This window comes from Mycolicibacterium vulneris (assembly GCF_002104765.1).
Lineage (GTDB): Bacteria > Actinomycetota > Actinomycetes > Mycobacteriales > Mycobacteriaceae > Mycobacterium > Mycobacterium vulneris.
On the sequence record NZ_NCXM01000016.1, the window covers coordinates 55,662 to 113,332 of the forward strand.

General features: G+C 67.7%; 41 protein-coding genes, 3 tRNA genes and 4 pseudogenes (2 of these 48 cut by a window edge). 32 read left to right on the forward strand and 16 right to left on the reverse strand.

Annotated elements, in window-relative coordinates:
• Together B8W69_RS16650 and B8W69_RS16655 are read right to left on the reverse strand one after the other, a co-directional pair.
• Positions 1-387, reverse strand: the 5' portion of a protein-coding gene (locus tag B8W69_RS16650; protein ID WP_085290921.1) for an MmcQ/YjbR family DNA-binding protein. 24 nt of this gene lie to the left of the window's left edge; the window shows 387 of its 411 coding nt (coding positions 1-387); its start codon is at positions 385-387; the stop codon falls past the left edge of the window.
• A gap of 62 nt (positions 388-449) precedes the next feature.
• Positions 450-1,394 carry a class I SAM-dependent methyltransferase gene (locus B8W69_RS16655; RefSeq protein ID WP_085290922.1) on the reverse strand — a complete coding sequence of 315 codons (945 nt, stop codon included), beginning with the start codon at positions 1,392-1,394 and terminating at the stop codon, positions 450-452.
• Between the two features lie 125 nt (positions 1,395-1,519).
• On the opposite strand from B8W69_RS16655, the gene B8W69_RS16660 reads away from it, so the two are divergent.
• The 5 genes and pseudogenes from B8W69_RS16660 to B8W69_RS30330 all read left to right on the forward strand — a co-directional run bounded on the left by B8W69_RS16660 (position 1,520) and on the right by B8W69_RS30330 (position 4,489).
• Positions 1,520-1,876, forward strand: a complete 357-nt coding sequence (locus B8W69_RS16660) for a nuclear transport factor 2 family protein (protein ID WP_085290923.1) — start codon at positions 1,520-1,522, stop codon at positions 1,874-1,876.
• A 39-nt stretch (positions 1,877-1,915) separates the two neighbouring features.
• Complete coding sequence (locus tag B8W69_RS16665; RefSeq protein WP_085290973.1) at positions 1,916-2,914, forward strand: phosphotransferase family protein; 999 nt, start codon at positions 1,916-1,918, stop codon at positions 2,912-2,914.
• Between the two features lie 19 nt (positions 2,915-2,933).
• On the forward strand, positions 2,934-3,413 hold the full coding sequence (locus B8W69_RS16670) for a hypothetical protein (protein WP_085290924.1): 480 nt from the start codon (positions 2,934-2,936) through the stop codon (positions 3,411-3,413).
• A 277-nt stretch (positions 3,414-3,690) separates the two neighbouring features.
• A pseudogene (locus B8W69_RS32005) lies at positions 3,691-3,886 on the forward strand (phosphotransferase family protein); the annotation flags it as partial.
• A 363-nt stretch (positions 3,887-4,249) separates the two neighbouring features.
• Positions 4,250-4,489 (forward strand): hypothetical protein, encoded by a 240-nt coding sequence (locus tag B8W69_RS30330; RefSeq protein ID WP_133058008.1) that lies wholly within the window; start codon positions 4,250-4,252, stop codon positions 4,487-4,489.
• Between the two features lie 106 nt (positions 4,490-4,595).
• On the opposite strand, the gene B8W69_RS16675 is transcribed toward B8W69_RS30330, so the two are convergent.
• Together B8W69_RS16675 and B8W69_RS16680 are read right to left on the reverse strand one after the other, a co-directional pair.
• A tRNA-Arg gene (locus B8W69_RS16675) sits at positions 4,596-4,668 on the reverse strand.
• Between the two features lie 43 nt (positions 4,669-4,711).
• Positions 4,712-4,800 (reverse strand) — tRNA-Ser (locus B8W69_RS16680).
• 83 nt (positions 4,801-4,883) lie between these two features.
• Here B8W69_RS16680 and hisC point away from each other — a divergent pair.
• Positions 4,884-5,951 carry a histidinol-phosphate transaminase gene (hisC, locus tag B8W69_RS16685; RefSeq protein WP_085290925.1) on the forward strand — a complete coding sequence of 356 codons (1,068 nt, stop codon included), beginning with the start codon at positions 4,884-4,886 and terminating at the stop codon, positions 5,949-5,951.
• 9 nt (positions 5,952-5,960) lie between these two features.
• On the forward strand, positions 5,961-6,425 hold the full coding sequence (locus B8W69_RS16690) for a DUF4334 domain-containing protein (protein WP_085290926.1): 465 nt from the start codon (positions 5,961-5,963) through the stop codon (positions 6,423-6,425).
• A 133-nt stretch (positions 6,426-6,558) separates the two neighbouring features.
• Here the strand turns inward: B8W69_RS16690 and B8W69_RS16695 are convergent, their stop codons facing one another.
• Positions 6,559-7,143 carry a TIGR03086 family metal-binding protein gene (locus B8W69_RS16695; RefSeq protein ID WP_181447420.1) on the reverse strand — a complete coding sequence of 195 codons (585 nt, stop codon included), beginning with the start codon at positions 7,141-7,143 and terminating at the stop codon, positions 6,559-6,561.
• A 23-nt stretch (positions 7,144-7,166) separates the two neighbouring features.
• Here B8W69_RS16695 and B8W69_RS16700 point away from each other — a divergent pair, with 23 nt between their 5' ends.
• The 4 genes and pseudogenes from B8W69_RS16700 to B8W69_RS16715 all read left to right on the forward strand — a co-directional run.
• A complete protein-coding gene (locus B8W69_RS16700) occupies positions 7,167-7,991 on the forward strand; it encodes a crotonase/enoyl-CoA hydratase family protein (RefSeq protein WP_085290928.1) in 825 nt (274 codons plus the stop codon).
• 25 nt (positions 7,992-8,016) lie between these two features.
• The gene (lipE, locus tag B8W69_RS16705; protein ID WP_085290929.1) at positions 8,017-9,255 is read left to right on the forward strand and encodes a lipase LipE; all 1,239 of its coding nucleotides are present in this window, start codon (positions 8,017-8,019) and stop codon (positions 9,253-9,255) included.
• A gap of 31 nt (positions 9,256-9,286) precedes the next feature.
• Positions 9,287-9,475: a hypothetical protein gene (locus B8W69_RS16710; RefSeq protein WP_007771958.1), complete on the forward strand. Its 189-nt coding sequence runs from the start codon at positions 9,287-9,289 to the stop codon at positions 9,473-9,475.
• 137 nt (positions 9,476-9,612) lie between these two features.
• Positions 9,613-9,917: pseudogene (locus B8W69_RS16715) on the forward strand (Rv2629 family ribosome hibernation factor); the annotation flags it as partial.
• Positions 9,918-9,920: 3 nt separating this feature from the next.
• Here B8W69_RS16715 and B8W69_RS16720 read toward each other — a convergent pair.
• Positions 9,921-10,007, reverse strand: a tRNA-Ser gene (locus B8W69_RS16720).
• 37 nt (positions 10,008-10,044) lie between these two features.
• Here B8W69_RS16720 and B8W69_RS16725 point away from each other — a divergent pair.
• Entirely contained in the window at positions 10,045-11,019 is a 975-nt protein-coding gene (locus B8W69_RS16725) for an NAD(P)H-quinone oxidoreductase (protein WP_181447421.1), read from the forward strand.
• A gap of 9 nt (positions 11,020-11,028) precedes the next feature.
• Here the strand turns inward: B8W69_RS16725 and B8W69_RS16730 are convergent, their stop codons facing one another.
• The gene (locus tag B8W69_RS16730) at positions 11,029-12,225 is read right to left on the reverse strand and encodes a cysteine desulfurase-like protein (protein WP_065027478.1); all 1,197 of its coding nucleotides are present in this window, start codon (positions 12,223-12,225) and stop codon (positions 11,029-11,031) included.
• A gap of 118 nt (positions 12,226-12,343) precedes the next feature.
• On the opposite strand from B8W69_RS16730, the gene B8W69_RS16735 reads away from it, so the two are divergent.
• The 7 genes and pseudogenes from B8W69_RS16735 to B8W69_RS16765 form a co-directional block, all read left to right on the forward strand.
• Complete coding sequence (locus B8W69_RS16735) at positions 12,344-14,320, forward strand: DUF6541 family protein (RefSeq protein ID WP_085290931.1); 1,977 nt, start codon at positions 12,344-12,346, stop codon at positions 14,318-14,320.
• An 81-nt stretch (positions 14,321-14,401) separates the two neighbouring features.
• On the forward strand, positions 14,402-14,851 hold the full coding sequence (locus B8W69_RS16740; RefSeq protein ID WP_245843278.1) for a bacterial proteasome activator family protein: 450 nt from the start codon (positions 14,402-14,404) through the stop codon (positions 14,849-14,851).
• Positions 14,852-14,866: 15 nt separating this feature from the next.
• Positions 14,867-15,715 carry a galactan export ABC transporter ATP-binding subunit Wzt/RfbE gene (gene wzt / locus B8W69_RS16745; protein WP_085290933.1) on the forward strand — a complete coding sequence of 283 codons (849 nt, stop codon included), beginning with the start codon at positions 14,867-14,869 and terminating at the stop codon, positions 15,713-15,715.
• Positions 15,708-16,640 (forward strand): galactofuranosyltransferase GlfT1, encoded by a 933-nt coding sequence (gene glfT1 / locus B8W69_RS16750; protein ID WP_085290934.1) that lies wholly within the window; start codon positions 15,708-15,710, stop codon positions 16,638-16,640. The genes wzt and glfT1 overlap by 8 nt, the downstream gene beginning before the upstream one ends.
• Positions 16,637-17,467, forward strand: a complete 831-nt coding sequence (gene wzm, locus B8W69_RS16755; RefSeq protein ID WP_085290935.1) for a galactan export ABC transporter permease subunit Wzm/RfbD — start codon at positions 16,637-16,639, stop codon at positions 17,465-17,467. The genes glfT1 and wzm overlap by 4 nt, the downstream gene beginning before the upstream one ends.
• A gap of 161 nt (positions 17,468-17,628) precedes the next feature.
• Complete coding sequence (locus B8W69_RS16760; RefSeq protein WP_245843276.1) at positions 17,629-19,941, forward strand: APC family permease; 2,313 nt, start codon at positions 17,629-17,631, stop codon at positions 19,939-19,941.
• A 17-nt stretch (positions 19,942-19,958) separates the two neighbouring features.
• Positions 19,959-21,869 (forward strand): annotated as a pseudogene (locus B8W69_RS16765) (APC family permease); the annotation flags it as partial.
• Between the two features lie 245 nt (positions 21,870-22,114).
• Here B8W69_RS16765 and B8W69_RS16770 read toward each other — a convergent pair.
• Both B8W69_RS16770 and B8W69_RS16775 read right to left on the reverse strand, forming a co-directional pair.
• Entirely contained in the window at positions 22,115-23,521 is a 1,407-nt protein-coding gene (locus tag B8W69_RS16770; RefSeq protein ID WP_085290937.1) for a PPE family protein, read from the reverse strand.
• Between the two features lie 149 nt (positions 23,522-23,670).
• Positions 23,671-24,867, reverse strand: a complete 1,197-nt coding sequence (locus B8W69_RS16775; RefSeq protein WP_181447422.1) for a PPE family protein — start codon at positions 24,865-24,867, stop codon at positions 23,671-23,673.
• A gap of 598 nt (positions 24,868-25,465) precedes the next feature.
• Here B8W69_RS16775 and B8W69_RS16780 point away from each other — a divergent pair.
• Genes B8W69_RS16780 through B8W69_RS16805 form a run of 6 tightly spaced genes read left to right on the forward strand, consistent with a single transcriptional unit; the run spans position 25,466 to position 33,831 of the window.
• On the forward strand, positions 25,466-25,945 hold the full coding sequence (locus B8W69_RS16780; protein WP_085290938.1) for a GreA/GreB family elongation factor: 480 nt from the start codon (positions 25,466-25,468) through the stop codon (positions 25,943-25,945).
• A gap of 43 nt (positions 25,946-25,988) precedes the next feature.
• Positions 25,989-26,423, forward strand: a complete 435-nt coding sequence (locus B8W69_RS16785) for a GtrA family protein (RefSeq protein WP_085290939.1) — start codon at positions 25,989-25,991, stop codon at positions 26,421-26,423.
• A gap of 32 nt (positions 26,424-26,455) precedes the next feature.
• Positions 26,456-27,847, forward strand: a complete 1,392-nt coding sequence (gene dprE1 / locus B8W69_RS16790) for a decaprenylphosphoryl-beta-D-ribose oxidase (protein ID WP_085290940.1) — start codon at positions 26,456-26,458, stop codon at positions 27,845-27,847.
• Positions 27,848-28,612 carry a decaprenylphospho-beta-D-erythro-pentofuranosid-2-ulose 2-reductase gene (gene dprE2 / locus B8W69_RS16795; protein ID WP_064950921.1) on the forward strand — a complete coding sequence of 255 codons (765 nt, stop codon included), beginning with the start codon at positions 27,848-27,850 and terminating at the stop codon, positions 28,610-28,612.
• 2 nt (positions 28,613-28,614) lie between these two features.
• Complete coding sequence (locus B8W69_RS16800; protein ID WP_085290941.1) at positions 28,615-30,549, forward strand: galactan 5-O-arabinofuranosyltransferase; 1,935 nt, start codon at positions 28,615-28,617, stop codon at positions 30,547-30,549.
• A gap of 6 nt (positions 30,550-30,555) precedes the next feature.
• A complete protein-coding gene (locus B8W69_RS16805; protein ID WP_110881966.1) occupies positions 30,556-33,831 on the forward strand; it encodes an arabinosyltransferase domain-containing protein in 3,276 nt (1,091 codons plus the stop codon).
• Positions 33,832-33,908: 77 nt separating this feature from the next.
• On the opposite strand, the gene B8W69_RS16810 is transcribed toward B8W69_RS16805, so the two are convergent.
• A complete protein-coding gene (locus tag B8W69_RS16810) occupies positions 33,909-34,163 on the reverse strand; it encodes a hypothetical protein (RefSeq protein ID WP_065027466.1) in 255 nt (84 codons plus the stop codon).
• 249 nt (positions 34,164-34,412) lie between these two features.
• On the opposite strand from B8W69_RS16810, the gene B8W69_RS16815 reads away from it, so the two are divergent.
• Positions 34,413-35,036, forward strand: a complete 624-nt coding sequence (locus B8W69_RS16815) for a maleylpyruvate isomerase family mycothiol-dependent enzyme (RefSeq protein WP_085290943.1) — start codon at positions 34,413-34,415, stop codon at positions 35,034-35,036.
• Positions 35,037-35,039: 3 nt separating this feature from the next.
• On the opposite strand, the gene B8W69_RS16820 is transcribed toward B8W69_RS16815, so the two are convergent.
• Entirely contained in the window at positions 35,040-36,194 is a 1,155-nt protein-coding gene (locus B8W69_RS16820; RefSeq protein WP_085290944.1) for a BTAD domain-containing putative transcriptional regulator, read from the reverse strand.
• A 204-nt stretch (positions 36,195-36,398) separates the two neighbouring features.
• Here B8W69_RS16820 and B8W69_RS16825 point away from each other — a divergent pair, with 204 nt between their 5' ends.
• From B8W69_RS16825 to B8W69_RS16850, 6 genes and pseudogenes are all read left to right on the forward strand, one after another.
• The gene (locus B8W69_RS16825) at positions 36,399-39,725 is read left to right on the forward strand and encodes an arabinosyltransferase domain-containing protein (RefSeq protein WP_085290945.1); all 3,327 of its coding nucleotides are present in this window, start codon (positions 36,399-36,401) and stop codon (positions 39,723-39,725) included.
• The gene (locus B8W69_RS16830) at positions 39,722-42,949 is read left to right on the forward strand and encodes an arabinosyltransferase domain-containing protein (RefSeq protein ID WP_085290946.1); all 3,228 of its coding nucleotides are present in this window, start codon (positions 39,722-39,724) and stop codon (positions 42,947-42,949) included. Before B8W69_RS16825 ends, B8W69_RS16830 begins: the two co-directional genes overlap by 4 nt.
• A 168-nt stretch (positions 42,950-43,117) precedes the next feature.
• Positions 43,118-43,633 (forward strand): hypothetical protein, encoded by a 516-nt coding sequence (locus tag B8W69_RS16835; protein WP_085290947.1) that lies wholly within the window; start codon positions 43,118-43,120, stop codon positions 43,631-43,633.
• 119 nt (positions 43,634-43,752) lie between these two features.
• Positions 43,753-44,199 (forward strand): FHA domain-containing protein, encoded by a 447-nt coding sequence (locus B8W69_RS16840; RefSeq protein ID WP_085290948.1) that lies wholly within the window; start codon positions 43,753-43,755, stop codon positions 44,197-44,199.
• Positions 44,200-44,237: 38 nt separating this feature from the next.
• A pseudogene (locus B8W69_RS32255) lies at positions 44,238-44,855 on the forward strand (Crp/Fnr family transcriptional regulator); the annotation flags it as partial.
• Between the two features lie 95 nt (positions 44,856-44,950).
• Complete coding sequence (locus tag B8W69_RS16850; protein WP_085290949.1) at positions 44,951-46,726, forward strand: acyl-CoA dehydrogenase family protein; 1,776 nt, start codon at positions 44,951-44,953, stop codon at positions 46,724-46,726.
• A gap of 160 nt (positions 46,727-46,886) precedes the next feature.
• Here the strand turns inward: B8W69_RS16850 and B8W69_RS16855 are convergent, their stop codons facing one another.
• From B8W69_RS16855 to B8W69_RS16880, 5 genes are all read right to left on the reverse strand, one after another.
• Complete coding sequence (locus B8W69_RS16855; protein ID WP_110881971.1) at positions 46,887-48,461, reverse strand: acyl-CoA carboxylase subunit beta; 1,575 nt, start codon at positions 48,459-48,461, stop codon at positions 46,887-46,889.
• An 11-nt stretch (positions 48,462-48,472) separates the two neighbouring features.
• Positions 48,473-53,848: a polyketide synthase Pks13 gene (pks13, locus tag B8W69_RS16860; protein WP_439330622.1), complete on the reverse strand. Its 5,376-nt coding sequence runs from the start codon at positions 53,846-53,848 to the stop codon at positions 48,473-48,475.
• A 13-nt stretch (positions 53,849-53,861) separates the two neighbouring features.
• Complete coding sequence (gene fadD32, locus B8W69_RS16865; protein WP_085290951.1) at positions 53,862-55,760, reverse strand: long-chain-fatty-acid--AMP ligase FadD32; 1,899 nt, start codon at positions 55,758-55,760, stop codon at positions 53,862-53,864.
• A gap of 293 nt (positions 55,761-56,053) precedes the next feature.
• Entirely contained in the window at positions 56,054-57,064 is a 1,011-nt protein-coding gene (gene culp6, locus B8W69_RS16870; RefSeq protein ID WP_085290952.1) for a carboxylesterase Culp6, read from the reverse strand.
• Positions 57,065-57,450: 386 nt separating this feature from the next.
• Positions 57,451-57,671: the 3' portion of an esterase family protein gene (locus B8W69_RS16880; RefSeq protein WP_085290977.1), read on the reverse strand. 682 nt of this gene lie beyond the right edge of the window; the window shows 221 of its 903 coding nt (coding positions 683-903); the start codon falls outside the window, past its right edge; it ends in the stop codon at positions 57,451-57,453.

Genomic DNA, 57,671 nt, shown 5'->3' on the forward strand with positions numbered 1-57,671 from the left:
GGCGGCCCGCTTCTTCGACGCCCGGGACAACCAGGCGTCCTGAATCAGCTCAGCTAATTCCGTTCTGCTGATTTCCGCCAGCCGACTGGCCCGCACCAGGACCGAAGGATGACCGTCGAAATGGTCCGTGGTGAAGAACGGCGACGTGGGATCGGAGACCAACGCCAACTTGTCGCTCTCCGATTCCACCCAGAGCATGATCACGTCCGGATAGCGTTCGCCGGTGTCCGGATCGGCAGCGTCCGGCCGGGGTGTCCGGAAGAAGACGAACGACTTGCCGCCGACCTGGTAGATGGCGTTGCCCTTGGGACCCTCCAGGCGCTGAACGTGCGGCATCGCGGCGGCGATCTCACGCACGTCGTCGAGCCGCGCGCATCGTGCAGGCATAACGGCGAGCGTACCGACCGCTCGCGACGGTGGCGAGAGACGTTGCGGCTAAGGGGGTTTGATCAGCCCGCCGCCCGCTGCGCAGACACGTAGAGGGTGGGCGGCATCGAGTCCTCCGCGCCCTGCGGAACGCGGCGGCCGTAGCGGACCATCAAGTCCGCGAACGACGCCGTCGTGACGTCCCAGCCGTGGTCACGCAGCCAGCCGTCGACGGGCGTGCGCTCCTCCGCGTACCAGAGGTCGTCGAAGTCGGTGATCTCGGCGTTGACCAGTTCGGCGGCCGCGGCCCGCATCCGTCGCATGTCGTCGCGCTGGCGCTGCACACGAGCGGGATCGGTGAAGCCCGCGTCGGGCACGTTGGATGCCAGCCGACTGCCCGCAGCGCTCAGCGAGTCGATCCGCTCGAACAGCAGGTCCTGGGCCTGCGCCGGCAGGTAGCGAACCAGTCCCTCGGCCGACCAGACCGCCGGCTTGGAGGCGTCAAATCCCGCCTGCTGCAATGCTTTCGGCCAATCCTGGCGCAGATCGATCGGAACGTTGACCAGCTGCGCCTTGGGCTCCGCCCCGTGCTCACGCAGCGTCTTGGATTTGAACTCCAGCACCTTGGGCTGGTCGAGCTCGTAGACGACCGTACCGTCGGGCCACGGGAGGCGCCAGCTGCGTGCGTCCAGGCCGGCCGCCAGGATCACCACCTGCCGAACGCCGGCGTCCGCGGCGCCGAGGAAGAACTCGTCGAAGAACGCCGTCCGGGTCGCCATGAAGTCGACCATCAGCTGAAGGCGATCGCGCAGATCCGGCTCGATGTCGCCCGCCTTGGCCAGCAGCGCCGGATCGGCGTAGATGCTCCACATGCCCTCGCCCGCGGCGTCGACGAACACGCGCGCGAACGGATCGTTGATCAGTGGGTTCTCGCTCTCGGTTTCGGCCGCGCGAGCTGCGGCGACACCCAGCGCCGTGGCGCCCACGCTCTGAGTGATCTCCCAGGAATCATTGTCGGTCCGCGGCATCGCCAGTTCCCTTCCCCAGAAAGTAAGTTATGCACACTATTCTTCCAGCCGCCGCCGCCCGGGGCCGCCCGTCGCCCCTGCCCTAGTCTTTTTCTCAGACGGTCCACAGGTTGCAAGGGAGTGCCATGACGACCACCCCGCGCACGCCGCAGGAGGTGTTCGCCCACCACGGCACCGCGCTGGCCGCGGGCGACCTCGACGAGATCGTCGTCGACTACGGCGAGGATTCGGTGGTGCTCAGCCCCGCCGGCACCGCCCGCGGCAGGGATGCCATCCGGACCGTCTTCGCGACATTGCTCGCCGATCTGCCGGATGCGCGGTGGGACTTGCGGACTCAGCTGTTCGACGGGAACGTGCTGTTCCTGGAGTGGACCGCCGATTCGCCCGTCAACCGGGTTGACGACGGTGTTGACACCTTCGTGTTCCGCGACGGCATGATCCGAGCGCAGACCGTCCGATACACGCCGCACCCGAAGGGCTGAGAAGTGGATTACGTCAACCTGGAAGCCGTAGCGGAGTGGATGTCCGGGCAGGGGCTCGGCGAGGGGCCGCTGCAGGACGTTTCCAACGTCACCGGCGGAACCCAGAACGTGATGCTGCGATTCACCCGGGCCGGCCGCCCGTACGTGCTGCGGCGCGGACCACGGCACCTGCGCCCACGCAGCAACAGCGTGATCTTGCGGGAGACGAAAGTCCTTGCTGCACTGGCGGGTTCCGACGTTCCTCATCCCCACCTGATCGCCGCCTGCGAGGACCCGGGTGTGCTGGGCGATGCCGTCTTCTACCTGATGGACCCGGTCGACGGCTTCAACGCGGGCGAAGGCCTGTTACCGCTGCACGCCGGCGATGCCAAGATCCGGCACGGCATGGGCCTGTCGATGGCCGACGCGCTGGCCAAGCTGGGCGCAGTCGACCACGTCGCGGTGGGTCTCGCGGATTTCGGCAAGCCCGAGGGCTTCCTGGAACGTCAGGTGCCGCGCTGGCTCTCGGAGCTGGAGTCCTACAACGAGTACGACGGCTACCCCGGGCCCGACATCCCCGGCATCGAGGAGGTCTCGGCCTGGCTGGACCGGCACCGGCCGGCCAACTGGACGCCGGGCATCATGCACGGGGACTACCACGCCGCCAACGTGATGTTCTCCCGCACCGGGCCCGACGTGGTCGCGATCGTCGACTGGGAGATGTGCACCATCGGCGACCCACTGCTGGATCTGGGCTGGCTGCTGGCCACCTGGCGCCAGTCCGACGGTTCCAGCGTCTTCAGCCACGCGCTGGGCGGCCAGGACGGATTGGCCAGCACCGAGGAGCTCCTCGAGCGCTACGCCGCCAACACCACCCGCGACCTGTCCCACATCACCTGGTACACCGTGCTGGCCTGCTTCAAGCTCGGGATCGTGATCGAGGGGACGCTGGCCCGGGCCTGCGCCGGCAAGGCGGAGAAGGAGGTCGGCGACCAGTTGCACGCGGCCACGGTGCATCTGTTCGAGCGGGCGCTGGGCCTCATCTCCGACGAGGGATGACCGACTACCATCTCCTCTCGTGCCGCCCTATCCCGAGGAACCGGATTACTACTCCGAGCCCACCGCGTCCGCGCGGTACGGCGGGTCTTACGAACCCGAGCCGCAACCGCCGGAGCCTCCCACGCCGTGGTACCGCCGTCCGGCGGCGCTGGTCGCGACCGGCGCCATCGGGGTCATCCTGCTGGCCGCCCTGGTATACGCGGTGGTCAAGCTCACCAGCGGCTCGCACGCGCCCAGCCCCGCCACGACGACGCCCGTCCCGTCCACCACCGCGCCGGTGACCACCACGGAGCGGGCGCCGCGGCATCACGGGGGCGGCGGCGGTGGCGCGCCGACCGAGACGGTGACCGAGACGGCCCCGCCGCCGAGCACCGACACTCCCACGACGACGGAGCCGCCCACCACGGCAGCACCGAGCACGGAAACCAGCACCGTCACGCAGACCGTGACCGAACCGCCCCGCCGGGGGCCGTTTCAGCCGTTCCAGCCGCGCCCCTAGCGCGGACGACATGCACGCGAGCGGCGGCCTGTGCCGCCCGGCATCGGCAGCGGATGCGGCTGCGTGCGTTGCCATTTACCGGCCGTACGTCGAGCACACGGTCATCAGCTGGGAAACCGACCCAACGGGCAGCTGGCATGACGTCGCGTGGCTACAGCTTGACCTGTCCGCTGCCGCACCGGATGAAGCGCGTGTGGCCGTGCCCGCAGTGGTCAGCGAAACCCCTTAGCGTCACCGCGGCCGCGCGGGCGTACGGATTGTCCCGCCAACACATCTACACCAACTCGGCGGCGTCGACGCCGTCGCCCCCGACGAGCTCTTCGAGCGCTACGCCGCCCGCTTCAAGCTCGGGATCGTGATCCAGAGGACCGCCCCGGGCCTACGCCGGTAAGGCGAAGGAGGCCGACGACCGCCTGCACGCGGCAACGGTGCGCCTGTTCGAGCGGGCGCCGGGCCTCATCTCCAACTACTGATTGATCCGGACGTGAGAAATATGCTCGATTAATTTACTTTGCTATGTCGCTTTAATTGCGGTGACACAGGTGATCAAAATGAATTCAGCACAGACAATCTGCTGGGTAAGTCCTAGCGATGATCATGACACACTGAAGTACGGATGTACTCGAATCAGTAGATCAGTTTATACGCGATGATCTGCGCAGATAAGCATTTCTGTAAATACTGATATCCGTAATGCGCGAACATCATAACCTCATGAGACCACTATGTCTACGGCTAGGTTTATCAGCTTTATTGGTCCTTTTTATTAGCCGATATTCAGGGTTAGCCCTTAGCGTTCTTGGTGTCAGTCCCGAGAAGAAATGAAGGAGCAGCAAATGTCGATTTCCCTGGTTTCAGCCCGCACCGCTATCGCAGGTGCAGTAGGTGCCGGCGCGCTGAGTGGAGCGATGCTGTTCGGCGCCATCCCGATGGCGCAGGCTGCCTCGACGCCCGCCCCCGCCGATGCGGCCACCTCGGCTCCTGCGGTCGCGCCGGGCACCGCCCAGGTCGCGCCCGCGTTCTTCGGGATTCACCACCACCACGACCACCACCACGGCGGCATCCACATCGCGTAGGCCCTGAGCCGGGTGACATCCCGGCAAGCCCCGCGCCGAATATAGGTTTATGCCGATCTGACAACCGTCAGGTCGGCATAAACCTGTTACGGAAGCTTGAGGTGAGCGCGCCCGAAGGGATTCGAACCCCTAACCTTCTGATCCGTAGTCAGATGCTCTATCCGTTGAGCTACGGGCGCTTGTTCTTCAGTTGTCGTTCCGTGTTGCCGCTAAAGGATCTAGCGGAGGCGAGAGGATTTGAACCTCCGGTCCCCTTTGAGGGGGACAACTCATTAGCAGTGAGCCCCATTCGGCCGCTCTGGCACGCCTCCCTTGGACTTTCTGAGGGTACCGACCCCTTTCCGGTCACGCGGAACCGGCCATACTGTACACAGTCGAGACATAGACTGTCGAAGTGACCGCTCGCCTTCGCAACGAACTGGCCGGACTGCCAGTGTATGTCCCCGGTAAGAACGTCCCGGGCTCCATCAAACTGGCCAGCAACGAGACCGTGTACGGCCCGCTGCCCAGCGTGCATGCGGCCATCGAGCGTGCGGTTGCCGTCGTCAACCGCTACCCGGACAACGCCAGCGTGGACCTCAAGGCCGCGCTGGCCATGCACCTGGGTTCCGACGTCGCCCCCGAGCAGATCGCGGTCGGTAGCGGCTCGGTCACCTTGTGCCAGCAGCTGGTTCAGATCACCGCCGCGGCCGGCGACGAGGTGATGATCGGCTGGCGCAGCTTCGAGTGCTATCTGCCCATCATCCAGGTGTCCGGCGCGACCACGGTCAAAGTGCCGCTGACCGATTACACGCACGACCTCGACGCGATGCTCGCCGCGATCACCGACCGCACCCGGCTGATCTTCGTGTGCAACCCGAACAATCCGACATCCACCGTCGTCGACCCGGACGCGCTGACGCGATTCGTCGAGGCCGTGCCGCCGCACGTCCTGATCGCCATCGACGAGGCCTACGTCGAATACATTCGCGACGGCATGCTGCCCAACAGCCTGGAGCTGGCCCTGACGCACAGCAACGTCGTTGTGCTGCGGACGTTTTCGAAGGCCTACGGGTTGGCGGGGCTGCGCTGCGGTTACGCGGTGGGCCACCCGGACCTGATCACCGCGCTGGACAAAGTCGTCATGCCGTTCGCGGTGACGAACGTCGCGCAGGCGGCCGCCATCGCATCGCTCGAGGCGTCCGACGAGCTGATGGCCCGCACCGACGCGCTGGTGATCGAGCGCACCCGCGTGAGCGACGCCCTGCGCGAGGCCGGATTCGAGCTGCCCGCGTCGCAGGCCAACTTCGTCTGGCTGCCACTGGGCGAGCGCACCATGGACTTCACCGAGCAGGCCGCCGACGCGCGCCTGGTGGTGCGGCCGTTCGCGGCCGAAGGCATCCGTGTCACGATTGGTGCGCCGGAGGAGAATGACGCCCTGCTGCGTTTCGCCTGCGACTGGATTGCCCGCACCGAATCGTAAGGAGTCGCCGTGGACCTCGCGCGGAAGAAGTTCATTGAGTTCAAAGAGCGCAGCGGCGACATCGCGGATTCCGAGCTCGACGAATTCTGGGCCGAACTTGCGCCCGCGACGATCGACGGGATGCTCGGCGAGTGGAAGGGCGGCGAGTTTCAGACCGGCCACAAGATGAACGGCCAACTGGAAAAGGCCGGCTGGTACGGCAAGACCTTCAAGTCCGTCCGCGACGTGCAGCCGCTCGTTTGCCTGGACGCCGACGGCAACAAGTTCTCCAACGTGGAGATGGGCAAGGGCGAGGCCAGCCTGTGGCTGGAGGACTTCCGCGGCGAGGTCACCGCCACAATGGTTTACGACGGCCAGCCGGTACACGATCACTTCAAGAAGATCGACGACGCCGCCGTGATGGGCATCATGAACGGCAAGGGTGTCCGGGATAACGGCAAGTACTACTACTTCTATCTCGAACGCGAGCAGTAGCCGCGTCGTCTCGCCGTCGAGCGTGCACTGACGGCTTGGAGTGTGCGTCTAGGGCGGCGACACGCCGTGCGGGCTCGCCGTGGCTTCACATTCAAAGCCCAGGTTTCACACTCGGCCGGATAGGCGGCCCGAGCTAACCCGCCGGGTTGCGGCCGGTGAACGCGACCAGCTGCTCGAGAGCGCCGGCGTCGGCCGGAACCTCGACCGGGTCGTCGAACCCGGCCTGACCGCGTAACTCCGGCCCGATGATCTGGCGCGCCAGCCCTAGCACGTATTCAGACAGCGGCTCGGGCGCGTGGATGTCGTGCCCCACCGCGGTGGCGTAATCCCAAGCGTGGACCAGGAATTCGATCGACAGGACGCCGCACGCGCTGTTCGCGGGCATCTCGCCCTTGCCGAACGGCACCGACCCGTCCAGGCCGTGGCGGTGCCAGGCGTCCAGCGCGGGCCGGGCCGCGGCGATCACCTGGCGCTCGACCGAATCGCCTTCCTCGCGCTCCGGAATCTTCGCGCCCACCATGCCCCCGAGCGCCGAGATCGAGTTCAGCAGATGCCCGGTGAGCGCCGACACGTCGAATTCCGTGCACGGCGTCGGTCGCGACAGGTCGTCGGCGGCGATGGTGTGCAGGACCCGCTGCAGCACTCCCAAGGTGTCCTCGGCGCTGTTCAGCTCGTCGGTGGGCGGGGAATGCGGTCCGGGTCGCAAGTCAGGAGCCATATTCGCCACGCTACGGTCTCGATATGGCGCAAGCATACGAATCCGTCACCGTCGAGACGAAAGACCACGTCGCCCAGGTGACGCTGATGGGACCGGGCAAGGGCAATGCGATGGGACCGGCCTTCTGGTCGGAGATGCCGGAGCTGTTCGCGGCGCTGGACGACGACCCCGAGGTGCGGGCCATCGTGCTGACCGGCTCGGGCAAGAACTTCAGCTACGGCCTGGACGTGCCGGCAATGGGCGGCTCGTTCACCCCGCTGCTGTCCGGCGACGCGCTGGCCGGCCCGCGCGCGGTGTTCCACCGCGAGGTCAAGCGCATGCAGGGCGCGATCACCGCGGTCGCCGACTGCCGCACCCCCACCATCGCCGCGGTGCACGGCTGGTGCATCGGCGGCGGCGTCGACCTGATCTCGGCGGTGGACATCCGCTACGCCAGCGCCGACGCCAAGTTCTCGGTGCGTGAGGTCAAGCTCGCCATCGTCGCCGACGTCGGCAGCCTCGCCCGCCTGCCGATGATCCTCAACGACGGGCACCTGCGCGAGCTGGCGCTGACGGGCAAGGACATCGACGCGGCCCGCGCCGAGAAGATCGGTCTGGTCAACGACGTGTATGCCGACGCCGACGCCACCCTGGCCGCGGCGCACGCCACCGCCGCGGAGATCGCCGCCAATCCCCCGCTGACCGTGCACGGCGTCAAGGACGTTCTCGACCAGCATCGCACCGCGGCCGTCTCGGCGAGCCTGCGGTATGTGGCGGCCTGGAACGCGGCCTTCCTGCCGTCCAAGGACCTGACCGAGGGCATCTCGGCGACGTTCGAGAAGCGCCCGCCGCAGTTCACCGGGGAGTAGTCGCGCGCCACGTACCCTCGCTGAGGTGACGACACCAGACGGCAAGATCCGGCTCCCGGCAGACCTAGACTCGGTGACGGCGATCGGCGCCGAGGACCACTCCGAAATCGACAGCGCCGCCGTCGACCGGATCTGGCAGGCCGCCCGGCATTGGTACCGGGCCGGCTTTCATCCCGCCATCCAGCTCTGCATCCGCCGGCATGGCCGCGTCGTGCTGAACCGCGCGATCGGGCACGGCTGGGGCAACGCCCCGAGCGATCCGCCCGACGCGGAGAAGATCGCGGTTACGCCGGACACACCGTTCTGCGTGTACTCGGCGGCCAAGGGAATGGCGGCGACCGTGGTGCACATGCTCGTCGAGCGCGGCGTCTTCTCGCTCGACGACCGGGTGTGCGAATACATCCCCACCTTCACCAGTCACGGCAAGCACCGGATCACCATCCGGCACGTGATGACACACAGCGCGGGACTGCCCTTCCCTACCGGCCCCAGGCCGGACGTCACCCGCGCCGACGACCACGACTACGCGCAGCAGAAGCTGGGCGAGTTGCGGCCCCTCTACCGTCCCGGGCTGGTCCACATGTACCACGCGCTGACGTGGGGTCCGCTGATCCGCGAGATCGTGTACGCGGCCACCGGCAAGGAGATTCGCGAGATCCTGGCCACCGAGATCCTCGACCCGCTCGACTTCCGCTGGACCAACTTCGGCGTCGCGAAAAACGACGTCCCGTTGGTCGCGCCCAGCCACGCCACCGGGCGAACGCTGCCGCCGGTGGTCGCCCAGATCTTCCGCAAGGCGATCGGCGGAACCGTGCACGAGATGATCCCGTACACCAACTCTCCGGCGTTTTTGACCACCATCATTCCGTCGTCCAACACGGTGTCGACCGCGCAGGAGATGTCGCGGTTCGCCGAGATATGGCGCCGCGGAGGCGAACTCGACGGCGTGCGGGTGATCAGCCCGGAGACCATGTACGGCGCGGTGACCCAATGCCGAAGGCTGCGACCGGATTTCGCGGTCGGCCTGCAGCCGGCCCGCTGGGGCACCGGCTTCATCCTGGGCACCGACCGGTGGGGTCCGTTCGGGCGCAACGCGCCGCACGCATTCGGCAACCTGGGCCTGGTGAACATCGCCATCTGGGCCGACCCCGCGCGCGGGCTGTCGGCCGGCGTGGTGAGCAGCGGCAAACCCGGCCGGGATCCAGAAGCCCGCCGGTACACCGCCCTGCTGGACACGATCACCGCCGAGATGCCGACCGGTTGATCACGACGGCAGTGTGGGAACACTGCCAGTCATGGCTACCTATCGAGTGCTCGACCCGAAGGGCGAGGTCGTCGCGACCAAAGACATCGAAAGTGCCGACGACGCACACGCATGGTTCGTCGACAACAAGGCCGACAACAGCGAGCTCGGCTGGCGCATGGAAGTCCAGCACGACGGCGAGTGGCACTTTTTCGACGACAGCGAGGGCGACCGAAGCTAGGTGTTTGCCCCCGGCTGGTGGGCAACCAACAAAGCATGGACTCGCACCGCTTCCGCAAACTGCTGGACGCACCGGGGCTGTTCGCTTCGGTGTATTCCGATGACTGACACGACACCCATGGCGCCGAGGCTCAGGTCGAGGGACTCGGCGCGGTCTGCTCGGCGCTTCGTCAAGGCGCGGTGGAGACACTGATCCTCGGCGACATCGGCGATGCGACCGTCGTCGCGGACGAGGGTTTGACGACATCGCCCCGGACGAGAACGTTTTGTCCGAGCAGGGCGCCGCGCCCGCCAAGACGCTGCGGGCCGACGAGGCGCTGCCTGTGTCGGCGATCTCGGTCGGAGCCGCGCTGGTGCGCACCGACGAGCGGATCTCCCCGGCCGACGGCGTGGGCGCGGTGCTGCGCTACGCCCCGACGCTGCACCAGAGTGCCGACCGATAAGAGCGGTGGCGGAGGGATTTGAACCCCCGGACGGTTTTAGCCGTCTCTCGCTTTCAAGGCGAGTGCATTAGGCCGCTCTGCCACGCCACCGCTGATTAGGGTAGCGGGACTCGGTAGCGTGGCCACCATGCGCGCCATCGTCGCCGAATCCGCCGAGCAACTCTCCTGGCAGGAAGTGCCGGACGTTTCCGCCGGGCCGGGCGAGGTCCTGATCAAGGTCGCCGCCGCCGGCGTGAACCGCGCCGACCTGCTGCAGGCCGCCGGTAAATATCCGCCGCCGCCGGGCGCCAGCGAGATCATCGGCATGGAAGTGTCCGGCATCATCGCCGATACCGGCCCCGATGTCACGAATTGGTCTGTCGGACAAGAGGTTTGCGCGCTGCTCGCCGGGGGCGGATACGCCGAGTACGTCGCCGTCCCCGCCGGCCAGCTGCTGCCGATTCCCCCCGGTGTCGACCTGGTCGATGCGGCCGGGCTGCCCGAAGTGGCCTGCACCGTGTGGTCGAACCTGGTGCTGACCGCCCACCTGTGCGAAGGGCAGCTGCTGCTGATGCACGGCGGGGCCAGCGGCATCGGCACCCACGCCATCCAAATCGCCAGGGCGCTGGGTGCGCGGGTGGCGGTGACCGCCGGGTCGGCGGAAAAGCTGCAGACCTGCCGCGAACTGGGCGCCGAGATCACCATCAACTACCGCGACGACGACTTCGTCGCACGGGTGCAGGAGTTCGGCGGCGCCGACGTGATCTTCGACATCATGGGCGCCTCCTATCTGGACCGCAATCTCGACGCCCTGGCCACCGACGGCCAGCTCGTCATCATCGGCATGCAGGGCGGCATCAAGGGCGAGCTCAACATCGGCAAGCTGCTCGCCAAGCGGGCCCACGTCATCGGCACCACGCTGCGGGGCCGCCCGGTGAGCGGACCGAACAGCAAGACCGAGATCGTTCAGGCCGTGACGGCCAAGGTGTGGCCGATGATCGCCGACGGCCGGGTTCGGCCCATCATCGGCGAGCGGATCCCCATCGAGCAGGCGAGCACCGCCCTCCAGAAGCTGGCAGCGGGAGAGGTGCACGGCAAGGTCGTGCTGACGCTGCCGGCCTAGGCCCGGCCTCTAACCCAGGGACGCCAGCGCGCGCACCAGCTGGTCGACTTCGGCCGTCGTCGAGTAGTGCGCCAGCCCGACGGTGACCGCGCCGCCGACGTCGTTGACGCCCAACACATCGAGCGCGCGGGAACTTTCGTTGGTGACGGCCAGAATCCCGTTGTCCGCCAACCGCTGCACGACCCGCTCGGCGGGCACGCCGTTCAACGCGAAACTGACCACCGGGATCCGCACCTCCGGGCGGCCGATCACCATCACCAATGGCAGCGAGCGCAGCGACACCATCAGGTAGTCATAGATCCGGTTCAGATACGACGTGGCCGATTGCATCGAGACCGCCAGGCGTTCGCGCCGGGTGCCGCGGGCGGATTCGTCGAGCGACGCCAGGTACTCGATGCTGGCCACCACCCCGGCCAGCAGGCCGAACTGGTGCGCGCCGATCTCGAGGCGCGCCGGCCCCACGGCCTTGGGGTCCGGCGAGATCGAACTGAACGAGTTGAGCAGCGCCGGGTCGCGGAACACGATCGCCCCGATCGGGGGACCGCCCCAGGCCGCGGCGTTCACCGCCACCACGTCGGCGTCGGTTTCCTTCACGTCGAGCAGCCGGTAGGGCGCCGCGGCGGAGTGGTCGACGACCACCAGCCCGCCCACGTCGTGCACCAGCTTGGTCATCGCCCGCAGGTCGGTGACCGTGCCCAGCGTCCCGGAGGCCGAGGCGACGGCGACCAGCCTGGTCGACTTCCCGATCAGGCCCTCCCACTGCCACGTCGGGAGCTCTCCGGTCTCGATGTCGATCTCGGCCCACTTGACCTTGGCGCCGTACCGGTGCGCCGCGCGCAGCCACGGGGCGATGTTGGCCTCGTCGTCCAGCCGGCTGACGATGACCTCGTAGCCCAGGCCGGCCCGCGACGACGACGCCTCGGCCAGCGCCGACAGCAAGATCGCCCGGTCGGCGCCCAGCACGACACCGGCGGGTTCGACGTTGAACAGATCGGCCACCGCCGCCCGCGCCGCCTCCAGAACGGCGGCGCTGCGCTGCGCGGACGGGTGCGCGCCCACGGTGGTGGGACCGGACCTGCGGAAGGCCGTCGACACCGTGGTCGCGACGGAATCGGGGACCAGCATCCCGCTCGGGGCGTCGAAGTGCACCCACCCGTCACCCAGCGACGGATGAAGTCCGCGCACCCGGGCGACGTCATATGCCATGTGGGCCACCTTAGAGCTTCCGCTTTTTTGCGAAACTGTGACGGTAGCGGGTGCCACAGACGTTCCGGCCAGTTGGTGGCTTCCCGAGCCAGGGCACCCGGCCAGCCATACTAGTCGAGTGGGGCTCTGGTTCGGAACGCTCATTGCATTGTTTTTGCTGATAGCGCCCGGGGCGATCATCGCACGCATCAGTCAGTTGTCTTGGCCGGTGGCTGTCGCGGTCGGCCCGGCGCTGACCTACGGCGTGGTCGCACTGGCCATTATTCCGTTTGGTGCCATCGGAATTCCGTGGAACGGCTGGACGGCGCTGGCGGCGCTGGCTGTGGTATGCGTGCTGATGATCGGGCTACAACTGCTGCTCGCCCGCTACCGCGACCGCGAGGCGGAAGCCCTCGAAGTGAGCCGCCGGCCGGCCCTCACGGTAGCGGGGGGCGTGCTGCTGGGCGCGCTGCTCATCATGTGGGCGGCCTATCGCGGCATCCCCCATTGGGAGTCCATCCCCAGCACCTGGGACGCGGTCTGGCACGCCAACGAGGTGCGGTTCATCCTGGACACCGGCCAGGCGTCGTCCACCCACATGGGCGAGCTGCGCAACGTCGAGACGCACCAGGCGTTGTACTACCCGTCGGTGTTTCACGCCCTGGTCGCGGTGTTCTGCCAGCTGACCGGGGCGGCGCCCACCACCGGCTACACGCTGAGCTCGGTCGCCGCGTCGGTGTGGCTGTTTCCCGCCAGCGCGGCGATGCTGACCTGGCATCTGGCCCGGCCGCGCACCACCGAATGGCGCAGTGCGGGGGTGGCGGCCACCGCGGCGGCGTTGTCGGCGTCGTTCACCTCGCTGCCCTACGTCGAGTTCGGCGTCGCGGCGATGCCCAACCTGGCGGCCTACGGGGTCGCGGTGCCGACGTTCATCCTGATCGTGTCCACGTTGCGGCACCGCGACCGGGTGCCGCTGGCCGTGCTGGCGCTGGTGGGCTTGCTGTCGGTGCACCTGACCGGGGGGTTCGTCGCGATCTTGTTCCTGCTGGGCTGGTGGCTGCTGGACGCGGTCTGGCATCCGGTGCGGGGCCGGCTCGCCGACGCGCTGACCCTGGCCTGCGTGGCGGTGCCGACCGTGCTGATCCTGGCGCCGCAGTTCCTGGGGGTGCTCAGGCAGGCCGACATCATCGCCGGGCACTCATTCCCCAGCTTCAAGGGCGCCAAGCAGGGCCTGATCGACGCCGTGCTGCAGCACACCCGCCACCTCAACGACTTTCCGACGCAGTACAAGCTGCTCGCGCTGGCGGCCGTCGGCATGGCGATCCTGCTGTACAAAAAGGTCTGGTGGCCGACGGCTGTCTGGCTGCTGCTGATCGTGGCCATCGTCTATTCGGGGGCGCCGGCGCGATTCCGCGGGCCGATCGGCAACACGATCGAGGAGTTCAGCCAGTTCTTCTACAACGACCCCCGCAGGCTCTCCGGTGTGGTGGCGATGCTGCTGGCGCCCATGGCGGGCATCGGGTTGTTCGCGCTGGTCGTGCTGGTGATGGCCGCCGTCAAACGGCTGACCGGGCGATACCGGCAGTTACCCGGACCCGTGTGGATCGCGGCCACCGCGGTGGTGCTGGCGATGGCCTGCGTCTACACCGCCCGGCACTACTTCCTGCCGCACAAGGTTCTGCTCGGCGACAAATACGACTCGGTGATGATCGACCAGCGCGACCTGATGGCAATGGCCTACCTGGCCAAGCTGCCCGGCGCGCACGACACCTTGATCGGCGACTCCAACGTCGACGGCACCGCGTGGATGTACGCGGTCGCCGACCTGCATCCGCTGTGGACGCACTACGACTTCCCGCAGCAGACCGGGCCGGGCTACTACCGATACATCTTCTGGACCTCGGCCCGCAAAGGCGATTCCGATCCGCGGGTGCTCGAGGCGATTAAAGCGCTCAATATTCGGTACATCTACACCAGCACGCCGACTGTCCGAGGGTTCGCCGTACCCGAAGGACTAGTGTCACTGGATAAGTCGAAGTCGTGGGCGTTGATCTACGACAATGGCGGTGCCCGAATTTATGAATGGCGCGGAAACGGCACGACGCCACACTCATAGCCCACAGAGGATGGTGATGCATTGACTACCCGCAACGATGACGACGACGTCGAGATCATCGGCGGCGTCGACCCGCGGATTATGGCGCTCTCCGACGACGAAGCCGACGAGCGTTCCCTGACCGACCTGGTTGAGCAGCCGGCGAAGGTGATGCGCATCGGGACCATGATCAAGCAGTTGCTCGAGGAGGTGCGGGCCGCACCGCTGGACGAGGCCAGCCGCAACCGGCTGCGCGAGATCCACGCGACCAGCATCCGGGAACTGGAAGAGGGCCTGGCGCCTGAACTGCGTGAGGAGCTAGACCGCCTCACCCTGCCCTTCAACGAAGACGCCGCGCCGTCCGACGCCGAATTGCGCATCGCCCAAGCGCAGTTGGTCGGCTGGCTGGAGGGGCTGTTCCACGGCATCCAGACCGCGCTGTTCGCGCAGCAGATGGCCGCCCGCGCGCAGCTGGAAAAGATGCGCCAGGGCGCCCTTCCCCCGGGCATCGGCAAGCCGGGCGGAGCGCCCGGGCACGGTCAGTACCTGTAAGCAGACGCAGCACCAATGGCGCCGGATTCTGGTCCTCACATCGAGACATACAACGCGTGGGTGGAGTTTCCCATCTTCGACGCCAAGTCGCGCTCGTTGAAGAAGGCCTTCCTGGGCAAGGCCGGCGGCACGATCGGCCGCAACAGCTCCAACGTGGTGGTGGTCGAAGCGTTGCGCGACATCACCATGTCCCTCGAGCTTGGCGACCGTGTCGGCCTGGTCGGCCACAACGGGGCGGGCAAATCGACTCTGCTGCGCCTACTTTCGGGCATCTACGAACCCACCCGCGGCTGGGCGACGGTCACCGGCCGGGTGGCGCCGGTCTTCGATCTCGGCGTCGGCATGGACCCCGAGATCTCCGGCTACGAGAACATCATCATTCGCGGCCTGTTCCTGGGCCAGACGCGAAAGCAGATGCTGTCCAAGGTCGATGAGATCGCCGAGTTCACCGAGCTGGGCGACTACCTGTCGATGCCGCTGCGCACCTATTCCACCGGCATGCGGGTGCGGCTGGCGATGGGCGTGGTCACCAGCATCGACCCCGAGATCCTGCTGCTGGACGAGGGCATCGGCGCGGTGGACGCCGACTTCCTGAAGAAGGCGCAGTCGCGGTTGCAGAGTCTGGTGGAGCGCTCCGGAATCCTGGTGTTCGCCAGCCATTCCAACGAATTCCTGGCCCGGTTGTGCAAGACGGCGATGTGGATCGACCACGGCGTCATCCGCATGTCCGGCGGCATCGAAGACGTGGTGCGCGCCTACGAAGGGGAAGACGCGGCCCGGCACGTCCGCGAGGTGCTGGAAGAGGACCGGCAGGCGAACCGGGTCGAGACACCCCTGGCCCAAAGAGCATCCGGGGATGAGTGAGACCGTCTTCGCCGTCGTCGTCACCCACCGGCGCCCCGACGAGCTGGCCAAGTCGCTGGATGTGCTGAGCACGCAGACCCGGCTGCCCGATCACCTGATCGTGGTGGACAATGATTTTTCCGGCGAAGGGCCGGGCTCCGGCCGGATCCGCGATCTTGTTGCCGGCCAACCGATCCCGACCACCTACCTGGGATCGCACCGAAACCTCGGCGGCGCGGGAGGTTTCGCGCTGGGCATGCTGCACGCGTTGGCTCAGGGCGCCGATTGGGTGTGGCTGGCCGACGACGACGGGCGCCCGCAGGACTCGAACGTGCTGGCCACCCTGCTGGCCTGCGCCGAGAAGCACGGCCTGGCCGAGGTATCGCCGATGGTCTGCAATATGGACGATCCGGAAAGGCTGGCGTTCCCGCTGCGACGCGGCCTGGTATGGCGCAGGCGCGCAACCGAATTACGCACCGAGGCAGGCCAAGACCTCCTGCCCGGGATCGCGTCGCTGTTCAACGGCGCCCTGTTCCGGGCCGCCACCCTGGACGCGGTCGGCGTCCCGGATCTGCGGCTGTTCATCCGCGGCGACGAGGTGGAGATGCACCGCCGGCTGGTTCGCTCCGGCCTGCCGTTCGGGACGTGCCTGGACACGATCTACTTGCACCCCTGCGGATCCGATGAATTCCGCCCGATTCTGGGTGGCCGCATGCACACCCAGTATCCCGACAACCACACCAAGCGGTTCTACACCTACCGCAACCGCGGCTACCTGCTGTCGCAGCCTGGCTTGCGCAAGCTGCTGGTGCAAGAGTGGGTGCGGTTCGGCTGGTTCTTCCTGGTGACTCGTCGCGACCCACGCGGCCTGCTGGAATGGATCCGGTTGCGGCGCTTGGGACGTCGCGAGCAGTTCGGCAAGCACGATGCGGGAGGTTCCCGATGACGTTCCTCGACGCGGCGGCACAGTCGCGGACCTTCAGTCGCGCCCGGGGCGACCTCGCCGACGGCTTCCGCCGGCACGAACTCTGGCTGCACCTGGGCTGGCAGGACATCAAGCAGCGCTACCGCCGCTCCGTGCTGGGGCCGTTCTGGATCACCATCGCGACCGGAACCACGGCCGTCGCGATGGGCGGCTTGTACTCCAAGCTGTTTCATCTCGAGCTGTCGGTGCATCTGCCGTACGTGACGCTGGGGCTGATCATCTGGAACCTGATCAACGCCGCCATTTTGGAGGGCGCCGACGTCTTCGTCGCCAACGAGGGACTGATCAAGCAACTGCCGACGCCGCTGAGCGTGCACGTCTACCGGCTGGTGTGGCGGCAGATGATCCTGTTCGCGCACAACATCGTCATCTACGTCGTCATCGCGATGATCTTCCCCAAACCCTGGTCGTGGGCCGATCTTTCGGTGATCCCGGCGTTGGCGCTGATCGTACTCAACTGCATCTGGGTGTCACTGTGTTTCGGCATCCTGGCGACCCGCTATCGCGACATCGGCCCGCTGCTGTTCTCGATCGTGCAGTTGCTGTTCTTCATGACGCCGATCATCTGGAACGACGACACCTTGCGGCAGCAGGGCGCCGGACGGTGGTCGAAGATCGTCGAACTCAACCCGCTGCTGCATTATCTGGATATCGTTCGCGCCCCGCTGCTCGGGTCACATCAGGAACTGCGGCACTGGGCCGTCGTGCTGGTGCTGACGGCCGTCGGCTGGATCCTGGCCGCCTTCGCGATGCGCCAATACCGCGCCCGGGTGCCCTACTGGGTATAGCGACTTTTCGGGTGTGGCCCGGCGACAGCTGTTCGCCAGGGAGCCTCCGGGGCATGGTCGGGCCACCGGTTCGTGACGGCATTTCCTTTGAGCTTCTAATCAGCACATTCCCATCAATCCCTCAGCGTTCGATGGGCCGGAAACCGGGTACGGACGTGAGTGTGACCAAATCCATTCGCTCGCGCGGTGTATCGCTGTCATTTTCTCAGGTGTGCAAGCGAATCTTTTTGGGCAAGCCGCTGATCACCGAGGCGCTCGAGTCCGAGAGACTGTCAAATCCGGTTGCCCTCGGTGCGCTGTCACCCGACGCGATCTCCTCGACCGCCTACGGCCCCGAGCAAATCCTGGTCGAGCTGGTGCCGCATGCCGGGCTGGCTGCCTTCGTCTTGTTATTGCCGACCACTGGCGTCATCATCATTGTTCTGGCGCTGGTGGCCGCCTCCTATCGACAGGTCGTCATGGCCTACACACAGGCTGGCGGCTCCTACATCGTCACACGCGAGAATTTCGGACCGCGGGTGGCGCAGATCGCGGCGGCGGCATTGCTCATCGATTACGTCGTGACGGTGGCGGTGCAGACGTCCGCGGGCACGGTCGCGGTGGCCTCCGCTCTGCCCGCACTCGGGCCCTACAGCTTGGAGATCACCATCGGCATGGTGATCGTCATCAGCTACCTGAATCTGCGCGGCGTGCGGGAAGCCGGTCGACCGTTCGCCGTGGCCACCTACTCGTTCGTTGCGCTGATCATCCTGACGATCGTCACCGGAGTCATCCGCGAACTCTTCTGGGGTTTACCCGAATACGATCCGCAGCACATGCCGGGGACGGTGCCGGTCCATCAAGGCAACGGTCTGGTGCTGGGCGCCACGGTGCTGGTGATTCTGCGGGCGTTCGCCAATGGCGGTTCGTCGCTGACCGGCGTGGAAGCGGTCTCGAACACGGTCAACATCTTTCGCGATCCGCAGGGCCCGAACGCACGGCGGGTGATTACCACGATGGCCTGCATCCTCGGCTTCTTGCTGGCCGGAGTCGGCTACCTGGCCTACGCCACGCACGCCACCCCGTATGTCGACGAATACCCCTCGGTGCTCTCGCAGGTTACCCGGGCTGTCTTCGGTCACGGCCTGATCGGCAGCAGCATGCATATCCTGGTCCAGGCATCGACCGCCGCCATCCTGTTCACCGGCGCCAACGGCAGCTTCAACGGATTCCCCGCACTGGCCAGCTTCGTAGCGGAAGACCGGTTTCTGCCGCGCCAACTCATCAAGCGCGGGCACCGGTTGGTGTTCTCCAACGGCATCATCGCCCTGACGGCGTTGTCGGTGGCGTTGCTGGTGTTCACCGGCGGCACGGTCCAATCCTTGGTGCCGCTTTACGCGATCGGCGTGTTCACCGGCTTCGCCACCGCCGGCTACGGGATGACCAAACACCATCTCATCCAGCGTGAACGCGGCTGGCGACACAAGCTGGCGATCAACCTGTCCGCAGGGATCATGTCGACCATCGTGGTGGGGATCTTCGCGGTAGCCAAGTTCACCGAGGGCGCCTGGCTGATAGTTGTCGTATTCCCCGTGCTGGTGTTCGTACTGATACGGCTCAATCGCGAATACCGCTCCGAGGCCGCCGTTCTCAGCGACTTCCACGCCGATCACAAGACCCTGCGAAATGGGGCGCGACACCACGTGTTCGCCTGTGTCGACACGGTCGACATCGCAACACTCGAAGCGCTGCGCTACGGGAAGGTCCTCAAACCCGACCAGTTGATCGCCGTGCATTTCGTGATCGACGCGGAACATGCCCGGCGCCTGCAAAAGCTTTGGGAAAGCTTCGATCTCAAAACGCCGCTGCGCGTGCTGGATTGCCCGGACCGCCACGTGACCGCGGCCGCACAGGAGCTGGTTGCGACCGAGCAAGAGGAACATCCGGATACGAGCGTGACGATATTGCTGCCACGCCGGGCATACGGCCCCTTCGAACGACTGCTTCACGACCGCACCGCCGACAAGATCGCCAAGGCGGTCAGTCGGATCCCGAACGCGGCCGCCACGATCGTGCCATACGACGTGCAGTCCGAGATCAGCGAAGCGTTCCCCAACAGCGTGGGACCGCGAATAGCCGGCGAATTCGCGCGGATCGAGCAGCGGATCTGGCGGGGCGAGAGCCGGAAAGTGGCTTCCTATGAACACCCGGAGCGGCCGACCACGGTGGTCGCGATCGACAGCCTCGTTCCCGGGCGCAGCGCGACGATCGAAGGCAGGGTCAGTGAAGTCGAGGAGTTCACCCAACGGAGCCGGACCTCGCGTTCGATAGTGGTCGGCGACGAAAGCGGGCAGGTCCGCATCACCTTCGCACCCGATTGCGGTGGCGCAGACATCATGCCCGGCCAACTGCTGCACATCACCGGAGAGGCACACCGCAACGCAGACCACGAAGCAGTGTGCATTGCCGACCCCGCATACCGAGTAGTCGGGTGAACAAGGAGGTGAGCTTTATGACCACGTCGGCTCGCCGCCTGAGCATCCCGGCGTCGATCGGAGACCGGTGGAAGCGCGCATTTTTAGGTGAGCCGCTGATCAGCGAGCGCCTGGAGTCGGAGACTTTGTCGAATCCTGTTGCGCTGGGCGCTATTGCGCCAGACGCGATCTCGTCGATAGCCTATGGCCCCGAACAGATCGTGGTAGAACTGCTACCGCAGGCCGGCCTGGCCGCATTCGTGTTGGTGCTGCCGATCGCCGGGGTCATTCTGCTGATTCTCGCGTTGGTCACGGCTTCATATCGCGAGGTTCTGATGGCCTACACCCGAGCCGGCGGATCGTACGTGGTCGCGCGGGAGAACTTGGGGCCCCGGATGGCCCAGATCGCCGCCGCCGCATTGTTGATCGACTACGTGGTCACCGTGGCGGTCCAGCCTGCGGCCGGCACGGTCGCGGTAGTCACGGCAATACCTCAGCTTCGCCCCTACCACTTGGAAATCTCGGTGGCTGCAGTGCTGCTGACCTGTTATGTCAACCTGCGCGGACTACGACAGTCGGGCCGAGTGTTCGCCGTGATGACCTATGGCTTCATCACCATGCTGGCGGTGACGATCGCGACCGGCGTAATCCGCGAAATCTTCTGGGGTCTACCCCGTTACGTCCCGCACCACACCAGCGGGCTGGTGCCGGTACATCAGGGCAGTGGACTGGTGATGGGGGCGACGATTCTGGTATTGCTGCGCGCCTTCGCCCATGGCACCACCTCGATGGCCGGGATCGAGGCGATTTCCAATACAGTCGATGTCTTCCGTAAGCCACAGGGCCCCAATGCGCGCCGCGCATTGACCGCGATAGCGTGCATCATCGGGTTCTTGCTGATGGGTGTGGCCTACCTTGCACACCACACCCACGTCATTCCCTATACCAGCGAGTATCCGTCAATGCTGGCCGAGATCGCCCGGACCGTTTTCGGCAACGGGGCGATCGGGCACGCCTTGTACTTCCTGGTCCAGGCGGCCACCGCAGCGATCCTGTTCACCGGCGCCAACACCGCCTTCAACGGGTTTCCGGCACTCGCCAGTTTTGTTGCCGCCGACCGTTTCCTGCCTCGGCCGCTCACCAAACGAGGGCACCGACTGGTGTTCTCCAACGGCATCGTCACGCTCACCGCGCTGGCCGTTGCACTGCTGCTGGTGACCCGCGCGTCGCTGCACGCACTGATACCGCTATACGCGATGGGCGTGTTCACCGCATTCGCGATGGCCGGCTACGGGATGACCAAACACCATCTGACCCAACGTCCGCCGGGTTGGCGATACAAACTGGCGATCAATCTGTCCGCCGGTATCACGTCGACGATCGTGGTGGGAATCTTCGCCGTGGCCAAGTTCACCGAGGGAGCCTGGCTCATCGTCGTCGTCTTCCCCGTGCTGGTGTTCGTGTTCATCCGGCTCAACAATCAGTACCGGGCTGAGACGGCGATCCTCGAAAAGTTTCGCACCGACCGCCCCGACGAGAAGAAGTACGCGAAACACAATGTGTTCCTCTGCGTCAACACGGTGGACATTGCGATGCTCGAAGCACTGCGCTACGGGAAGGACCTGGGGGCCGACGAGCTGATCGCGGTGCACTTCATGATCGACGCGGAGCACGCCCAGCACCTGCGGAAGCTATGGCGGCGTTACGATCTCGACACCCCCCTACGCGTGATCGATTGCCCCGACCGCCAGCTGACCCGGGCCGCACAAGAGCTCGTCCTCAGCGAGCGAGACACGCGTCCGGATACAGAAGTGACCGTACTGCTGCCGCGCCGCGCATATGGCCTGCTCGGAAGGGTGCTTCATGACCGCACCGCCGACGCAATCGCCAAGGCCGTCAGCCGGTCCCCGAACGCCGCCGCCACAATCGTGCCCTTTGACGTACGCAATGGTCATCGCCCCCCGCGACTCGATCACCACCACACGGCGGGTTGTTCAGCGAGCGCTGGTGCGGCTGAGCCGACTGGACCGGCGTCAGCTACCTAGCGGATTCGGTGCAACACGGCGAACCACTGCTCTCATCGACACCGAAAGGCAAGTTACCGCAACGGCTTTATCCGGTGTTGACTCGGCCACAATGCCCCTGTACGGCTACACGCTGGCAGGCGATATTCCGAGGACACGCCCGCGTTCGCTTAGCCCCACCGCGGGCGGGGCGGCGTGGGGTTCGGTTGGTGGCGGGAAGACACGTGCACCGCGTGGACTCCCGGTTTCGTCGACAGCTGCGCGAGAAGGCCGTCGAGGTGCGCCTTGTCGGTGTGCCAGTGCTGCACCGACTCCGGTTCTGCTGATATCTCCGCGAGGACACGCGTCAGTTTCTCGGACGTCTTGCTTTCCCTCTCGTTGCCCGCGCTGTCCTTGATATCGGCCGATCTGGAACCCTCTTCTCTTGCAGGGGTTTTCGCCGAAGCGCGGGCAACGGCTCCGCCGGCAACGCCACCAGTCAGACCCGCCAGCGCCATCTGGCCAAAGATATTGCCGCCGCTTTCCACCGCGGCCAAAGGCACCGCAGCCTGGCCGGTGCCCTGCAAGACGGTGGCGGCCAGTCTGACCGCCGGGGTGGCCGCAGCCCAGCTCGGTGGCACCGACAACGCTCCGACCACGCCCGCGCGGCCCACGTCTGCGGAGACCGCCGACGCCGCCGCGACCGGACCCGCCGCAGTCGGGTTGTAAAGCACTCCCGGCACCAGCGGAACCGGGAGCTCGCCCGTGTTGAAGCCCCGCGCCGCCAGCCCGTAGCCCAAGGTGCTACTCACCAATGCGTTTCTACCCGGCAGGCTCGCTGGGCTTATGAACTCGGTCAGCCTGAGGGCCGTCCCGAGCGGGGTTGTGTTCAGGCTTGCAAGTGAACTCGCCGGGGTGGGTGGATCGGTCGCGGCGGGCGCCGCGAGCGGTTGTAGCGACGAGGGCGCCGCAAGCGGCTGTGACGTCAGCTGCGACAACATCGACTGCGCGCTTGTACCGGCCGATGTGCCGGCGGTTTGGGTGGCCGTGGCAGATTGGGCGGCCGGTCCGCCGGGGTTGGTGGTCTGCGGCGCCGGGGTGAACGGCGTCACCTGTGCGGCGCCCGCGGACTCGCCGGCATAGCCGTACATCGTGGCGGCGTCTTGGGCCCACATGTCCGCGTACTGCGCCTCGGCGGCGGCGATCGCAGGCGTGTTCTGCCCGACAACGTTAGTCGCGACCAGCTGTGCCAGCTCGGCGCGGTTGGCCGCGATCACCGGCGGTGCAACCGTGCCCGCAAACGCCGTCTCGTAGGCTGCGGCGGCCGCCCGGGCCTGGGCCGCGGTCTGCTCGGCTTGCGCGGCAGTGGTGTTCATCCACGCCGCGTACGGCGCCGCCGCGGCCGCCATCGCCATCGACGACGGGCCCAGCCAGCCGGCAGTCAACCCCGAGATCACCGAAGAGTAGGACGCCCCCGTCGCACGCAGCTGGGCGGCCAGCCCGTCCCAGGCCGCCGCGGCGGCCAGCATCGGTCCCGACCCGGGACCGGAATACATACGGCCGGAATTGATCTCCGGCGGCAACACCCCGAAATCCATTGCCATGATCCTCAGCCTGCCGCTACCGCGTCCGTGGACCCGGTCGCCGCATACGACTTCTCGGTGGTGCCCGGACTGGCTGCGAATGACATCTGCATCTCCTTGGCTGGTAGGTGTGGACGGATGGGCGGTGCACGCCGAAACGGCGGTCAGTCTTCGGGAATCACGATGATGGTCGCGGTGGTGGCGGCCCCGCCGGTAACAGCGCCCGCGCCGGCAGAGCGGGTGGCGGTACCGCCGGTGCCGACCACGGTCCGTCCCGCCAAACCCGACAGGGCCATATTGCTGAACAGGCTTCCCTGGCCCTCCCCCGCGGCCGTCGCGGGCAGGGCATCAAGACCGGTCTGCGGCAATACGACGGCGACCGGCCTCATCGCCGGTGCGGCGCTGGCCCAGGCCTGGGGCACCGACATGCTTCCGACCAAGCCGGCTTGCCCCATGCCCGCCGATACCGCTCCGCCCGTCGGCCCCACCGCGATTCCTGGGCCCACGGCGGCGATCGGGAATCCCGCCCGCCCGAGGGCGCCCGCGTACGCCACCTGCATGTTGAAGTTGTTGAAGGGAGCGAGAAAGCACTGGACTCCGAGGTCGTACATGGATCCGAGGGGCGAATATATGTGCATCGGATTAAAGGGCCCGAAGCCGAAGGCCAGGAGATCGTCCAGCGATGAGCTCGATGGCGGATCGGCCACTGCCGCAGCGGCCGCAGGCGTTGCCAGGCTTTGCAGCGTCTGGGGTGCCCCAGCGGTCAGCTGCGGCAGCGTCTGCGCGTTCGTCCCGGCGGCCTGCGTGACCGCCGCGGCTTGTTCGGTGGTCCCGGACGCATTCGTGGTCCGCGGCGACGGGCTGAACGGAGCCAGCTGCGCCGCGCTCGCCGATGTGCCGGCATACCCGTACATCGCGGCCGCGTCCTGGGCCCACATCTCGGCGTACTGGGCCTCAGTCGCCGCGATGGCCGCGGTATTCTGCCCGACAATATTCGTCGCGATCAGCGACATCAGCAGGCTGCGATTCGCCGCGACCATTGGCGGGGGAACCGTTGCCGCAAAAGCGGTTTCGTACGCGGCAACTGCCGCCCTGGCCTGATTCGCGGTCTGCTCGGCCTGGGCGGCGGTGGTGCTCAACCATCCGATATACGGCGCGGCCGCGGCCGCCATCGTGGCCGACGAAGGACCTCGCCACGCAGCAGTCAGCCCCGAAACCACCGAGGAGTAGGAGGCCGCCGTGGAGTGCAACTCGGCGGCCAAAGCGTCCCACGCCGCCGCCGCAGCCAGCATCGGCCCAGGCCCCGGCCCGGCATACATGCGACCGGAATTGATCTCCGGTGGCATCAGTCCGAAATCCACCGGTCTAGCCCTCCCCCGGCCACGGTGTGACCCGCGCCATAAACATCACGGACATGCGGGCAATACCCACATTGAGTTCGCGTAAACAATTGTTTTGCCCCTCGTGATCCAAATTTCGTCGCTCCGTGAGTTCGGTCGACACGTCCGGGTGTGGGGCTCTCGCCGATGCCATGCGCCGATACGTCGAACTGATCGAGCGAGCTGATCGAAGACGCCGGGCTGATCGCTCGGCTGGACGCCGCGATTGCTGGGCACGCGCGAGGATGGATGCGGCTCTCCAGTCCGAACTCATTGAGCGCATCGATATGTGAGTCCCGCGGGTCGATCCCGCCGGGCTGCGCGTGCCGGGGCAGCGCACCCAGGGATCGCCGTATCGAGGTCGACGCCACCAGTCCCGGGCTGGCAGCGGTGGGGGCCGCAACTGCAGGCCACCGACGGGGCGGCGTTGGATCGCAAACTGAATGCTGTAGCCGCGACGGCGTGCCGCGATGACCCGCCAACGGTCGCATCGGTTTCGTCGGCCGGAACGCTGGCGGGTGCGTCATCGTGGTGTCACACTGGAACGCCATCTGAGCAACCGGGCGAAAGGTTCACCGACGTGAGCAAAAAGGTCCCATCAGCAGCGGACGCCGCGCGGCACAACCTCGAAGCGGAGCTGGACCGGTTACGGCAACGGCGTGAGCGGCTCGAGGCCGAGGTCAAGAACGACCGCGGCATGGTGGGCGACCACGGTGACGCGGCCGAGGCGATCCAGCGCGCCGAGGAACTGGTGGTTCTCACCGACCGGATCAACGAGTTGGACCGGCGCCTGCGGACCGGGCCGTCGGACGTCGACGCGACGGAGACGCTGCCCGGCGGCACCGAGGTGACGCTGCGGTTCGCCGACGGCGAAGTCGTCACGATGCACGTGATCTCCATCGTCGAGGAGACCCCCGTCGGCCGGGAGTCCGAGACGTTAACCGCGCGCAGCCCCCTGGCCCAGGCCCTGGCCGGGCACAAACCCGGCGACACGGTGACCTACACGACGCCGCAGGGCGAGAACCAGGTCGAGCTGATCTCGGTCAAGCTGCCCCGCTAGCGCTTGCCGGGGAGGGCTCACCGACCCCGTTAGACTCCCCTCGATGGTTGCCCCGCTGCCCGATTCCGCGTCTGAAGACGTGCGCCCGCACTTGAGCCTGACTACGCAGGTCACCCGATTCGTCGTCACCGGCGGGTTGGCGGGAATCGTGGACTTCGGGCTCTACCTGCTGCTGTGGAAGGTCGTGGGCGTCCAGGTTGACCTGTCCAAGGCCACCAGCTTCATCGTCGGCACCATCACGGCCTACCTGATCAACCGCCGCTGGACCTTCCAGGCTTCTCCCAGCACCGCCCGGTTCGTCGCGGTCATGGTCCTCTACGCCATCACGTTCGCCGTGCAGGTCGGGCTCAACCACGTGTGCCTGGCGCTTCTGCACTACCGCGGCTGGTCGCCGCTCGTCGCGTTCGTGATCGCGCAGGGCACCGCGACGGTGATCAACTTCGTGGTGCAGCGGGCCGTAATCTTCCGCATCCGCTGAGCCGCCCTCGGCAAGCGGTACCCTCTTTGACGATGTCGAGCACCGATCCCCTGGCCAAGCCCACCCAGCTGATGGGCTTCGGGCGCACCGCACCGTCGGTGGCCCAGGTGCTCTCTACCCGCGATCCCGAGGTGATCGCCAAGGCGGTGACCCGGGTGGCCGACTCGGGCGATCCCAAAAGCCGGGGCGTCATCGCCCGCGGGCTGGGCCGATCCTACGGCGACAATGCCCAGAACGGCGGCGGCCTGGTGATCGACATGACCGGGCTCAACCGCATCCACTCGATCAGCGCCGACACCCGGCTGGTCGACGTCGACGCCGGCGTCAGCCTGGACCAGTTGATGAAGGCGGCGCTGCCGTTCGGGTTGTGGGTTCCGGTGCTGCCGGGAACGCGCCAGGTCACCGTCGGCGGCGCGATCGCCTGCGACATCCACGGCAAGAACCACCACAGCGCGGGCAGCTTCGGTAACCACGTTCGGTCGATGGACCTGCTCATGGCCGACGGCACCGTTCGCACCATAACCCCCGACGGGGACGGTGCCGAGCTGTTCTGGGCGACCGTCGGCGGCAACGGCCTGACCGGGATCGTGCTGCGCGCCACCATCGCCATGACACCGACGGAGACGGCGTACTTCATCGCCGACGGTGTTGCCACCCACGACCTCGATGAAACGGTCGCCGTTCACCTCGACGGCAGCGAGGCCAACTACACGTACTCCAGCGCGTGGTTCGACCTGATCAGTCCGCCGCCGAAGCTGGGCCGGGCCTCGGTCAGCCGCGGCAGCCTGGCGAAGCTCGATCAGCTGCCGAAGAAGCTGGCCAAGAACCCGTTGAAATTCGATGCGCCGCAGCTGTTGACGGTGCCGGACGTGTTCCCGGTCAGCGCGATGAACAAGCTGTCGTTCATGGCGATCGGCGAGGTGTACTACCGGCTGGGCGGGACCTACAGCGGCAAGATCCAGAACCTGTCGCAGTTCTATCACATGCTCGATCTGGTCAGTGGCTGGAATAACGCATACGGCCCAAGGGGTTTCGCGCAACACCAGTTCCTGGTTCCGCCGGACGCGATGAACGAGTTCAAGGCCATCATCCGCTGGATCCAGACCACCGGCCATTACTCGGCGCTGAACGTGTTCAAGCTCTTCGGGCCGGGCAACCGCGCGCCGCTGAGTTTCCCGATGGCGGGCTGGAACGTCGCCATGGACTTCCCCAACAAGCCGGGGATCAACGAGTTCCTCAACGAACTCGACAGGCGGGTGCTGGAATTCGGCGGAAGGGTCTACACCGCCAAGGATTCCCGCGTGAACGCCGAAACCTTCCACGCCATGTATCCGCGCATCGACGAATGGATCGCCGTGCGACGCAAGGTAGATCCGACAGGGGTGTTTGCCTCCGACATGGCCCGACGTTTGGAGCTGCTCTAAATGGTGCTCGATGCCGTAGGTAATCCGCAGACCATCCTGCTGCTCGGCGGTACCTCCGAGATCGGCCTGGCCATCTGCGAACGCTACCTGCAGAACGCGCACGCGCGGATTGTGTTGGCCGCCATGCCCAGCGACCCCGGCCGCGACGCCGCGGTGGCGCAGATGCAGGCCGCCGGCGCGCGTTCGGTCGAGCTGATCGATTTCGAAGCCACCGACCCCGACACCCACCCCAAGATGATCGAGGCGGCTTTCGCCAACGGTGACGTCGACGTGGCCATTGTCGCGTTCGGCATCCTGGGGGACGCCGAGGAGCTATGGCAGAACCAGCACAAGGCGGTGCAGGCCGTCGAAATCAACTACACCGCAGCGGTTTCGGTGGGAGTGCTGCTGGGCGAGAAGATGCGCGCCCAGGGTTTCGGCCAGATCATCGCGATGAGCTCGGCGGCCGGCGAGCGGGTGCGGCGGTCCAACTTCGTCTACGGCTCCACCAAGGCGGGACTGGACGGCTTTTACCTGGGGCTCGGAGAAGCGTTGCGCGAGTATGGAGTTCGCGTCCTGGTGATCCGGCCCGGCCAGGTGCGCACCCGGATGAGCGCGCACGTCAAGGAAGCGCCGCTGACCGTCGACAAGGAATACGTCGCCAACCTCGCGGTGACCGCGGCCGCCAAAGGTAAGGAATTGGTTTGGGCACCAGCAGCATTCCGTTATGTGATGATGGTGTTGCGACACGTCCCGCGTCCCATCTTCCGCAAGCTTCCCATCTGACCATGCGTAACGCGCTGGCCACCCTCGGCCAGATGGCTTTGGCGGTGCTGGTCGCGGTCGTCGTCGCGGTGGTCTCGCTGGTCGCCATCTCCCGGGTGCAGTGGCCGGCGTTCCCGTCCTCCAATCAACTGCACGCCCTGACCACCGTCGGGCAGGTCGGCTGCCTGGCCGGCCTGGTCGCCGTCGGCTGGGTGTGGCGCCGCTGCGCGCGCCCCCGCGGCCGGCAGCTGACCCAACTGGCCGGGCTGGTCTTCGTGTCCGCGTTCACCGTCGTGACGCTGGGCATGCCGCTGGGGGCGACCAAGCTGTACCTGTTCGGCATCTCCGTCGACCAGCAGTTCCGCACCGAATACCTGACCCGCCTGGCGGACAGCCCCGCCCTGCGCGACATGACCTATCTCGGGCTGCCGCCGTACTACCCGCCGGGCTGGTTCTGGATCGGCGGGCGCGCCGCGGCGCTCGGCGGGTCGCCAGCCTGGGAGGTCTTCAAGCCGTGGGCCATCACCTCGATCACCATCGCCGTCGCGGTCGCGCTGGTGCTGTGGTGGCGGATGGTCCGGTTCGAATACGCCCTGATCGTCACCACCGCGACGGCCGCGGTGACGCTGGCCTACGGCTCTCCGGAGCCCTACTCGGCGATGATCACCGTGTTATTGCCGCCGATGCTGGTGCTGACCTGGTCGGGTCTGCGCGCCGGTGACCGGCCGGACGCGTCCGGCCGTGCGGGCTGGGCCGCGGTGATCGCCGCCGGGCTGTTCCTGGGCTGGACGGCCACCTGGTACACGCTGCTGTGCGGGTTCAGCGCGTTCACCGTCGGGTTGATGGCCCTCTGGCTGGCCGGTGTGCGCTGGCAGGGGAACCGCAGGCGCGGCGGGCTCAAAGCCGCCCTCGATCCACTGCGCCGGTTGGTCGTCATCGCCGGCATCGCCGTGGCGATCGCCTGCACGACGTGGTTGCCGTTCGTGGTGCGAGCGCTGCACAGCCCGATCAGCAACTCCGGCAGCGCCATGCACTATCTGCCGGCCGACGGCGCCGAGTTGACCTTCCCCATGCTGCAGTTCACGCTGCTGGGCGTCGTCTGCCTGATCGGCACCCTGTGGCTGGTGCTGCGGGCCCGATCGTCGGTGCGGGCGGGCGCCCTGGCCATCGGCGTGCTGGCGATCTATCTGTGGTCGCTGCTGTCCATGCTGACCACGCTGGCGCGCACCACGCTGTTGTCGTTCCGGCTGCAGCCGACGCTGAGTGTGATGCTGGTCGCCGCCGGGGCGTTCGGCTTCCTCGAACTCGCGCAGGCGCTCGCCGCCGCGGGCCGCGACCGGAGCTGGGGCCGCGGCTTGCAGAGCTCGATCGCCCCGGTGGCCGGCGCCATCGGCCTAGCCGCCGCCATCGCCTTCAGCCAGGACATCCCCGACGTGCTGCGACCGGACCTCACCATCGCCTACACCGACACCGACGGTCACGGGCAGCGCGGCGACCGCCGGCCGCCCAGCGCCGAAAAGTTCTACGCCACCATCGATCACGCCATCACGCAGGTGACCGGCAAGCCGCGCGACCAGACCGTCGTGATGACCGCCGACTACAGCTTCCTGTCCTTCTACCCCTACTGGGGATTCCAGGGCCTCACCTCGCACTACGCCAACCCCCTCGCACAATTCGACCTGCGGGCCGCGCAGATCAACAAGTGGTCCACCCTCAAGACCGCCGACGAGTTGATCCACGCCCTGGACACCTGTCCCTGGCCCCCGCCGACCGTCTTCCTGATGCGCCGCGGCGCGAACGGCAACTACACGCTGCGGCTGGCCGAGGACGTCTACCCCAACCAACCCAACGTGCGGCGGTATACCGTCGATCTGCGCGGAGCACTGTTCGACAACCCGCGTTTCGTCGTCCAAAGCGTCGGCCCATTTGTGCTGGCCATCCGCAAACCCGGGACGTAACTGCTGATGAGCACCGACACTGCGCCTCAAACGGGGCCCCGTACCCCTGAAGAACTAGCATCTAGCTCCGTGAACGACACGGAAGCGAATCACCGGATCGCCCGGTTGGTTGCTTCCGTCGCCGGGCTGCTCGGAGTGCTGCTGGCGATCGCCACCCCGCTGCTTCCGGTCAACCAGACCACCGCCCAACTCGACTGGCCGCAGAACGGCACTTTCGGCAGCGTCGACGCGCCGCTGATCGGCTACGTCGCCACCGATTTGACCGTCACCGTCCCCTGCGAGGCCGCCGCCGGTCTGGCCGGGCCGGGCAACGCGGGCAAGACGGTGTTGCTGTCGACGGTGCCCAAGCAGGCGCCGAAGGCCGTCGACCGGGGACTCCTGATCGTGCGCGCCAACAACGACCTGGTGCTGGTGGTGCGCAACGTCCCGGTGGTGACCGCGCCGTTGAGCCAGGTGCTCAGCCCGGCCTGCCAGCGGCTGACCTTCACCGCGCACGCCGACCGGGTCACCGCCGAGTTCGTCGGCCTGACCCAGGGACACAACGCCGAGCATCCCGGCTCGCCGCTGCGCGGCGAGAAAAGCGGCTACGACTTCCGACCCCAGATCGTCGGCGTCTTCACCGATCTGAGCGGACCGGCACCGACCGGCCTGAAGTTCTCGGCGACCATCGACACCCGCTACAGCAGCAGCCCCACCCCGCTGAAGATGGCCGCGATGATCCTCGGGCTGGTGCTGACGGCCGCCGCGCTGATCGCGCTGCACATCCTCGACACCGCCGACGGGACCCGGCACCGCCGCTTCCTGCCCGCCCGCTGGTGGTCGATCGGCGGTCTGGACGCCCTGGTCATCGGCGTGCTGGTGTGGTGGCATTTCGTCGGCGCCAACACCTCCGACGACGGCTACATCCTCACCATGGCCCGCGTATCCGAGCACGCCGGCTACATGGCCAACTACTACCGCTGGTTGGGCACGCCCGAGGCGCCGTTCGGCTGGTACTACGACCTGCTGGCGCTGTGGGCGCACGTGAGCACGACAAGCGTCTGGATGCGGTTGCCCACCCTGGTGATGGCGCTGACGTGCTGGTGGGTGATCAGCCGTGAGGTCATGCCGCGGCTGGGCCACGCCGTCAAACAGAACCGGGCCGCGGCCTGGACGGCGGCGGGCATGTTCCTGGCCGTATGGCTGCCGCTGGACAACGGCCTGCGTCCCGAGCCGATCATCGCGCTGGGCATCCTGCTGACCTGGTGCTCGGTGGAACGCGCGGTGGCCACCAGCCGGCTGCTGCCGGTGGCGATCGCCTGCATCATCGGCGCGCTGACCCTGTTCTCCGGGCCGACGGGCATCGCCTCGATCGGCGCACTGCTGGTCGCGATCGGGCCGCTGCGGACCATCCTGCACCGCCGCTCGAAACGGTTCGGCGCGCTGCCACTGGTCGCGCCCCTGCTGGCCGCGGTCACCGTCACCGTCATCCTGATCTTCCGCGACCAGACGCTGACCGGCGAGATCCAGGCCACCATGCTCAAACGCGCCGTGGGGCCAAGCCTCAGCTGGTTCGACGAACACATCCGTTACGAGCGGCTGTTCATGGCCAGCCCCGACGGATCGGTCGCCCGCCGCTTCGCCGTGCTGGCGCTGATCCTCGCGCTCGGGATCACGGTCGCAATGTCGTTGCGCAAGGGGCGGATTCCGGGCACGGCCGCCGGGCCGAGCCGGCGCATCGTCGGGATCACCATCATCTCCTTCGTCGCGATGATGTTCACGCCCACCAAGTGGACCCACCACTTCGGGGTGTTCGCCGGGCTGGCCGGGCCGCTGGGCGCGCTGGCCGCGGTCGCGGTGACCTCCGTGGCGATGCGATCGCGGCGCAACCGCACGGTGTACGCCGCGGTGGTGCTGTTCCTGGTGGCGTTGTCGTTCGCCAGCGTCAACGGCTGGTGGTACGTCTCGAATTTCGGTGTGCCGTGGTCGAATGAGTTCCCGGCCTGGCATTACGCCTTCGCCACCGCGCTGCTCGGGTTGACCGTGGTGGTGCTGCTGCTGGCGGCCTGGTTCCACTTCGTCGCCCCGGACAACGGGCCACCCAAGACCCGCCTTGGCGCAAGGGTTGCCGGAATTGTCCAGTCCCCCTTGGCAATTGCGACCTGGGCGCTGGTGGTGTTCGAGGTGGCATCGCTGACCCTGGCGATGACCGACCAGTATCCGGCGTGGTCGGTCGGTCGCTCCAACCTGCAGGCTCTGACCGGAAAGTCGTGCGGACTGGCCGAGGACGTGCTGGTGGAGCAGGACCCTAACGCGGGGATGCTGACGCCGGTGAACGCGTCGGTGGCCGACGCGCTGGGCGCGGGTCTGTCGGAAGCCTTCACGGCCAACGGAATTCCCGCCGACGTGCGTGCCGACCCGGTGATGGAACGCCCGGGCGACCGCAGCTTCGTCAACGACGAGGAGAAGACGGGCAGCAACCAGGCCGGCACCGAGGGCGGCACCACTCCGGCGCCGGGAATCAACGGTTCGTCGGCCCAGCTGCCCTTCAACCTCGACCCCGCGCGCACCCCGGTGCTGGGCAGCTGGCGCTCGGGCATCCAGGTGCCCGCGCACCTGCGGTCCAGCTGGTACCGACTGCCCGCCCGCGACAAGGCCGGGCCGCTGCTGGTGGTGAGCGCCGCCGGGCGCTTCGACCTCCGCGAGGTCCAGGTGCAATGGGCCACCGACGACCAGGCGGCCGGCGGACACCCCGGCGGCTCGTTCCAATTCGCGGACGTGGGCGCGTCGCCGGCCTGGCGCAACCTGCGCCTGCCGATGTCGGCAATTCCGAGCTCCGCCACCCAGATTCGGTTGGTCGCCGACGACGAAGACCTGGCCCCGCAGCACTGGATCGCGCTGACCCCGCCGAGAACTCCGCAACTACGCACGCTGCAGGACGTGGTGGGCTCCGCCGACCCGGTGTTCCTGGACTGGCTCGTCGGCCTGGCCTTCCCCTGCCAGCGACCGTTCGGCCATCAGAACGGCGTCGACGAGACCCCGAGATGGCGCATCCTGCCCGACCGCTTCGGCGCCGAGGCCAACTCGCCGGTGATGGACAACAACGGCGGCGGCCCGCTGGGCGTCATCGAGCTGCTGACCAGGGCGACCACAATGGCCACCTACCTCAAGGACGACTGGTCTCGTGATTGGGGCTCGCTGCAACGGCTGTCGCCCTACTACCCCGATGCACAACCCGCCCACCTGTTGCTGGGGACGGCCACGCGCAGCGGCCTGTGGGGGCCGGCGCCGCTGAGACACTAAGGCGCACAACGAGTTCTGCCCCGCTTCCGGCCGAAGCAGGGAAGCGGGGCAGACTACTGCGCTAGATCGACGTCAGATCATGGCAGGGCGGCGTTGAACGGGTGCGTCAGGGTCCAGCCCGGGTTCAGGAAGTTGGCGGCGTAGTGGCGCACCGGGTGCAGGTGGCCGCTGTGCGGGACGTAGGGGCTTGCGGAGGCGACGGCCGGCATCAGCGACCCGGCGATCGACAAACCGATGGCGCCCAACCCGACACCCGCGGCGACGCGGAGCTTGGAGACCTTCTTGGCCTTGACGTCGGTCTGGGTGTCTGCGCCGGCGATGTTGTCCTTCATGGTGGTGATTCCTATCTGCCGTACTTTGCGTATTTGCGTACTTTTTCCTGGGACCGATCTTGCTGACCGGCAACACCAGGTTGCGACAGACGGCTTGCCAGATGGTTCAGAGATTCTTGCGGAATTCTTGCGTCCGCCGGTTGACGTGCGGCGCAACCCTTGAGGCTCGATATCGATGGGTCTAGATTTACGGTTCGTGGCCGCTGCAGCCGGGCTGCGGCAGGACCTGTTGAGCGATGGTGACCCGCGATGACGTCCGACCTGATGGCCATGGCCCGCGCCGAGCGCGCCGACCTCGCGGAATTCCTCGCCACTCTGACGCCGCAGGACTGGGAGGCGCCGACGCTGTGTACCCGCTGGAACGTCAAAGACGTTGTCGCGCATGTGATCAGCTATGACGAACTGGGCGCACTGGGGCTGCTGAGACGGTTCGCCAAGGGCTGGATCGTCCGGGCCAACCAGGTGGGCGTCGACGAATTCGCGGCCCTCACGCCGCAACAGCTGCTGGAATTCCTGCGCAGTCATCTCCAACCACGCGGTCTGCCAGCGGGTTTCGGCGGAATGATCGCGCTGGTCGACGGCACCGTCCACCACCAGGACATCCGCCGCTCGCTGGGCCGGCCGCGCGTGGTGCCGCCCGATCGACTCGAGCGGATTCTTCCGCTGGTGCCCGGCAACCCCCGGCTCGGCGCGGGACGCCGGATCAGGGGCCTGGGACTGCGCGCCACCGACGTCTCGTGGACACACGGCGACGGACCCCAGGTGAACGGCCCCGGCGAGGCACTCCTGCTGGCCATGACGGGCCGTCCGGCCGCCCTGGCCGACCTCGAAGGTCCCGGGCTTGCCACGCTGGCCGACCGGGTCCGCGGATAGCGTTCAGGCGGGCCGGATTTCGAAGACGAACTCCGAGTTGCCGATGCGGATGTGATCGCCGTCTTCCAGGGTGGTGCTGCGCCGCACGCGCCGGCCCCGCACCTGCACACCATTCGTGGATTTCATGTCGGTGATCAGGAAATCCGTTCCGGTGTCGATGATCACGGCATGGTGGCGGCTGACCTCGGTGTCGTCCAGGACGATCTCGTTGTCGTCGAGCCGCCCGATCCGGGTGGTCACACCGTTGAGCTGATAGTGCCGGCCGGCCTTGTCACGCAACCGGGCGACAACGGGATCGTCGACCAGCGCCGCCGTCGACTCCGAGCGCACGGTGCTCTGCTTGTGGGTGGTCATCACCGCCCGCTTGCCGACCCGCTTGGGTTGCTCGGGACCCAGTGGCTCCTGGCGCAGGATGCGCTGTTGCAGCGCGTTCACCGTCGGGCCCGGATCGATGCCCAGCCCGTCGGCCAACGCCGTCTTCAGGCGCCGATACGCGCCGAGCGCATCCGACTGCCGCTCGGTGACGTAGTAGGCGGTGATCAGTTGCGCCCACAGTGGTTCGCGAAAGGGATGCCGTGCAACGAGCGCCTCCAGCTCGCCGATGACGCCATCGGCGCGACCACAGGCGATCTCAGCTTCGGCGCGCGCGGTGTGGCTTGCCACCCGCTCCTCGAGCAGCATGCCGGCGAACGCGTCGACGAACGCGAAGTTGTGCAGGTCGTCGAGCACCGGTCCGCGCCATTCGCTCAGCGCCGCCGACAGATGGCTGCTGGCTTCCTCGAAGCGCCCCAAGCTGGCGGCCTGGACCCCGGCCGCCTTGTGGGCGCGGAAGCGTCCCAGGTCGCAGTCGGCGTCGGCGACACTCAGCTGATAACCGGGCGGGGCGCTGGCGAGCACCCCGTTCGGGTTGGCCACCACGCCTCGCAGCAGCCGACGCAGCGTGGAGATATAAGACTGGATGCTGGTGCGCGCCGCCGGCACCGGGGCCTCACCCCACACCGCATCGATCAACGCGTCCACGGACACCGGCCGGTTGCGGTGGACCAGCAGCATGGCCAGCACCGCGCGCTGTTTCGGGGCGCCCAGCGGCAGCTGGGCGCCGTTGGCCGTCACCGACAACGGGCCCAGGACGCCAAAGCCCAGACCTGCGTTCATCACGCGCTGTCAGCCTCCCAGGGGTCGTCGGCCGCACTCAAGGCCTCAGCCCCCCATTTTGAACGCATAAACGCAACGGATGCCGAATCGGCAGGCGGGTTTTGCTGTGATTCGCACCCGGTTTTTACGGCGTGAGCAGCACGTCCTGGGCGCTGGGCGGCCCCGCGTCCTCATCGGACAAAGGCGCGTCGCTTACGATCGAGCCTCGTGCCCCACGACGGTAAAGAGCGATCGCAGCGGATGCCCCGGTCGGTGGCTGCCATCGCGGGAATCGTGGGCCTGCTGCTGTGCCTGTCAGTCCCGCTGCTTCCGGTAAAGCAGACCACCGCAACGATCCTCTGGCCGCAGGGCAGCACAGACGGGCACGTCAGCCAGATCACCGCGCCCCTGGTGTCGGGGGCGCCCCGGGCGCTGGACATCTCCATCCCCTGCCCCGACATCGCCAGCCTGCCCCCGGCCGGCGGCCTGGTGGTCTCCACCCTGCCGCCCGGCGGCACCGATGCCGGGAAGAACGGGCTGTTCGTGCGGTCCAACGCCGATGTGGTCGTCGTCGCCTTCCGCGACACCGTGGCCACGGTCGCACAACGTTCGGCGGTCGCCGCCGGGGCGTGCAGCGTGCTGCACGTCTGGGCCAACGCCGGCGCGACGGGCGCCGATTTTGTGGGCATACCCGGCGCCTCCGGGGTGCTGCCTGCCGAAAAGAAACCTCAGGTTGGCGGCGTCTTCACCGACATGAAGGTGCCCGCAGGGCCGGGGCTGTCGGCCCGCATCGACGTCGATACCCGGTTCCTCACCGCGCCCACCGTGATCAAGGAAATCGTGATGGTCCTGGGCGCCCTGGCGGTGCTGACGGCCATCGTCGCGCTGGCGGTTCTGGACCGCCGCAGCCGAGGCGGCAGCACGCTGCTCAACTGGCGCTCCCCCATCGCCTGGCTCTCCAGATACCGCCCCGGCACGCGCCTGGCCAACTGGCGGCGGGTGGGAATCGCGACCTGGATCGCCGACGCCGGGGTGATCGCAACCCTGTTGCTGTGGCACGTCATCGGCGCCACCTCGTCGGACGACGGCTACAACCTGACCATCGCGCGCGTCGCGCCGGGTGCCGGCTACATCGCCGACTACTACCGCTACTTCGGCACGACGGACGCGCCGTTCGACTGGTATCTCGGGCTGCTGGCGAAGATGGCCGCGGTGAGCACGGCCGGCGTGTGGATGCGGCTGCCCGCCACGCTGGCCGCAATCGGGTGCTGGCTTATCATCAGCCACTGGGTGCTGCGCCGGCTCGGTCCGGGCCGCGGCGGCCTCGCGGCCAACCGGGTCGCGGTGTTCACCGCGGGCGCGGTGTTCGTGGCCGCGTGGCTGCCCTTCAACAACGGCCTGCGGCCCGAACCGCTGATCGCCCTGGGCGTGCTGGTCACCTGGATGCTGATGGAACGCGCGATCGCGCTGCGCCGCTTGGCACCCGCGGCGGTGGCCATCATCGTGGCGATGCTGAGCGCGACGCTGGCGCCGCAGGGCCTGATCGCCGTCGCCGCACTGCTGACCGGGGCACGGGCCGTCGCCCAGACAATCCGGCGCCGCCGGGCGACCGACGGACTGCTGGCACCGCTGGCGGTGCTGGCGGCCTCGCTGTCGCTGATCCTGGTGGTGGTGTTCCGCAGCCAGACGCTGGCCACGGTCGGCGAGTCGGCGCGAATCAAGTACAAGGTCGGCCCGACCATCGCCTGGTACCAGGATTGGCTGCGCTACTACTTCCTCACCGTGGAATCCAACCCGGACGGATCGATGGCCCGGCGATTCGCCGTGCTGGTGCTGCTGCTGTGCATGTTCGGCATGCTCGTCACCCTGCTGCGCCGCGGCCGGATCCCCGGCGTGGCCAGCGGGCCTGCCTGGCGGTTGATCGGCACCACCGCGTTCGGACTGCTGCTGCTGACGTTCACCCCGACCAAGTGGGCGGTCCAGTTCGGTGCGTTCGCCGGGCTGGCCGGGGCGCTGGGCGCGGTCACCGCGTTCGCCCTGGCCCGGATCGGGCTGCACAACCGCCGCAACCTGACCCTGTACGTCACGGCCCTGCTGTTTGTCCTGGCGGTGGCCACCTCCGGCGTCAACGGCTGGTTCTACGTCGGCAACTACGGGGTGCCGTGGTGGGACATCCAGCCCGTCATCGCCAGCCACCCGGTGACGACGATATTTTTGAGCCTGTCGATCGCGACCGGCCTGCTGGCCGCCTGGCAGCACTTCAGGATGGATTACGCCGGGCACACCGAGGTCAAGGACAACCGGCGCAACCGGGTGCTGGCGTCGACGCCGCTGCTGGTGGTCGCGACCATCATGGTCGTCGGCGAGGTCGCCTCGCTGACCAAGGGCGCGGTGTACCGCTATCCGCTCTACACCACCGGCAAGGCGAACCTCGCCGCGATCAGTTCGGGGCTGTCGAAGACCAGCTGCGCCATGGCCGACGACGTGCTGGCCGAGCCCGACCCCAACGCGGGCATGCTGCAGCCGGTGCCGGGGCAGACCTTCGGTCCGGACGGTCCACTGGGCGGTAGCAACCCGGTCGGCTTCAAACCCGACGGCGTGGGCGACGACCTGAGGTCGTACCCGGTGGTGACCAAGCCGGGCGTGGTGAATTCGACCGGGTCACCCAACAAACCCAACGCCACCATGAGTGACTCCGCGGGCACGGCCGGCGGGAGAGGCGCGGTCGGCGTGAACGGGTCGCATGCCGCGCTGCCGTTCGGACTGGACCCGGCCCGCACCCCGGTGATGGGCAGCTACGGCGAGAATTCGCTGGCCGCGACGGCCACCTCGGCCTGGTACCAGCTGCCGCCGCGCACCAGCGACCGGCCGATCGTGGTGGTGACGGCGGCCGGTGCCATCTGGTCGTACAAGGAGGACGGCACCTTCACCTACGGCCAACAGCTGAAACTGCAGTGGGGCGTCGCCCGTCCCGACGGCACCACCCAGCCGCTGGCAGAGGTCTATCCGATCGACATCGGGCCGGAGCCGGCGTGGCGCAACCTGCGGTTCCCGCTGGCCTGGGCGCCACCGGAGGCGAACGTGGCGCGCATCGTCGCCTACGACCCAAACCTGAGTTCGGATCAGTGGTTCGCGGTCACACCGCCACGGGTCCCGGTGCTCCAGACCCTGCAACAGCTGATGGGCTCGCAAACCCCCGTGCTGATGGACATCGCCACGGCTGCCAACTTCCCGTGCCAGCATCCGATCTCCGAACACCTTGGCGTTGCCGAGCTTCCGCGGTACCGCATCCTGCCCGATCACAAACAAACGGCGGCGTCGTCGAACGGGTGGGAGGCCAGCGAGGACGGGGGTCCGTTCCTGTTCACTCAGGCGATGCTGCGCACCTCGACGATCGCGACGTACCTGCGTGGCGACTGGCATCGCGACTGGGGATCCGTGGAGCAGTACTTCCGACTGGTGCCGGCTGATCAGGCGCCGGACGCCGCAATCGAACAGGGTGTGATGACAGTGCACGGCTGGAGCCGGCAGGGACCGATTCGGGCGCTGCCATGAGTGTCACGACCGTCGACACGCGCGAAGACAAGGCGGCCGCCCGCCAGGACGTGCGGGTGACGCGCTGGGTCGCGACGATCGCGGGGCTGATCGGTTTCATCCTGTCGATCGCGACGCCGCTGCTGCCCGTCGTGCAGACCACTGCGACGCTGAACTGGCCGCAGAACGGCCAGCTGAGCAGCGTAACCGCGCCGCTGATTTCGCTCACACCGGTCGACGTGCACGTGACCGTGCCGTGCTCGGTGGTGCGTGCCTTGCCGCCGGAGGGCGGGATCGTGCTCAGTACGGCGCCCAAGAAGGGTAAGGATGCCGCGCTCAACGCGTTGTTCGTGGTCGTCAACGGCAAGCGCGTCGACGTCACCGACCGCAACGTGGTGATCGCGAGCGCGGTCCGCGATCAGGTGGAGTCGCCACAATGTCAGCGCATCGAGATCAGCTCGACGAAGGCGGGCGCCTTCGCCACCTTCGTCGGGCTGACTGATCCAGCGGGCAAGCCGCTCGGCGGCGGCTTCCCGGACCCGAACCTGCGGCCGCAGATCGTCGGGGTGTTCACCGACCTGAGCGGGCCGGCCCCGGCCGGTTTGAAGCTCTCGGCGACCATCGACACCCGGTTCTCCACCACACCGACGACGCTGAAGCTGGCCGCGATGGTGCTGGCCATCGTGTCCACCATCGTCGCCCTCATCGCCTTGTGGCGGCTCGATCAGCTGGACGGCCACCGGATGCGCCGGCTCATTCCGGCGAACTGGCGCAAGTTCACCCTGGCCGACGCCACGGTGATCTCCGGCTTCGTGCTGTGGCACGTGATCGGCGCGAACTCGTCGGACGACGGCTACATCCTGGGCATGGCCCGGGTCGCCGACCACGCCGGCTATATGTCGAACTACTTCCGCTGGTTTGGTAGCCCGGAGGACCCCTTCGGCTGGTACTACAACCTGCTGGCGCTGATGACCCACGTCACCGACGCCAGCCTGTGGATGCGGTTGCCGGACCTGATCGCCGGAATCGTGTGCTGGCTGCTGCTTTCGCGGGAGGTGCTGCCCCGGCTGGGGCCCGCGGTGGCCGCCAGCAAGCCGGCGAACTGGGCGGCCGGCATGGTGCTGTTGACGGCCTGGATGCCGTTCGACAACGGCCTGCGCCCCGAGCCGATCATCGCCGTCGGCTCGCTGATCACCTACGTGCTGATCGAGCGCTCGATGCGCTACAGCCGGCTGACGCCCGCCGCGCTGGCCGTCATCACCGCCGCGTTCACCCTCGGGGTGCAGCCCACCGGGCTGATCGCCGTGGCCGCGCTGGTCGCCGGAGGCCGCCCGATCCTGCGGATTCTGGTGAAACGCCATCGCCTGGTGGGCACCTGGCCGCTGGTGGCGCCGATGCTGGCCGCCGGCACGGTCATCCTGACCGTGGTGTTCGCCGATCAGACGCTGTCGACGGTGTTGGAAGCCACCAGGATTCGCACCTCGATCGGTCCCAGCCAGGCCTGGTACACCGAGAACCTGCGCTACTACTACCTGATCCTGCCCACCGTCGACGGCTCGCTGTCACGCCGCTTCGGGTTCCTGGTCGCGGCGCTATGCCTGTTCACAGCCGTCTTTATCATGTTGCGGCGCAAGCGAATTCCCGGTGTCGCGCGCGGGCCGGCCTGGCGGCTGATGGGTGTCATCTTCGGCACCATGTTCTTCCTGATGTTCACCCCCACCAAGTGGGTGCACCACTTCGGGCTGTTCGCCGCGGTGGGAGCGGCGATGGCCGCGCTGACGACGGTGCTGGTGTCGCACGAGGTCTTGCGCTGGTCGCGCAACCGAATGGCGTTCGTGGCGGCGCTGCTGTTCGTGCTGGCCCTGTGTTTCGCCACCACCAACGGCTGGTGGTATGTGTCGAGCTTCGGTGTCCCGTTCAATAACGTGATGCCGAGGTTCCACGGAATCAGCGTAAGCACAGTCTTTTTCGCGCTGTTCGTGATTGTCGCGCTGTGGGCGGCGTACCTACACTTCGCGCCCAGGGACCGTGGCGAGGGGCGGCTGGCGCGGGCGCTGACCGCCGCGCCCATCCCCGTGGCGGCCGGCTTCATGGCGCTGGTGTTCATCGGGTCGATGGTGGCCGGCATCGTGCGTCAGTACCCGACGTACTCCAATGCCTGGGACAACCTGCGGGAGTTCAGCGGGGGCTGCGGGCTGGCCGATGACGTGCTCGTCGAACCGGACAGCAATGCCGGCTTCATGGCTGCCCTACCCGGCGATTACGGCCCGCTGGGGCCGTTGGGTGGGGTCAACCCAACCGGATTCACGCCCAACGGGGTACCGGATCGCACCCTGGCCGAGTCGATCAAGGAGACGGAGGTGCCGCAGCCCGGCACCGACTACGACTGGGACGCGCCGACCAAGCTGAAGGCACCGGGCGTCAACGGCTCGACGATGCCGCTGCCGTATGGACTCGACCCCAGCCGGGTGCCGCTGGCCGGCAGCTACACCACCGGCGCGCAGCAGCAGAGCAGGCTGACCTCGGCCTGGTACCAGCTGCCCAAACGCGACGACGGGCACCCGCTGGTGGTGATCACGGCCGCGGGCACCATCGCCGGCAACAGCATCCTGCACGGCCACACCAACGGGCAGACCGTGGAGCTGGAATTCGGCAGGCCCGGTCCCGGCGGCTCGGTGCAGCCTGCCGGCCGCCTGGTGCCCTACGACCTCTACGGCGAGCAGCCGAAGGTGTGGCGGAACCTGCGCTTCGCGCGCTCCCAGATGCCCGCCGACGCGGTCGCGGTGCGTGTGGTCGCCGAGGACCTGTCCCTGACGCCGGACGACTGGGTCGCGCTGACCCCGCCGCGGGTGCCGGAGCTGCGCTCGTTGCAGGAGTACGTCGGTTCCAAGCGGCCGGTGCTGATGGACTGGGCGGTCGGCCTGGCCTTCCCGTGCCAGCGGCCGATGCTGCATTCCAACGGCGTCACCGAGATCCCGGAGTTCCGCATCACCCCGGACTACAACGCCAAGAAGCAGGACACCGACACGTGGCAGGACGGCGTTAACGGCGGCCTGTTGGGCATCACCGACCTGTTGCTGCGGGCCCATGTCATGTCGACGTACCTGTCCCATGACTGGGGCCGCGACTGGGGATCGCTGCGCAAATTCGACACCATCGCCGACGCCCACCCGGCGCAGCTCGACCTGGGCACCGCCACCCGCACCGGATGGTGGTCGCCCGGACCGATCCGCATCAAGCCGTAGCGAGCGACCAAAAGTTTGAAAAATGGCTTTGCCCCGTCATTATTCACCGGTGTAATAGTGCGCTGAATTAACGGCAGAGTAATTACTGGCCAAAGGTTTAATTCCGCCATTTCCCGGTCAATACTCATTCCGCTGTGATCCATTTCACATGACGGAAAAGGATGGCCGATACACATGCTGACACGCCTAGGAAAATGCACGGCCGCGGTCACGCTGCTGATCGCGCCGGCCGCAAGTTCGGCCATCGGTACGGCGGCCGCCGAGGGCGGCGGTACGACGGTCGTTTTCGACAACTATCTGCGGCGTTGCGATTTCAGCAAGGTCAGCACCGCCCCCAAGGTGCCCAGCCCGATGCTCGGCAGCGGTTCGGCCATCGTCCGGGCCGGCGGGTCCCGGGCCGTCGCCGAGGTCCATCTGGTCGACGGGCCCGAGCCGGGCATGCATTTCGACGTCGGCCTTATCGAAGAACCCCGACCGTCCTCGTCGACTTGTGGGCCCGGTGACCCGGGAACCGCCTTTACCGGCATGGATCTCGACGGCGCTGGAAACGGAACGACGACCGTTGCCGACACCATTCGGCCGGGCACCACCGGCGTGTGGGTGATTGTCGAGCGGGCGAACGCCGACTCGCAGAACCCGGCGGAGTTCTATACATCCGAGTTCGTGGTGCCGGTGGGGTCGTAGCCGCGCCGCGCACCGCCGAGACAACCGCCTCAGAAGAAACAGGGACTTCGGCCCCTATCTTGACGCTCACGTCAACTGCTGCGATGGAGGTATCGACGAGAACCTGGTGAAAGGGAGCGGTGTCGGCGTCATACGGGGAGACAAGCCAGCAACCAATCGCGCCGGATGAACCGACCGGCGACATCGGTTCGGTGCTGCGTGCCGACGTCCGCGACGAAATAGACACATCGTCGGTCGTCGCCGAAGCGGCGGCGACGCTGGCCCGCGGCTCGGCCATGCTGGTGGTGAAGCGGGGCCCCAACGTCGGGGCGAAGTTCATGTTGAACGAGCCGGTGATGAACGCCGGGCGGCACCCGGCCAGCGACATCTTTCTCGATGACATCACGGTCAGCCGCAGGCATGCCGAATTCCGCAGCGAGAACGGCGAATTCCGCGTCGTCGATCTCGGCAGCCTCAACGGGACCTATCTCAACCGCGGCGCCATCGACTCCGCGGTGCTGACCAACGGCGACGTGCTCCAGATCGGCAATTTCCGGCTGGTTTTCCTGACCGCCCAGACGGGCTGACACCGACGAAGGGGGGACGTCCGTGACCACAGGAGCCGGCCACAACGGGGGGGCGCGTTCAGGTCCACACCTCCGAATTCACGCCCGGCGAGACGATTTTCGTTCAGGGCGGCCCCGGTGATCGCGTCTATCTGATCGTCGAAGGCACGGTGCAGATCGCCGCTCGTGGGCCCAGCGGCCGCAGCAGCGTCCGGGCGATCATCGGCCCCAAGGACATCTTCGGCGAGCTGGCGGTGTTCGACCCCGGCCCGCGCGCCTGCACCGCCACGGCGATCACCGACGTGCGCGCGATGTGGATGGACCGCGCCACGCTGCGCGCGTGGATGGCCGAGCAGCCCGCGATCGCCGAGCAGCTGCTGCGTGCGCTGACCCGGCGGCTGCGGCACCGCGAACGTCAACTCGTCGAAATGGTTTCCAGCGACGTCACCGGGCGTGTCGCCCGCCAGCTGCTGGTGTTGGGCGAGCGTTTCGGCACCCCCGAGGGCGACGCGCTGCGGCTCGCCCACGAACTCAACCAGGACGAGCTGGCCCAACTGGTCGGCGCCGACCGGGTTTCGGTGAACAAGGCGCTGCGCGGTTTCACGACGCGCGGCTGGATCCTGTTGGACGGCAAGACCGTTGTGATCGTCAAGCCCGAAGCGCTGGCTCGCCGCGCCGACGCGGGAGACGGCCCCGGCCCGGACCCGAATCGCCGACGGCGCCCGCTGCGCGCTACTGCCTGACGATCGGCTCGGCGCGTAGCGTCTGAGCCATGAGCGACTACGCCGTAGAGGCCGTGGATCGGTTGCCGTTTTCCACCGACGAGAAATCGCAGCGCTACGCGACGGAGAACTACCGCGGGGCCGTGGGGCTCAATTGGTACCTCACCGACCCCACTCTGCAGTTCACCATGGCGTACTACCTCAAGCCCGAGGAACTGACACTGGCCGAACGCCACCTGACGCGCATCGGTGAACTGATGGGCGGCCCGGTGGCGCGGTGGGCCGAGGAGACGGATCGTAATCCCCCGCAGCTGCAGCGCTACGACCGGTGGGGCCACGACATCAGCGAGGTGGTCATGCCGACCTCCTTCAGGCAGTCCAAGCGGGCGGTCCTGGACGCCCAGCAGGCGCTGCGGACCGAGGCCCGCGAGGCGAAGACGAGCTCGTCGTTCACCATGTTCGCGTCGAATTATCTGCTCAACCAAGCCGATATCGGCATGGGCTGCGCGTTGGGCACCGGCGGCGGCATGGTCCAGTCGCTGGTGGCCGGCTACGCGCCGCCCGATGTGGCCGAGCACGTGCTGGCCAAATTCGCCTCCGGTGAGTGGGCAGGCGAGACGGCGCAGCTGCTGACCGAACGCACCGGCGGCTCCGATCTGGGGGCGCTGGAGACCACCGCCACCCGGCACGGCGACGCGTGGTTGTTGAACGGTTTCAAGTGGTTCGCGTCCAACTGCGCCGGGGAGGCGTTCGTCGTCCTGGCGAAACCCGAAGGGGCACCGGATTCTTCGCGCGGCGTCGCCAACTTCCTGGTGCTGCGCACCCGCCGCGACGGCTCACGCAACGGCGTGCAGGTCCGCCGGCTGAAGGACAAGCTGGGCACCCGCTCGGTGGCCTCGGGCGAGGTCGAATTCGTCGATGCCGAAGCGTTTTTGCTGTCCGGTGAGCCCACCGACGCCGACGCCGGGCCGTCGGACGGCAAGGGGCTGGGACGCATGATGGAGCTGACCAACGCCGCGCGCCTGGGCATCGCCTTGTTCGCGCTCGGTAACGCGCGGCGCGCGCTGGTGGAATCGCTGTGCTATGCCCGGCAGCGCCGGGCGTTCGGCGGCGCGCTCATCGACAAGCCGCTGATGCGGCGCAAACTCGCCGAGATGATCGTCGACGTCGAGGCCGCGCAGGCGCTGGTGTTCGACGGCACCGGCGCCACCAACCATCGTCAGCCCCGCAGCATGCGGCAACGGATCGCCGTGCCGGTCACCAAGCTGCGGGTGTGCCGGCTGGGGATCACCGCGGCATCGGATGCGATCGAAATCCACGGCGGCAACGGCTATATCGAGACCTGGCCGGTGGCGCGGCTGCTGCGCGATGCGCAGGTGAACACCATCTGGGAAGGGCCGGACAACATTCTGTGTCTGGATGTGCGGCGCGGGATCGAGCAGACCCGCGCGCACGAGACGCTACTCGCGCGGATGCGCGACGCGGTGTCGGTCGCCGACGGCGGCGAAGCCACCCGGCTGGTCGCCGGCCGGATCGAGGATCTCGACGCAGCGATCACCGCGTGGACCAAACTCGACAGGCAGACGGCGGAGGCAAGGCTGTTCCCGCTTGCCCAATTCATGGGTGACGTCTATGCCGGTGCGTTGCTCATCGAGCAGGCCGCCTGGGAGCGGGCCACCCGAGGCGGCGAGCGCAAGGCGCTTGTCGCGGGGCTCCACGCGCAGCGCTATCTCGCCGATCGCGGGGCGCTTCGCGGCATCGACGCCGACTCCGACGAGGCGCAGGAGCACTTCGACGAACTGCTCGACGGCGCGCTGCGGCTCTAATACTTTGCAGCGTTCGTTAGCGGACGATTACACCTCGCGCTCTTGGCTTTTGACGCCGGTTCCGCTGCGCCGAATCACAGCCGCACTTCAATATCGGCAGACCAGCCGTCAGGTCAGCCGGCCGGTGCTGGTGTGACCGGAGTGGTGCCGCCGCGCCGAGTTAGATCGGGATGAGCCCGTGCTTACGCGCCGTGCGGAACCACAGTTGCTTCTCCCGCAGCAGCTTCATCGACTTGCGCAGCAGCAGCCTGGTCTCATGCGGGTCGATGACCGCGTCGATGAAGCCGCGCTCGGCGGCGGTCCACGGGATCGCCATGTTGAGGTTGTAGCCCTCGATGAAGTCCTTCTTGATCTGCTGCGCCTCGGGCGTGGTGGGGTCGGGGAACCGCTTCATCAGCAACTGCGCGGCCCCCTCGGCGCCGATCACCGCGATGCGCGCGGTCGGCCAGGCGAAGTTGAAGTCGGCGGTCAGCTGCCTCGACCCCATCACGGCATAGGCGCCGCCGTAGGACTTGCGGACCGTGATGGTCACCTTCGGCACGTCGGCCTCGACGACCGAGTACAGGAACCGGCCGCCGCGCTTGATGATGCCATTCTTCTCCTGCTCGGCGCCCGGCAGGAAGCCCGGTGTGTCCACCACGAACACCAGCGGGATGTTGAACGCGTCGCAGAACCGGATGAATCGCGCCGCCTTGTCGGAGGCCTCGTTGTCGATCGACCCCGACAGGTGCATCGGCTGGTTGGCGATCACGCCCACCGGATGCCCGTCGACGCGGGCGAACCCGGTGATGATGGCCGGCCCGTGCTGGGCGGCCACGTCGAGGAAGTCGCCGTCGTCGAAGATCCGCAGCAGGATCTCGTGCATGTCGTAGGCCATGTTGTCCGAGTCCGGCACGATCGAGTCGAGCTCCAGATCGGTCGGGGTCGTCTCCGGCTCCAGACCTGGGTTGACGATCGGCGGCTCGCTGACGGCGCTCGACGGCAGGAACGACAGGAAGTCGCGCACGTACTGGAACGCGGCTTCCTCGGAGTCCACCACCTGGTGGATGTTGCCGTTGCGGGCCTGCGCGTCCGAGCCACCGAGCTCGTCGAGCGTGACGTCTTCGCCGGTGACCTCCCGAATCACGTCCGGCCCGGTCACGAAAAAGTAGCCTTGGTCGCGCACCGACACCAGCAGGTCGTCCTGGATCGGTGAATACACCGCTCCCCCGGCGCATTTGCCGAAGATCAGGGAGATCTGCGGCACCAGCCCGGACAGCGCTTCGTGGCGGCGGCCCAGCTCGGCGTACCACGCCAGCGAGGTGACGGCGTCCTGAATCCGCGCGCCGCCGGAGTCCTGGATGCCGACGATCGGGCAGCCGACCATCGCGCACCACTCCATCAGCCTGGCGACCTTGCGGCCGAACATCTCGCCCACCGTGCCCTGGAACACCGTCTGGTCGTGGGAGAACACCCCGACCGGCCGGCCGTCGATCATGGCGTGCCCGGTGACGCACCCGTCGCCGTAGAGCGCGTTCGGGTCGTTCGGCGTCTTGGCCAGCGCGCCGATCTCAAAGAAGGTGCCCGGGTCGACCAGCGCGTGGATGCGGGCGCGGGCGCTGGGGATGCCCTTCTTGTCGCGCTTGGCGACCGCCTTTTCACCGCCCGGCTCTTTGGCCAGTTCCAGGCGAGCATAGAGCTCGGCCAGCTTCTCGGCGGTGGTGTGCTGGATGGGAGCTGCCCCCGAAGCTGGCACGGTCTCCGTCACTACTTGCCCACCTCACTCGTCTGACTGGTTTCGGCCTCCACCTTATTCAGCACGTCGGAGAGGTGAGCACCGACCTTGCCGATGATCGGTTCGTCGATGGCCTGGATGTGCTCGCCCCCGATCGCCACCACCTCCAGGTCGGCCACGTACTCGCCCCAGCCGCCGTCGGGCTGCCGGACCGCATATCGCGGCTCGAACTCGATGACGTCGTCGTGGTAGCGATCGGCCATGTACAGGGTCACGTGGCCGTCGTACGGCTCGATCTGGACGGTCTCGAGCGCCCGGTTGTCCAGGTAGGACGTCCGCTGGTGCTCGACGATGCCACCCGGGATCTGCACGCCGCTCTGCTGGACGATGTCCAGCACGAACTTGACCTGGCCCTCGTCGTCGAGCTCTTCGAGCTGCTCGTAGGGGATCGCGGGAATCTCGACGTTGAAGGTGCGCTCGGCGAACTTCGCGTACCGGTCCCAGCGCTTGCGGGTCTCCTCCTGCGTCTGCGGGATCTCCTCGCCGGCTCGCACCGTGTCGATCATCCCGACAAAGCGCACGTCCTCGCCCGCACGCTTCAAACCGATCGCGCAGGCGTACGCCAACGCGCCACCGAGCGACCACCCGGCCAGGATGAACGGCTTGCCGGCGTTCATCTCCAGCAGCTTCGGCACGTACTGGGCGGCCCGTTCCTGAACGGTGCCCTCTACGCGCTCGAACCCGTACATCGGCGTGTCCGCCGGCAACCGGTTCAGCAGCGGCTCGTAGACCACGGTCGAACCGCCGGCGGGATGGAACACGAACACCGGGGGTTTCGAGCTGCCCTCGGGGCGCGCCCGCAGGGTGCGGACGAAGCCGTCGATCTGCCCGGCCTCCAGGTACTGGCGGACCTTCTCGGCCAGTGCCTCGATGGTGTCCGACGTCAGCACGTCCTCGGCGGTGATGGCGCCCTCGGCGCGCTCAGAGAGACGCTGCGCCATCTTGGCCGCGGTGTCCTCGTCGAGCTTGGGCAGCGGGTTAAAGATGCCGCCCGGCGACTTGCCCGTGACGATCGCCCAGGTGGCGAAGGTGACCCGCTCGGCGGCATCACGTGGCGGCACATCGGAATTCAGCGCCTTGGACACCGCCTCCTGGCTGAGCGCCCCCGCGAGATCCGGCTTCGCGCCGTTGGTCGCCGCGCCCTTCGGGCCGGACGGATCCGTCGGTGGCGGCGGGATCGTCGCGTCCGGCGCCGGCTGCGTCTCGGGCTCGGCCTGTGGGTCCGGTGCGGGTGCGGCGGCCGACGTCGGCGTTGCCCCGCTGAGCAACTGGGCCTGCTCCCGGGCGATCTCCTCGGGCGTCAGCGTCTTCTGATGCTCGTGCAGTTGCTCGACCTCGTCGCGGTGCTCGATCGCGTACTCGATCAGCTTCTCGACGGCGTACAGGTTGGCGTCGCGCACGGCCGTCAATTGGATTGGCGGCAGGTCGAAGTCGTATTCGACGCGGTTCTTGATCCGCACCGCCATCAGCGAGTCGAGGCCGAGCTCGATCAGCGGCACCTCCCACGGCAGGTCCTCGGGCTCGTAACCCATGGCCGCGGAGACGATCAGGCCCAGCCGCTCGCCGATACTCTCGCCGGAATCCGGCGTCCACCGGCCCACGCTGGACGGCAGGTAGCGGTTGGTCAGGCTGTCCGACAGCGTCTCGGCGTCGGGCTCCTCGGCGGGCGCGGCGGGCGCGGCGGTCGTGGTCGGGGCGGCGATGGCCGCACCGGCGCCCACCGCGGTGGGCAACGCGGCCACACTCTGTCCTGCCCGCGACACCAGCGCGTCGTAGACCAGCGTGAAGGACTCGTCGATGCGGGCATGCACCTGCACCGCGGCGCCACCGGGGTGCCGGGTCATCGTCGTCACCAGCCGGGCGCCCGCGCCGGGCACCGCGCGCTGCTCGGAGGCCACCAACTGGGCATCCGAAAGAACTTGTGTCGCAGCGGATTTCACCAGTGCGGCCAGATCTGTCTCGCCGTTGCGCGGCGCGTACTCCCAGACGTGGCGGCCGTCCGGCAACGCGACGTGGGTCCCCGGCATGATCACCGAGCCGTCGCCGGAGAAGTGCACATCCAGCCAATGCTCTTTGCGCTTGAACCGGGTCGGCGGGATGTTCGCGTAATCCTCGGGGCTCTGGGCGCGGCTGAACAAGGTGCGGATGTCCAGGTCGTGGCCGTGGACGTAGAGCTGGGCCATCGCCGAGATCATCGACTCGACGTCGTCCTGCTTGCGGGCCAGCGTCGGAATCAGTTGGGCGTCATGCAGTCCCGCGGCGGCGGTGGTCAGGCCGATCTGCATCAGCGCCACCGGGTTGGGTGCAAGCTCCAGGAAGGTGGTGTGGCCGCTGTCGACCGCGTTGCGCACGCCGTGGGTGAAATACACCGAGTGCCGCATTCCCTTGACCCAGTAGTCGACATCGTGCACCGGCTCGCCGCCGGGCTTGATGTAGGTTCCCTCGTGCACCGTCGAGAAGATCCCGACCGTCGGGCTCAGCGGGTGAATGCCCTGCAGCTCGGCGGAGAACTCACCGAGGAGCGGGTCCATCTGCGAGGTGTGGCCCGCGCCCTTGGTCTGCAGCTTGCGGGCGAAGCGGCCCTCGGCCTCCGCGCGTGCGACGATCGCGTCGATCTGGTCCGGCGGCCCACCGATCACGGTCTGGCTGGGCGCGGCGTAGACACACACCTCCAGGCCGGGGAAGTCACCGAACACAGTCTTGAGCTCGTCGGCGGAGTACTCGACGAGCGCCATGAACCGGATGTACTCGCCGAACAGCATCGACTCGCCCTCGCCCATCAGGTGCGAGCGCGACGCGATCACGCGGGCAGCGTCCGCCAGCGACAAGCCACCGGCGAAGTAGGCCGACGCGGGCTCGCCGAGCGACTGGCCCACCACCGCAGCGGGTTTGGCGCCGTGGTGCTTGAGCAACTCGCCCAGCGCGATCTGGATCGCAAAGATGACGACGTTGCTGGTCTCGATGCCGTAGTCGACCGAGTCGTCGAGGATCATCTCGAGCACCGAGTAGCCGCGCTCGTCCTGGATCAGCGCGTCGACCTTCTCGATCCACTCGGCGAAGACCTCGTTGCGCAGGTACAGGCTCTTGCCCATCTTGCGGTGCTGCGCCCCGAAACCGGCCATCGCCCACACCGGGCCGCTGGTCACCGGCCCGTCGGTGCTGAACACGTTGGGCCGTTGCTTGCCCTCGGCGATCGCGCGCAGGCCCTTGATGGCCTCCTCGTGGTCGTGGGCCAGCACCACCGCGCGCGAGCGGCCGTGGTTGCGCCGCGACAGCGCCCGACCGATGGATTCCAGCGACGACGCCTGCCCCTCCGGGCTTTCCATCCAGTCCGCGAGTTCGGCGGCGGCGGTCTTCTTGCGCGATGTCAAAAAGGCGGACACCGCGAGCGGGATCAGCGGCTTGGTCGGCTCCGACTCCTCTTGTGCGGCAAGCTCTTCGAGCGCGATCTCTTTGAGGCGCAGCGCCTCGTCGGTCACGCCCGGCAGCTCGTACTCTGGCTCCTCGGCCTCCAAGGCGTCGGGGATGATGTTGCCGAAGTCGTCGAACCGCAGCGAGTGGCTCTCCAGCGTGGGCGCCTCGGCCGCGTCGGCGGCCGGCACGGCGGCGACGGGCTGCGGCTCGGCTTCGCGTTCGATGACGTCACGTGGTAAGACCTCGCGCACCACCAGGTGCGCGTTGGCCCCACCGAAGCCGAAGCTGGACACCCCGGCCAGCGCGTAGCCGCCGTAGCGCGGCCAATCACTGGCACTGTCAATGACTTTCAGGCGCATGCCGTCGAAGTCGATGTAGGGACTGGGGCCGGCGAAGTTGATTGACGGCGGCAGCTTGTCGTGCTGCAACGCCAGCACCACCTTGGCCAGGCTCGCCGCGCCGGCGGCCGACTCCAGGTGTCCCACATTGGTTTTCACCGCGCCCAGCAGCGCCGGACGGTCGGCGGGGCGGCCCCGCCCGACGATGCGGCCCAGCGCCTCAGCCTCGATCGGGTCACCCAGGACGGTGCCGGTGCCGTGCGCCTCGATGTAGTCGACGGTGCGCGGGTCGATGCCCGCGTCTTTGTAGGCCCGCCGCAGCACCTCGGCCTGGGCGTCCTGGTTGGGGGCGATCAGGCCGTTGGACCGGCCGTCGTGGTTGACCGCGCTGCCGGCGATGACGGCCAGGATCTGGTCGCCGTCGCGGCGGGCGTCGTCGACCCGCTTGAGCACGAACATCCCGCCACCCTCGGAACGGGTGTAGCCGTCGGCGTCCGAGGAGAACGACTTGATCCGGCCGTCGGGTGCCAGCACGGCGCCGATCTCGTCGAAACCGAGCGTCACCAGCGGCGTGAGCAGCGCGTTGACGCCGCCGGCGAGCGCGACGTCACATTCACCGTTGCGCAGCGCCTGCACCGCCTGGTGCGTCGCCACCAGCGAGCTCGAGCAGGCGGTGTCCATTGCCACCGACGGGCCGCGGAAGTCATAGAAGTAGGACACCCGGTTGGCGATGATCGAGCTGGCCGTTCCGGTGATCGCGTAGGGGTGCGCGACGGTGGGGTCGGACACCGCCAGGAATTGGTAGTCGTTGTTGGAGAAGCCGACGTACACGCCGACGGACTCGCCGCGCAGGCTCGACGCCGGAATCCGGGCGTGCTCGAGCGCCTCCCAGGTGAGCTCCAGCGCCATCCGCTGCTGGGGGTCGATGTTGTCGGCCTCGGTCTTGGCGACCGCGAAGAACTCGGAGTCGAAGCCCTTGATGTCCTTCAGGTAGCCGCCGCGGGTGCGGGCGGTGCCGACGCGCTGGGCGATGCGCGGCTCCTCGAGGAACTCCGACCAGCGGCCCTCGGGCAGATCGGTGATGGCGTCGCGGCCCTCCATGAGCGCCGCCCAGGTCTCGTCCGGGGAGTTCATGTCGCCGGGCAGCCGGGTGGACAGGCCCACGATCGCGATGTCGACGCGCTCCGCCGGGCCGGTGCGCGTCCAGTCGGCGCCGTCGAGCTCGTCGTCGGGCACCTCGGGTTCGCCCTCGATGATGCGGGTGGCCAGCGATTCGATCGTCGGATGCTGGAAGGCCACCGCAACCGACAGGGTGACACCGGTCATGTCCTCGATGTCGGCGGCCATCGCCACGGCGTCCCGCGACGCCAGGCCCAGCTCGACCATCGGCACCGATTCGTCGATGTCGTCGGGCGATTTCCCGACGGCGCGGCCCACCCAGTTGCGCAGCCACTGACGCATCTCCGGGACGGTTGTTGGGCGCCGCTCCTCATCGCTTCGCTCTGCATCGTCGCCGGCGCGCATGTCGGTCTCTTTGGCGGGCACCTCCCCGTCAGGGCCCGGGGTCTGGTTTTCGGGGTGCTCAGTGTCAGCCATGGTCCTCAGGGATTCAGTCAGTGGAGCTGGCGAAGGCCGTCGGAGAACCGACGCCGCTTCGCAGACTGCCGTCGAGGTAAGCCGCGCGGCAGGCGCGGTGCCCGATCTTGCCGCTGGAGGTACGCGGGATCGTTCCCGACTGCACCAGCAGCAGGTCGCGAACCGTGACGCCGTGGCGCACGGCGATCGCGGCCCGGATGTCGTCGGCGATGGGCTGGTAGTCCAGCTTGTGCGAGCCGGCGGCGCGCTCGGCGACGATCACCAACTGCTCGGAGGCGTCGTCGGGGTCGTACTTGATGCCGGTGTGCGGGTTGTCGAACACTTCCTTTGGCAGCTGGTTGGCCGGCACCGAGAAGGCGGCGACGTAGCCGGTGCGCAGCGCCTTGCTGGCTTCCTGCGCCGAGTACTCGAGGTCCTGCGGGTAGTGGTTGCGACCGTCGATGATGACCAGGTCCTTGATGCGGCCCGCGATGTACAGGTGGCCCTTGTGGTAGGTGCCGTAGTCGCCGGTCTTCACCCACATGCCGTCGTCGGGGGCACCCTCGGCGTGCGACGGGCTGACCCGTGACTTGAGGATGTTACGGAAGACGTCGTTGGTCTCTTCTTCCTTGCCCCAGTAGCCGACGCCCATGTTGTTGCCGTGCAGCCAGATCTCGCCTATCTGACCGTCGGGCAGCTCGCTGGCGGTCTCCGGGTCCACGATGACGGCCCACTCGTCCACCCCGACGATGCCGGCGGAAACCTGAGGAACGGCCTTCGGCGAATCGGCGGGCACCTCGACGAAGCGCTGCTTGTTCAGCTCGTCACGGTCGACGTGAATGACGGTGGGAGCCTGGTCCATCGGCGTGGTGGAGACGAACAGTGTCGCTTCGGCCAAGCCGTAGGACGGCTTGATCGCGGTCTCGCGCAGCCCGTAGGGCGAGAACGCCTCGTAGAACTTGCGCATCGAGGCCGGGGACACCGGCTCGCTGCCGTTCAGGATCGCCTTGACGTTGCTCAGGTCCAGCGGCGGCTCGCCGTCCTTGGGCACACCGCGCACCGCGGCATGCTCGAACGCGAAGTTCGGCGCCACGGTGATGACCTCGCAGTCCGGGGCGTCCTCGGGCTTGCGCGCCATTTCGCGGATCCACCGGCCGGGCCGGCGCACGAAGGCGGCCGGGGTCATGAAGGTGAAGTTGTGACCGATCACCGGCGACAGCAGCGCGGTGATCAGGCCCATGTCGTGGAAGAACGGCAGCCAGCACAGGCCGCGGTCGGCCTCCTTGCCTTCCAGGCCGTTGAGCACCTGCAGCACGTTGGTGGGCAGGTTCAGGTGGGTGATCTGCACGCCGGTCGGGGTGCGGGTGGAGCCGGAGGTGTACTGCAGGTAGGCGATGGTGTCCTCAGTGGCCTCCGGCGGCTCCCAGGTGGACGCGACCTCGTTGGGCACCGCGTCGACGGCGATGACGCGGGGGCGCTCCTTTGCCGCGCGGGCGCGGATGAACTTGCGGACGCCCTCGGCGGCCTCGGTGGTGGTCAGGATCGTCGACGGGGTGCAGTCGTCGAGCACGGCGTGCAGGCGGCCGACGTGGCCCGGCTCGCTCGGGTCGAACAGCGGCACCGCGATCCGGCCGGCGTACAGCGCGCCGAAGAGGGCGACGAGGTAGTTCAGGTTCTGCGGGCAGAGCACGGCGATGCGGTCCTCGGGCTGCGTGACTTGTTGCAGCCGGGCGCCGACGGCGCGGTTGCGGGCGCTGAACTCCGACCAGGAGATGTCGCAGGCGACGCCATCGCGCTCGGTGGAGAAGTCCAGGAACCGGTAGGCGAGCTTGTCGCCGCGAACCTTGGCCCATTTCTCAACGTGCTTGACCAAGTTCGTGTTGTCCGGGAACTTGATCTTTCCATTCACGATGAACGGGTTGTGGTACACCATGCCGCTCTCCTGTCGCACCTGTTTTCGGTCGGCTCGGCCGACGCGTTGTTCCTAGGTCGGCTCCGCCGACGGTTACATGTCTACGCGCACACAGAACCTCGCACCGCACCCGCTGGGGAACGCCGGTGATGTGCCAGCCCAGCCGGCATCGACCCGACCGGGTGCGCGACAAAGGTCCGATAGCTCTTAAATTCCTCTTAATGTTACGGGGCTGCCTACGGCACACCAAATCACAAGGTACCGCTGATCGTCATCGGCAACCGCTTCCTACCGCTTGTGTCCCACCGGCCCCGTCATCCGTGTTTCGGTTGTGGCGCATTTGCAATCAGACCGTGAGCCCAGTTGAGCGTCCAGTCGGTCGCGGGCGCCCCGTCGATGCTCCAGCACTGCGTCGTGGCGTATAGCGCGTGGACCGGCTGACCGGCGCCGCCGGCCAAGGTGTTCAGCGTGGTCGGCAGGTTGGCGATGCTGAACGCCTCCTCCGGAGCGGCGCAGATCAGGTCGCCCGGCGCGCAGATCTCGTTGGTCTTGCCGTTGAGGTCGCCGAAGCCGCCGGGCCGCGCGCCGGTCATGGTCAGACCCATCCCGGACAGGATCGGCACCTCGTGCAACGTGACCTCGGCGCCCTGCCCCGGCGGATTGGGTCCGATGTCGTTGCCGACCCCCATCTGGCGACGACCGTCCGCGATCAACGTCACACCCAACACCAGGTCGTCGTCGACGGGTCCTCGGCCGTTGCCGATATCGCTGGCGATGTCGCCCGCGATCACCGCGCCCTGCGAAAAGCCCATCAGCACGTAACTGGTCAGCGGGCACTTGGTGTTCATGTCGGTCATCGCCTGCACCGTCGCGCGTGTGCCCTCGGCCCGGCTGGCGTTGTAGGACATCTGCGTGTCGCCGCTCAGCGGATTGTGGAACTGCGCGGTGTACGGCGTGCTGTACGACTGCACCCGCGACGACGGGAACTGCTGGGTGAGGGTCGCTGTCACCTTGTGCAGCAGCGCGTTGGGGAATTGGACGGGGCTGGCGGGGTCGTCCTGCACGGAGGACTCCCACGTCCCGGGGACGTTGACCAGGAACACGTCCGGGCACGACGCGTCCTGAGAGGCGGGTCGTGGCTTGTGCGGGTGCGTCGTCGTCGACGGCGGGGGCAGGACCCCGGGCGGCACCGCGCTGGGCTCCGACTGGTGGCCGCGCAGCAAGGTCACCGCGGCCAGGATGCCCAGGAAGACGACGGCGGCGACCGACAAAGCGGCGATCCACGCGAGGGTGCGTTGGCGCTTACGCCGCGCGCTTTTAGCCATGTTCTCCTGCCAGCAGAGTCGGTGGATCGCAGCTACGCGGTCCTCCCGACCCCTGCTGCACCCCTACACGGTACCGGCTCGGCCGAGTGGGCCAGTCGGGCAGCGGACCCGCTGGACCAGTCGCGCCGACCCGCAGCGCCCGGCTGCGCCGCGCTTGCGATCGCCGCCAGCCCAACCGCGCCGACCCGCAGCGCCCGGCTGCGCCGCGCTTGCGATCGCCGCCAGCCCAACCGCGCCGACCCGCAGCGCCCGGCTGCGCCGCGCTTGCGATCGCCGCCAGCCCAACCGCGCCGACCCGCAGCGCCCGGCTGCGCCGCGCTTGCGATCGCCGCCAGCCCAACCGCGCCGACCCGCAGCGCCCGGCTGCGCCGCGCTTGCGATCGCCGCTACCGGATGGCGCCGACGATGTCACCCGACATCGCGCCGAGCTGCCCCGACCACGAGCCCCAGTCGTTGGCACCGCCGCCCGGGAAGTCGAAGTGACCGTTGTGCCCACCGACGCTGCGGTACTGCTGATAGAACTCGCGCGAACTGCCCATCGCCGCGCCGGCCTGCCCGATCATCGCCGCGTCGTCGCCGCCCATGTTGGTCGGGCTCCACACCCACA

Excerpts from the sequence above, each read along its gene's own strand:
- B8W69_RS16655 (WP_085290922.1), bottom strand. The coding sequence starts at position 1,394 with ATGCCGCGGACCGACAATGATTCCTGGGAGATCACTCAGAGCGTGGGC.
- B8W69_RS16660 (WP_085290923.1), top strand. The coding sequence starts at position 1,520 with ATGACGACCACCCCGCGCACGCCGCAGGAGGTGTTCGCCCACCACGGC.
- B8W69_RS16665 (WP_085290973.1), top strand. The coding sequence starts at position 1,916 with ATGTCCGGGCAGGGGCTCGGCGAGGGGCCGCTGCAGGACGTTTCCAAC.
- B8W69_RS30330 (WP_133058008.1), top strand. The coding sequence starts at position 4,250 with ATGTCGATTTCCCTGGTTTCAGCCCGCACCGCTATCGCAGGTGCAGTA.
- B8W69_RS16695 (WP_181447420.1), bottom strand. The coding sequence starts at position 7,143 with ATGGCTCCTGACTTGCGACCCGGACCGCATTCCCCGCCCACCGACGAG.
- B8W69_RS16700 (WP_085290928.1), top strand. The coding sequence starts at position 7,167 with ATGGCGCAAGCATACGAATCCGTCACCGTCGAGACGAAAGACCACGTC.
- B8W69_RS16710 (WP_007771958.1), top strand. The coding sequence starts at position 9,287 with ATGGCTACCTATCGAGTGCTCGACCCGAAGGGCGAGGTCGTCGCGACC.
- B8W69_RS16725 (WP_181447421.1), top strand. The coding sequence starts at position 10,045 with ATGCGCGCCATCGTCGCCGAATCCGCCGAGCAACTCTCCTGGCAGGAA.
- B8W69_RS16730 (WP_065027478.1), bottom strand. The coding sequence starts at position 12,225 with ATGGCATATGACGTCGCCCGGGTGCGCGGACTTCATCCGTCGCTGGGT.
- B8W69_RS16740 (WP_245843278.1), top strand. The coding sequence starts at position 14,402 with ATGGCGCTCTCCGACGACGAAGCCGACGAGCGTTCCCTGACCGACCTG.
- wzt (WP_085290933.1), top strand. The coding sequence starts at position 14,867 with ATGGCGCCGGATTCTGGTCCTCACATCGAGACATACAACGCGTGGGTG.
- glfT1 (WP_085290934.1), top strand. The coding sequence starts at position 15,708 with ATGAGTGAGACCGTCTTCGCCGTCGTCGTCACCCACCGGCGCCCCGAC.
- wzm (WP_085290935.1), top strand. The coding sequence starts at position 16,637 with ATGACGTTCCTCGACGCGGCGGCACAGTCGCGGACCTTCAGTCGCGCC.
- B8W69_RS16770 (WP_085290937.1), bottom strand. The coding sequence starts at position 23,521 with ATGGATTTCGGGGTGTTGCCGCCGGAGATCAATTCCGGCCGTATGTAT.
- B8W69_RS16785 (WP_085290939.1), top strand. The coding sequence starts at position 25,989 with ATGGTTGCCCCGCTGCCCGATTCCGCGTCTGAAGACGTGCGCCCGCAC.
- dprE1 (WP_085290940.1), top strand. The coding sequence starts at position 26,456 with ATGTCGAGCACCGATCCCCTGGCCAAGCCCACCCAGCTGATGGGCTTC.
- dprE2 (WP_064950921.1), top strand. The coding sequence starts at position 27,848 with ATGGTGCTCGATGCCGTAGGTAATCCGCAGACCATCCTGCTGCTCGGC.
- B8W69_RS16800 (WP_085290941.1), top strand. The coding sequence starts at position 28,615 with ATGCGTAACGCGCTGGCCACCCTCGGCCAGATGGCTTTGGCGGTGCTG.
- B8W69_RS16805 (WP_110881966.1), top strand. The coding sequence starts at position 30,556 with ATGAGCACCGACACTGCGCCTCAAACGGGGCCCCGTACCCCTGAAGAA.
- B8W69_RS16810 (WP_065027466.1), bottom strand. The coding sequence starts at position 34,163 with ATGAAGGACAACATCGCCGGCGCAGACACCCAGACCGACGTCAAGGCC.
- B8W69_RS16815 (WP_085290943.1), top strand. The coding sequence starts at position 34,413 with ATGACGTCCGACCTGATGGCCATGGCCCGCGCCGAGCGCGCCGACCTC.
- B8W69_RS16830 (WP_085290946.1), top strand. The coding sequence starts at position 39,722 with ATGAGTGTCACGACCGTCGACACGCGCGAAGACAAGGCGGCCGCCCGC.
- B8W69_RS16850 (WP_085290949.1), top strand. The coding sequence starts at position 44,951 with ATGAGCGACTACGCCGTAGAGGCCGTGGATCGGTTGCCGTTTTCCACC.
- pks13 (WP_439330622.1), bottom strand. The coding sequence starts at position 53,848 with ATGGCTGACACTGAGCACCCCGAAAACCAGACCCCGGGCCCTGACGGG.
- fadD32 (WP_085290951.1), bottom strand. The coding sequence starts at position 55,760 with ATGGTGTACCACAACCCGTTCATCGTGAATGGAAAGATCAAGTTCCCG.
- culp6 (WP_085290952.1), bottom strand. The coding sequence starts at position 57,064 with ATGGCTAAAAGCGCGCGGCGTAAGCGCCAACGCACCCTCGCGTGGATC.